This is a genomic window from Rathayibacter sp. AY1G1 (genome assembly GCF_002932095.1).
In the GTDB taxonomy this organism is placed as follows: domain Bacteria; phylum Actinomycetota; class Actinomycetes; order Actinomycetales; family Microbacteriaceae; genus Rathayibacter.
Map to the genome: position 1 here is coordinate 1 of NZ_PSUZ01000012.1, position 57671 is coordinate 57671.

Sequence of the window (57671 nt, forward strand, 5' to 3'; positions counted from 1 at the left end):
ACCTCGACTTCTTCGCCCGGGAGGTCCTGCCGCGCCTGTCGGCGTAGGGCGGGCGCCGCTGCTGACTCTGCTCCGACCGTCCAGAAGTCGTCGCACTCGCGCTCGACTGCGACGACTCCTGGCTTCTCGCGGTCTCGTCCTCGCGGCTCCGCGCCGAGTGCGACGACTCCTGGGCACTCGCGGGCTGCGGGCAGCACGCTCCGGCCCGCGCGCCCGGGCGTCCGTCCGCGCTGCGGCCTACGCTGGAGGGATGGCGGACACGATCGAGCGCGCGGACGAGCGCCTGGCGACCCGCTCGGCGGCCGAGGTCCCGTGGATCATGCTGGTCTGGGACGATCCGGTCAACCTGATGTCGTACGTCTCGTACGTCTTCCGCAGCTACTTCGGCTTCGGCCGGGCCGAGGCGGAGCGGCTGATGCTGCAGGTGCACACCGAGGGGCGCGCGGTCGTCGCGACCGGCAACCGCGAGGAGATGGAGCGGCACGTGGAGGCGATGCACGGCTACGGCCTGTGGGCGACGCTGCAGAAGGCCGACGCGTGAGCGCCCCGCTGCGCCCCGCGGCCGCGGAGACCGGAGAGCACCCCGCTCGCGGCATCCGAGGACTCGGCTGATGCGCGCGTTCCGCCGCGACTCCTCCGGGGCGGCCGTCGCCCGCTTCGACCGCGGGGAGGCCGGGATCCTCCGCCACCTGGCGGGCGAGATGCTCGAGCTGCTCGACCGCGGGGCGTCCTCGGAGGAGGCCCGCTCCGATCCGGCGCTCGCGCGCCTCCTGCCCGACGCCTACCGCGACGACGCCGAGGCGGCCGACGAGTTCCGCCGCTTCACCGCTCCGGACCTCGCCGCCCGAAAGATGGACGACGCCCGCGCCGTCACGGCGGCCCTCGACGCCGGCGACGGCACGAGTCACGGCCGGATCTTCGAGGGGCTGGGCGAGGTCGCGGTCCGTCTCGAGGAGCCGCAGGCGATCGCCTGGCTCCGCGCATTGACCGACATGCGGCTCGCTCTGGCCGTGCGGCTCGGCATCGACGACACCGACGACGTCGTCCCGGAGGAGGGGAGCGCGGCCGCGATCCGCAGCGTCTACGACTGGCTGGGCGGCGTGCAGGACGGACTCGTCCGCGCCGTCGACGTGTGATCCACTCGTCCCTCTAGCGATTCCACAGCTGTGGACAACCCTGTGGAAAGGTGTGGAGAACCGGCTCCGGGAGCACCTCCGAACGGCGGAGCGCCGGGCGCGGGGGTGTGGAAACGCGTAGCGTCCACCCTGTGAACACTCCGAGCACCGCCGACGCCCAGCGCACCGCCGACGACATCCAGGACTCCCGGGCGGTGCGGACCCTCGCCCGCGGCGGCTTCGCGGCGAACGGCCTCGTCCACCTCCTGATCGGAGTGATCGCCCTCGGCGTGGCCCGCGGCGGCGGAGGCGAGGCCGACCAGAGCGGTGCTCTCGGCGCCGTCGCGGCGCAGCCCGGCGGTCTGGTGATCCTCTGGATCTGCACGGTCGGCCTCTTCGGCCTGGCGCTGTGGGGGCTGCTCGAGGCGTTCCTCGTCCGCCCGCGCGAGAGCGCCCTGAAGACCTGGGGCAGCCGGCTGAAGGAGGCGGGCAAGGCCGTCGTCTACGGCGCCCTCGGCGTGACGGCGCTGAAGTTCGCGACGGGCGGCGGGTCGAGCTCGTCCGAGTCGTCCGAGAGCGCGAGCGCGCAGGTGCTCTCGGCGCCGGGCGGAGTCGTGCTGCTCGTGATCGCGGGACTGGCCGTCCTCGCGGTCGGCGGCGTCTTCGTGTACCGCGGAGCGAGCAGGAAGTTCCTCGAGAACGTCGCGGAGCCGGGCGGCACGGCGGGCACCGTCGTCACCGTGCTCGGCGTCGCCGGCTACGTCGCCAAGGGCGTGGTCCTCGGCGCTCTCGGCGTGCTGCTGATCGTCGCCGCCGTCACCCATGATCCGGAGCAGGCGGGCGGGCTCGACGAGGCGCTGAAGTCGCTCGTGGAGCTGCCGGCAGGTGTGCTCCTCCTCGGCTTCGTCGCCGTCGGGCTCATCGCCTACGGGCTCTTCTGCTTCGCCCGCGCGCGCTGGCCGCGCCTCTGATGTCGGATAGCGGATCCGCTCCTTACATGTCACCCCCCCTTCCGCGCAACTGGTCCCGCCGTCCCGGAGTCGGTGACACGCTGAGGCCTGTGAGTGCTGGAGGCGAGGACGCGACCGGTGGACGGGTGCGTCCGCCGCTGACGCAGGACGCCGCCCGTCTGCTGACCCGCTCCGCCACGGGGGACGCCTCCGCTCTGGGAGTGCTCGTCGACCGCTTCGGCGGCCTCGTCTCGGCGTGCGTCGGCACGGTCCAGGCCGACCCGGCCGGCCGCGACCGGCTCTGCACCGACGTCTTCACCGCCGTCTGGCGCCGCTCCCGCGAGGGCGCCCGCTCGCCGGAGCCCGTGCTCTGGGTGCTCGAGGTCCTCTGCGAGACCCTCGGGTCCGCGCACGAGCTCGCCCGGCGTCCGCTCGGCAGCAGCCTGCTCGCCCTCGACTGCCCGGACCGCGAGCTCCTGCTGCTGGCTGCGGCCGGCGGCTTCTCGCAGGCCGAGATCTCGGCGCTGACCGGGATCGACGAGTTCCGGCTGCGCTCGATCCTCCGGAACGCGCTCGAGGCGCTCCAGGGTCGCGACAGCGATCTTCTGACGGCCTGACCGCCGGAGCCGTCGCGGGAGTAAAGTTGAGTCCGTCGAACTCAACTTTCGAGCCACGGAGGAGACCACCATCATGCAGGCCGGTCGGATGCCCCAGCAGGACGAGAAGTCCGCACTCGAGCAGTACGGCGTCAACCTGACCGCCATCGCGGCGAGCGGCAAGCTCGATCCGGTGATCGGGAGGGATGCCGAGATCCGGCGCGTCAGCCAGGTGCTCACGCGCCGCACCAAGAACAACCCCGTTCTCATCGGCGAGCCCGGCGTCGGCAAGACCGCCGTCGTCGAGGGGCTCGCGCAGCGGATCGTCGCGGGCGACGTCGCCGAGAGCCTCAAGGGCAAGCAGCTCGTCAGCCTCGACCTCTCGGCCCTGATCGCCGGAGCGAAGTACCGCGGCGAGTTCGAGGAGCGGCTGAAGGCCGTGCTCCAGGAGATCGAGGAGTCCGACGGCCGGATCATCACCTTCATCGACGAGCTGCACACGCTGATGGGCGCGGGCGGCGGCGAGGGATCGGTGGCGGCCGCGAACATGCTCAAGCCGATGCTGGCGCGCGGCGAGCTGCGGATGATCGGCGCGACGACGCTCGACGAGTACCGCCAGTACATCGAGAAGGACGCCGCTCTCGAGCGCCGCTTCCAGCAGGTCTTCGTCGGCGAGCCGACCGTCGAGGACACCGTGGCGATCCTCCGCGGGCTGAAGGAGCGCTACGAGGCGCACCACAAGGTGGCGATCGCCGACTCCGCCCTGGTCGCCGCCGCGTCGCTCTCGAACCGCTACATCACCTCCCGCCAGCTGCCGGACAAGGCGATCGACCTGATCGACGAGGCCGCGTCGCGGCTGCGCATGGAGATCGACTCCGCTCCCGTCGAGATCGACGAGCTGCGCCGCTCCGTGGACCGGCTGAGGCTCGAGGAGCTGGCGCTGAAGAAGGAGAAGGACGAGGCCTCGAAGGCACGGCTGGAGAAGCTGCGCGAGGACCTGGCCCGCCGCGGCGCCCAGCTCGAGGAGCTGCAGGAGCGCTGGGAGCGCGAGCGCGCCTCCCTCAACCGCGTCGGCGAGCTCAAGAACCGGCTCGACGCCCTGCGGATCGCCGCCGAGCGGGCGCAGCGCGAGGGCAAGCTCGAGCGCGCGTCGAAGCTGCTCTACGGCGACATCCCGGTGATCGAGCGCGAGCTCGCGGCCGCCGAGGCGGAGGAGGAGCCGGCCGAGGGCCGCATGGTCAACGAGCAGGTGACGGCCGACGACATCGCCGCGGTGATCGCCGCCTGGACGGGGATCCCCGTCGGGAGACTCCTGCAGGGCGAGACCGAGAAGCTGCTGCACCTCGAGACCGAGCTGCACCGCCGACTGATCGGCCAGGACGAGGCGGTGTCGGCCGTCGCGGACGCGGTGCGCCGCACCCGCGCGGGCATCTCCGACCCCGACCGGCCGACCGGCTCCTTCCTCTTCCTCGGGCCGACCGGCGTCGGCAAGACCGAGCTGGCGAAGGCGCTCGCCGACCACCTCTTCGACGACGAGAAGGCGATGGTCCGCATCGACATGTCGGAGTACGGCGAGAAGTTCGCCGTCTCGCGGCTGGTCGGCGCCCCTCCCGGCTACATCGGCTACGAGCAGGGCGGCCAGCTCACGGAGGCAGTCCGCCGCCGCCCGTACTCGGTGGTGCTCCTCGACGAGATCGAGAAGGCGCACCCCGAGGTGTTCGACGTCCTGCTCCAGGTGCTCGACGACGGCCGGCTCACCGACGGCCAGGGGCGGACGGTCGACTTCCGCAACACGATCCTCATCCTCACCTCCAACCTGGGGTCGCAGTTCCTCGTGGACCCGGCGCTGTCACGGCCGCAGAAGGAGGAGGCGGTCCAGCAGATGGTGCGCCAGGCCTTCAAGCCCGAGTTCGTGAACCGGCTCGACGACATCGTGATCTTCGACGCGCTCGACCGCACCGAGCTCGGCGAGATCGTGTCGCTGTACGTCGACCGGCTGTCGAGGAGGCTCTCGGAGCGACGGCTCGACCTGGCGGTGACGCCCGCGGCCCGCGGATGGCTGGCCGAGCGCGGCTACGACCCGCAGTACGGCGCGCGGCCGCTGCGCCGGCTGATGCAGCGGGCGATCGACGACCAGCTGGCGACGGCGCTGCTCGGCGGCACGGTGCGCGACGGGGACGTGGTGCTGGTGGACGTGGCGCCGGACGGTGAGAGCCTGTCGGTGACTGCCGGGATGCCCGCGTCGGACTGACCGGGGTGCTCGACCCCTGTCGCGAGTCCGACTTCTGCGTACTCGCAGGGGAGAGGAGCGCGCGGGTGGCGACGGAAGTTCCCTCCACAGGGCGCGCGAGGGCGGGAGTCGTCCACAGTCGCGGGATCCGCGGCGCGCCCGTCCGGCGGGCTCCGTAGCGTCGGCGGCATGTCCTTCGAAACGCCCGGCGCCCGGATGGCCGACCTCCCTCCCGAGGAGAGGCCGAGGGAGCGCCTCCGCGCCTACGGACCGGAGGCGCTCACCGACGCCGAGACCCTCGCCGTGCTCATCGGGGCCGGCGTCCGCGGCGCCAACGCGACCGTCGTCGCGCAGCGCCTCCTCGCGCGCTTCGGCGGCATCGACGCCGTCGCCCGGGCCGGGGTGGCCGATCTGATGCGGCACCGCGGAGTCGGCGAGGTCGCCGCCTGCCGCCTGGTCGCCTCCTTCGAGCTGCGGCGGAGGATGAACCGCGCCTCGCGCGCCGCCCGCGTGACCGACGCCGCCGGCCTGGCCGGGCTCGTCGCTCCGCTGCTGGCCGCCCGGCCGGTCGAGACCGTGCTGGCGGTGGCGCTCGCCGAGTCCGGAGCCGTCCGCGACGTCCTGACGCTGGCCGATGGAGCCCCGGCGCACGCCGAGATCCCCGTCGCCGCCGTGCTCGCCGAGGTGCTGGCGCGCGGCGCGGCGGGCATCGGCCTGGCGCACAGCCACGCGGGCGAGGCCGTGGTGCTCCCCTCCGACCGTGCGGCGACGCGGGCGGTCGCCGACGGGGCAGAGGCGTGCGGCCTGCGGTTCCTCGCGCACGTCGTGATCGGGCGCGACGGCTGGGCGGAGGCGCAGCCGTGACGCGGCGCAGGGCTGCTGCGGGGCCGCTCCGTTCCGGCAGGACGCCTCCCGCCCCGCGCCGGACCGCCCCCGACCGTGCCCCGGCTCTCCACCTGTGCCGCGTCGGCGCGCGTTCGTGCAAGCCCCCGCCTCTCCGGCACCCGCGGCCGGTCGCGGGCGTACCGTGGACGCCGACCCCACCCCCCTCCCGACCAGGAGCACCCATGCGAGCAACACTCATCCACGGCGAGCGCGACATCCGACTCGAGGAGGTCCCCGACCCGCAGCTCTCGACGGGGCGCGACGCGATCGTCCGCGTCACCGCGGCCTGCGTCTGCGGCTCCGACCTCTGGCCCTACCGCGGCGTCACTCCCACCAAGGAGGCGCACCGCATCGGCCACGAGTTCGTCGGCGTCGTCGAGGAGATCGGCGACGACGTGCACGACGTCGCGGTCGGCGACTTCGTGATCGCCCCGTTCTACGTCTGCGACGGCACCTGCGCGAACTGCGCCAACGGCGTCTCCACCTCGTGCCTCACCGGCGGCTGGTGGGGCGCCGAGGTCCGCGAGGAGGGCTTCGCGGACGGCGCCCAGGGCGAGAAGGTGCGCGTGCCCCTCGCCGACGGCACGCTCTTCCGCGTGGGCATGGACCCGGATCCGGCGCTCATCCCCAGCCTGCTCACCCTCGCCGACGTGATGGGGACCGGCCACCACGCCGCGGTCTCGGCCGGCGTCACCGCTGGCTCGACCGTCGCGGTCGTCGGCGACGGCGCGGTCGGCCTCTGCGCCGTCCTGGCGGCCAAGCGCCTCGGCGCGACCACGATCATCGCGATGTCGCGGCACGAGTCGCGGCAGAACCTCGCCCGCCGCTTCGGGGCGACCCACATCGTCGAGACCCGCGGCGACGAGGGCGTCGCGCGCGTCCGCGAGCTGACCGGCGGGATCGGCGCCGACTGCGTGCTCGAGTGCGTCGGCACCAAGGAGTCGATGCAGCAGGCCCTCGACTCCGCCCGCCCCGGCGGCATGGTCGGCTACGTCGGCGTCCCCAACGGAGGCCCCGAGCTGCCCGTCCGCCAGATGTTCGGCTCGAACGTGGGCGTCAACGGCGGAGTCGCGCCGGTCCGCGGCTACATGGCCGAGCTGCTGCCCGACGTGCTCAGCGGCGCGATCGAGCCCGGTCTGGTCTTCGACCTCGAGCTGCCCCTCGAGGAGATCGCCGAGGCGTACGCCGCCATGGACGAGCGCCGCGCGATCAAGACCCTCGTGCGTCCGTAGTCCCGCCGAGGGGCGCCGGCACGGTCGCGAGGAGTAGCCTCCCGCGCATGACCGCGTCAGCCCGCACCGCCGCGACGGCGCCCCTCTTCCACCCCGACCTCGCGCTCGGCCGCTTCCTCCCGCCGATCGTCCTCGGCCCGCGACTGCTGCGCCTCGCCACGCGACGCGCCGCCGAGGGAGGCGAGGCTCCGCCCGACATCGTGGTCGACGACGTCGAGATCCCCGTCGCCGGAGCTGCTCCCGTCCGGGCCCGCAGCTACCGGCCGCGCATCCTCCGCGGTACCGCTCCCGCGCTCCTCTGGGTGCACGGCGGCGGCATGGTGCTCGGCAGCCACCTCCAGGACGAGGCGTCCTGCATCGACTTCGCCCGCACCCTGGGCATCACGGTCGTCTCCGTCGACTACCGCCTCGCGCCCGCGCATCCGGCCCCGGCTGCCGTCGAGGACGTGCTGGCCGCGTTCGACTGGCTCGTCGAGCACGCGCAGGAGCGCGGCGTCGACCCGGCGCGCATCGCCGTCGGAGGCGCGAGCGCGGGCGGCGGCATCGCCGCGGGTGCGACCCTCCTCGCCCACGACCGCGGAGGAGCGCAGCCCGCGTTCCAGCTGCTCGTCTACCCGATGCTCGACGACCGCACCGTCACCCGGTCCGGTCCTCCGCCGCGCGGCGTCCGCGTCTGGACCCCGGGCAGCAACCGCTTCGGCTGGACCGCCTACCTCGCCGGCGAGCCCGGCGGTCCCGGCGTCACGGCCTGCGCCGCCCCCGCCCGCCGCGACGACCTCACGGGCCTGCCGCCGGCCTGGATCGGCGTCGGCGGCCTCGACCTCTTCCACGACGAGGACGTCCGCTACGCCGAGCGCCTGCGCGCGGCCGGAGTGCCGTGCGGGCTCGAGATCGTGGAGGGCGCCTTCCACGGCTTCGACGCCCTGTTCCGCCGGACCGGCGTGGCGAAGCGCTTCTGGGCGGCGCAGGCCGCGGCGCTCGGCGAGGCCCTCCTCGCCTGACCTCCGCGTCGACGCGCCGGGCCGATTCCGTCTCCGGCGCTCGGCACTGCGAGGCTGAGGGGCGACGGCCGCCGCCGCCCGCGCGTCATTTGTGCCGTGCCTGCCGCGCATCCCTCTCCGCCCGCCGCCCCGCCCCGCCCCGTCTCCCGGAGGACCCATGGACATCGACCGCCTCGCCACCCGCTACGAGATCGCCCTGCCCGCCTGGATCGGTGACGCCCTCCGCGACGTCCCCGAGGTCCTCCCGAGCCTCGAGGACCGGATGGCCCTCGTGCACGCGCTCGCCGACCGCAACTTCCGCGAGGGGAACGGCGGCCCGTTCGCGGCGATCGTCGTCGAGCGCGACTCCGGTCGTCTCGTCTCGGTCGGAGTGAACGTCGTCCTCGGCAGCGGGGTCTCGTCCGGCCACGCCGAGGTGACGGCGCTCGGTCTCGCGCAGACCGCGCTCGGCACCTGGGACCTCGGCGGCGAGGGCCTCCCCGCGCACGACCTGGTCGTCAACTGGCGCCCGTGCGTGCAGTGCTACGGAGCGACGATGTGGTCGGGGGTGCGCCGCCTGGTCGTCGCGGGCTCCGGCCCCGAGCTCGAGGAGATCAGCACCTTCGACGAGGGGCCGATGCGCGAGGACTGGGCCGCCCAGTTCGAGGCCCGCGGGATCGAGGTCGTCGACGGCGTGCTCCGCGACGAGGCCCTCGACGTGTTCCGCGCCTACCGCGCCTCCGTCGACTCCGGCGAGGTGCTCGTCTACAACGCCCGCGCCGACTCCTGATACCGCGGCAGGTCCGGACTGCGCGCCGGTTCCGCGCCGGACGCACGGGAGCCCCGCCTCAGCGGGGCCCCGTGCGGTCCTGAGCTGCCGGCCGCTGGCAGCGGTCAGCGGCGGCTCAGCGCCACCAGTCGTCGAACATCGACAGCGGCACCTGGCGCTTGTGCTCGGTCGCGGCGTACCGCGCCTCGATGGCCTCGGCGACGGCCCGGTCGACCTCGCCGCCCTCGAGGTACGTGTCGAGGTCGGCGTAGGTGAGCCCGAGGTTCGTCTCGTCGGTCTGGCCGGGGTTGTCGTCGAGCAGGTCCGCCGTCGGCGCCTTCTCGTAGAGCCGCGCCGGTGCGTCCAGGTGCTCGAGGAGCGAGCGGCCCTGCCGCTTGGTGAGACCGGTGAGCGGGAGGACGTCGGCGCCGCCGTCGCCGTACTTCGTGAAGAAGCCGGTGACCGCCTCGGCCGCGTGGTCGGTCCCGACGACGAGCATCCCGGCCTGGCCGGCGATCGCGTACTGCGCGATCATCCGCATCCGCGCCTTCACGTTGCCCTTCACGAAGTCGCTGATCGGCTCGTCGACCGCGTCGCCGAATGCTGCGGCCACGCCGTCGACGCCCTGGTGGATGTCGAAGACGACCTGGCGGTCCGGGCGGATGAACGTGAGGGCGAGCTGGGCGTCCTCCTCGTCGGCCTGCACCTTGTACGGCAGGCGGACCGCGATGAAGGAGGCGTCGCCGCCGCTCGCGCGGACCTGCTCGACCGCGAGCTGGCAGAGGCGCCCGGCGAGGCTCGAGTCCTGGCCGCCGCTGATGCCGAGGACGAGGCCCTTCGCGCCGGTGCTGCGGAGGTAGTCGGCGAGGAATCCGCTGCGCCGTTCGACCTCGACGGCCGGATCGACGGCGGGGGAGACGTGGAGCTCGGAGATGATCTGCTGTTGGACGTCGCGCACGGCTTCACGCTACTCCGGATGCTCCCCGGCGGCCCCTCCTCGCCGCGGACGCGCAGGCTCCCGACGCCTCCCCGAAACAGGGTCCGCCCGCCGCGTCCGACTGGCGCGGCGCCTACCCGCGCTCGGCGACGATGCGGGTGATGCGCGCCGGGACGGTGTCGTCCTGGAGGCTCGTCACGTCTCCGAGCGGGCGGCCGTCGCGGATGTCGCCGAGCAGCCGCCGCATGATCTTGCCGGAGCGGGTCTTGGGCAGATCCGGCACCACCACCACGTCGCGCGGCTTGGCGATCGGACCGATCGCGACCGCCACGTGGTCGCGCAGGAGCGCCGAGAGCGTCGTGCCGAGCGCGGCCCAGTAGGCCGGGTCCTCCTCGGCGCGGTCGACGGCCTCGTCGGAGGGGATGACGAACGCCGCGATGGCCTGGCCGGTCGTCGCGTCGGCGACTCCGACGACTCCGGCCTCGCCGACGGCCGGATGGGCGACGAGTGCCGACTCGATCTCGATCGTGGACAGGCGGTGCCCGGAGACGTTGATGACGTCGTCGACGCGGCCGAGCACCCAGACGTCGCCGTCGGCGTCGTACTTCGCGCCGTCCCCGGAGAAGAACCACCCCTGGGACGCGTAGCGGGCCCAGTAGGAGTCGCGGTACCGCTCCGGGTCGCCCCACACGGTGCGGGCGAGCGCCGGCCCGGTCCGGTCGACCACGAGGTAGCCGCCGGAGCCGTTCGGCACCCGCTCGCCGTGCTCGTCCACCACGAGGACGCCGAGCCCGGGCAGGGCTCCGAGAGACGAGCCCGGCTTGAGGGTCGAGACGCCCGGCAGCGGGCACATCACCGCGGCGCCGGTCTCGGACTGCCACCAGGTGTCGACGATCGGGCAGCGCCCGCCGCCGATCGCCTCGTGGAACCAGACCCAGGCCTCGGGGTTGATGGACTCGCCGACGGTGCCGAGCAGGCGCAGGCTCGACAGGTCGTACCGGTCGGGCACGCCCTCGGGGAACCAGGTCATCAGCGTCCGGATCAGCGTCGGCGCCGTGTAGTAGACGGTCACCCCGTACCGCTCGATGATCTCGAAGTGCCGGGCCGTGTGCGGGGTGCTCGGGGTGCCCTCGTAGATCACCTGGGTGAGCCCGTTCGAGAGCGGTCCGTAGATCTCGTAGGTGTGCGCGGTGACCCAGGCGAGGTCGGCGGTGCACCAGTGCACGTCGTCCGGCTTCGCGTCGAACACGGCCCAGTGCGTCCAGGAGGCCTGCGTGAGGTAGCCGCCGCTGGTGTGCACCAGCCCCTTGGGCTTCCCGGTCGTGCCGGAGGTGTAGATGATGAACAGCGGCGTCTCGGAGTCGAAGGCCTCGGCCTCGTGGACGTCGCTCTGCGCATCGACCAGCTCGTGCCACCAGACGTCGCGGCCCGGGGTCCACGGGACGTCGGTCTCACCGGTGCGGCGGACGACGAGGACGTGCTCGATCGACGCGACGCCCTCGACCGCCCGGTCGGCGCTCGCCTTGACCGGCACCGCCGCTCCCCGCCGGAACTGCCCGTCCGTGGTGACCAGGAGCTTCGCGCCGGTGTCCTCCACGCGGAACCGCACCGCCTCGGCGGAGAAGCCGCCGAAGACGAGGGAGTGGATCGCGCCGATCCGCGCGATCGCGAGCGTGATGACGATGGTCTCGGGGATCACCGGGAGATAGACGACGACGCGGTCGCCCTTCCCGATCCCGAGCGCGGTCAGCGCGTTCGCGGCGCGGGAGACCTCGCGCTGGAGCTCGGCGTAGGTGATCGACCGCCGATCGCCGCGCTCGCCCTCGAAGTGGAGGGCGGTCTTCCCGCCGCGTCCCGCGTCCACGTGGCGGTCGACGCAGTTGACGGCCACGTTCAGCCGTCCGCCCTCGAACCAGGTCGTGCGCGGCACCGAGAGCGAGCCGTCGGGCAGCGGAGCGGCAGGCTCCCAGCTGTGGGCGGTGTGCCACGGCTCCGCCCACTCGAGGCGGCGGGCCGCCTCCTCCCAGAACGCGACCGGATCGGCGGCGGCGCGCGAGTACTCCTCCGCGCCCGCGTTCGCCTGCGCGGCGAAGGCCGCGGGCGGGGGGAACCGGCGGTGCTCGTCGAGCAGGTTGGCGATCGTCCCGCTCACGCTCGGAGCTCCCTCCCCGGCGCTCACGCCCACTTCCTCACGGCGTAGCGCTGGAACACGCCGACGACGGCATCGGTGAGCTTGCCCAGCACGGCCAGCAGGACGATCGCCAGGAACACCCGGTCGATCCGGCCGTTGTTCTGGCTGTCGATGAGGCGGAAGCCGAGGCCCATCGAGGAGGCGATGAGCTCGGAGGCGACCAGGAACAGCCACGACTGGGCGAGCGCGAGGCGCAGCCCGGAGATCACGGAGGGGATCACCGCGGGCAGCTGCACCGTCGTGAAGAGCCGGACGCCCGAGAGGCCGAAGGCGCGGCCCGCCTCGACGAGGTGCCGGTCGACGTGGCCGAGCGCCGTGGCCACCGTGGTGAAGACGGGGAAGAACGCGCCGATCGTGATCAGCGTGATCTTCGACTCCTCGCCGATGCCCATCCAGAGCAGCAGCAGCGGGACCCAGGCCAGCGACGGGACCGCCCGGATCGCGCCGAGGGTCGGCCCGAGGACGACCTCCCAGACGCGGGAGAGCCCGAAGAGCGCGCCGACCACGAGCCCGAGCGCCGAGCCGAGCGCGAACCCGATGAGCACGCGCTGCGTCGAGATGGCGACGTCCTGGCCGAGGTCGCCGCGCTGGGCGAGGTCGACGCCGGCCGCCCAGACCATCGCGGGCGAGGGGAAGACCGCCACCGAGACCATTCCGGTCGTCGTCGCGATCTGCCAGGCGGCGAGCAGCAGCACGGGCAGGACCGCGCCTCCCGCGACCACGAACCACCGTCGCGTGGTGAGCGGGTGGGAGCGGTCCTCGCGGAGGCGGCGCTGGGAGGCCGCGACCGACGGGCCCGCCGTCACGAGTCCGGGCTCACCCGGCATCGGCGCGGACAGCGCGCTCCGCCGCAGCACATCGGCGTCGGTCGCGGTGTCGTCGTCGCGGATCGTCATCGTCGGTCTCCTCGGATCACGGGGTCGGGGGCGGAGGGCCGGACCCTCAGGCGCCGATGGCGCTCGGGTCGGCCGCCGAGGCGTAGGTGTCGTCGAGCAGCGAGTCGAGCGCGTCGTCGACCTGCTGCTGCGAGGCGACGTCGCCGTTCTCGACGAAGATCGGGCCGATCACGGCGAGCACGTCGGTCTGCGCGGAGCCGGGGACGTTGTCGACGTCGAGGTTGCTGCGCTCGGTGATGACCGTCGTCGCCACCGCCACGTCGAGGCCGGCGACGGAGGCGAGGATGCTCGCCGTCTCGTCCTGGTTCTCGAGCGCCCAGGCGCGGGCGTGCTCGTACGCGTTCACGACGGTCTGCGCGAGGTCCGGCTTCTCGGCGAGGAAGCTCTCGGTCGCGTTGAGCAGACCGTAGGAGTTGAAGTCGACGTTGCGGTAGAGCAGGGTCGCCCCGGCCGCCTCGGCGCCGGCCATGATCGGGTCCAGGCCCGCCCAGGCGTCGACGGAGCCGTTCTGCAGCGCCGCCCAGCCGTCGGCGTGCTGCAGGTTCTGCACCGTCACGTCGCCGATACCCAGGCCGGCGGCCTCGAGCGCCTGCACCAGGAAGAAGTACGGGTCGGTGCCCTTGGTGGCCGCGATCTGCTTGCCCTTGAGCTGCTCGACCGACGTGATCGCCGAGCCGGCGGGGACGACGAGGGCCGACCACTCCGGCTGCGAGAAGATGTCGATCGTCCTGATCGGCGAGCCGTTCGAGCGGGCGAGCAGTGCGGCCGAGCCGGCGGTGGAGCCGACGTCGATCGCTCCGGCGCGCAGGGCCTCGTTGGCCTTGTTGGAGCCGGCCGACTGCACCCAGGCGACGGTGACCTGCTGCTCGGCGAGGGCGGCCTCGAGCCAGCCCTTCTCCTTGATGACCAGGCTCAGCGGGTTGTACGTCGCGAAGTCGAGCGTGAGCGTGCCGCCCTGAGTTCCTCCGGAGGCGGCGTCGGCGGTCGCGGCCGCCGCTCCTCCTCCGCCCTCGCCCTGCACGCAGCCCGCGAGGAGCGGGACGGCGGCGGCGGTGAGCAGACCGGCGAGAGCGGTGCGGCGGGTGAGCGGGGAGCTGGTGAACGACATGGGGGCCTCGGCTTCGGGGATGCGGTGACAGCGAGTGTGGACGCTGCAGGGGAGGGGCGGTGCGGGGAGGTGCTCGTGCGGTGGAGAGCGGGAGGAGGAGGCGGCTGGGGAGGGAGGTCGTGCCGCCCGGACCGTGCCGCCCGGGTGGAGGGATGCGGGTCGATCCGCCCGGGGTCAGTGCCGCTCGATGCCCAGCCCCGCGAGGAGCTCGGCCCGGTGCTCGGCGAGCTCCGCCGAGCCGCGGTCGCGCGGCCGCGCTCCGGGGACGGTGACGATCCGCTGGATGCGCGAGACGCCTCCGGGCTCGTCGCGCCCGAGGAGCACGATGCGGTCGGCCAGCTGGAGGGCCTCGTCGACGTCGTGGGTGACGAGCAGGATCGTCGCCGGAGCCGCCGCGTGCACGTCGAGCAGCAGGTCCTGCATCCGCAGGCGGGTCAGCGCGTCGAGCGCCCCGAAGGGCTCGTCCAGGAGGAGCACGCCGGGGTTCCGGGCGAGGGCGCGGGCGAGGGAGGCGCGCTGGGCCATGCCTCCGGACACCTCGCGGGGCCGCGAGCGGGCGTGCGCGGTGAGGCCGACCAGCGAGAGCAGCTCGTCGACGGCGGCGCGGGCGGCCGGGCGCGGGGTGCCGCGCGGCAGGCCGAGCGCGACGTTGTCGGCGATGCTCCGCCAGGGCAGCAGCCGCGGCTCCTGGAACGCCACCGCGCAGCGCGGGTCGATGCCGGAGACGGGGGCGCCGTCGATGAGGACGGACCCCTCGGAGGCGGTGTCCAGGCCCGCCGCGATGCGCAGCAGCGTGGACTTGCCGCAGCCGCTCGGGCCGAGGATCGCGATGACCTCGCCCGCGGCGGCCTCGAGCGTCACGTCCGTCAGCACGGGGGACCCGGGCGCGAAGGTGCGGCCGACCCCCTCGAAGCGCACGGGGAACGCCGACTGGCCGAGCTCGGCGTCGAAGGCCAGGCTCGTGCGGGCGGCGGGGGTGGCGGGCATGTCTCTCCGGGCAGCGGGACGGGCGGGCGGATCGTCCGATCGTACGGAGAGGCTCCCGGCGGCACAGCGGGGACCGACACGGGGAGTAACACAGGGGGTGGAACGCGGAAGGCCTCCCCGGTCCGCGGACGGGGGAGGCCTTCCGCCGGAGGGCTACGCCTGGACGAGCACGAGCTCCTCGAGGGGCAGGCGGGTGCGCGGCGCGGTCTCGCGCTCGCGGAGGGTCTCGTTCGCCAGCGCGTCGGCGTCGGCCGCGACTCCCACCGCGGCGATCGTCACCGGGTCGAAGCGCTCGTCGACGCCGAACGCGGCGCGGACGGCGTCCTTGTCGAAGCCGGCCATCTGGTGCACGTGCAGGCCCTCGTGGTGCGCCTGGACGCTGAGGTGGGCGATCGACTGGCCGAGGTCGTAGACGGCCCAGGGGCGCGGCTTCCCCTCGGAGTCGACGGTCTCGGCGAGCGCGACGACCAGGACGGCGGCGGAGCCGGCCCAGGCGCCGTTGAAGCCGGCGAGCGTCGCGACGATGCGGTCGAACCCGTCGGTTCCGCGGCGGGCGACGATGAAGCGCCACGGCTGCGAGTTGCTGGCGGACGGGGACCAGCGCGCGGCCTCGAGGAGGGAGGCGAGGGTCTCGTCGGAGACGGTCGCGGTCGCGTCGTAGGAGCGGGGGCTCCAGCGCTCCGCGAGGACGTCGAGGATCGGGGCGCTGGTGCTGGCGGTGCGGGAGGCGGTGGCGGACATCGCGGGGCTTCTTCCGTGCGGGGGACTGGGGGAGGGGCTCCGTCGCCCGTGGAGCCCAACCGTCCCCGCCCCGCGGGCATTCCCGCGCGCGCACGGCAGGCGCCCGCACGCGCGTTCGCCCACGGAGGAGCGGGCCGCCTCCGAGCCCCGGAACGGTACGGTGGGAGACGGCGTGGTCACCCCGCGCACCACCATCCACGACTCTGGAGGATCATCCATGGCCCAGCACTTCGACGTCGTCGTCCTGGGGGCAGGCCCCGGCGGATACGTGGCCGCGATCCGCGCCGCCCAGCTCGGCAAGTCCGTCGCCGTCGTCGAGAAGCAGTACTGGGGCGGTGTCTGCCTCAACGTCGGCTGCATCCCGTCCAAGGCGCTGCTGCGCAACGCGGAGCTCGCCCACCTCTTCCACACCCAGGCGAAGCAGTTCGGCATCTCGGGCGACGTCTCGTTCGACTTCGGCGCGGCGTTCGACCGCAGCCGCTCGGTCGCGGACGGCCGCACCAAGGGCGTCCACTTCCTGATGAAGAAGAACAAGATCGCCGAGTTCGACGGCGTCGGCTCCTTCACCGGCCCGCAGGGCCTCGACGTGCAGCTGAGCAAGGGCGGCACGGAGTCGCTGACCTTCGACGACGCGATCATCGCGACCGGCGCGAGCGTCCGCCTCCTCCCCGGCGTCGAGCTCTCCGAGAACGTCGTGACCTACGAGACCCAGATCATGACCCGCGAGCTCCCCGACACGATGGCCATCGTGGGCGCGGGCGCGATCGGCATGGAGTTCGCCTACGTCCTCAAGAACTACGGCGTCGACGTGACGATCATCGAGTTCATGGACCGCGCCCTCCCCAACGAGGACCCGGACGTCTCCAAGGAGATCCAGAAGCAGTACAAGAAGCTCGGCGTCGAGATCCTGACCTCGACCAAGGTCGAGTCGGTCGTCGACAAGGACGGCTACGTCACGGTCACCTACACCGCGAAGGACGGCACGCAGTCGACCCTCGAGGTCGACAAGGTGCTCATGTCCATCGGCTGGGTCCCCCGCACCGAGGGCTTCGGCCTCGAGAAGACGGGTGTCGAGCTCACCGAGCGCGGCGCGATCGCGATCGACGACCACATGCGCACCAACGTGCCGCACATCTACGCCATCGGCGACGTCACCGCGAAGCTGCAGCTCGCGCACGTCGCGGAGGCGCAGGGCGTCGTCGCCGCCGAGACCCTCGCCGGTGCCGAGACCCAGACCCTGGGCGACTACCGGATGATGCCGCGCGCGACGTTCTGCCAGCCGCAGATCGCCTCCTTCGGCCTCACCGAGAAGCAGGCGACGGACGAGGGACACGAGATCACCGTCTCGACCTTCCCCTTCATGGCGAACGGCAAGGCCCACGGCCTCGGCGAGCCCACCGGCTTCGTGAAGCTCATCGCGAGCAAGAAGTACGGCGAGCTCCTCGGCGCCCACATGATCGGCCCGGACGTCTCGGAGCTGCTCCCCGAGCTCACGCTCGCCCAGAAGTGGGACCTCACCGCGACCGAGCTGGCCCGGAACGTGCACACCCACCCGACGCTGTCAGAGGCGCTGCAGGAGGGCTTCCACGGCCTCAAGGGGCACATGATCAACATGTAGGGCTCGTCCCTCCACGGCCTCCGGCCCGCAGGATCCCGCTCGGCTCGTCCGCGGCGGATCCTGCGGGCCGGAGCCGTCTCCGGGGGTGCCCGCCGGGCTCCGGCGCCGCTCCCGCTACCGTGGCCCGATGGATCCGCGCCTGCTCGACCGCCTCGCCGCCGACGCCTGGCCCGCGCTCGTGCGGCGCCCCCTCGGCCCATGGGAGCTGCGCGCCTCCTCGGGGGTCACGAAGCGCGCGAACTCGGTGCTCGCGTCCGGCGACGTCGTCGACCAGGGGGCGGCCCTCGACGCGGCGGAGGCGTTCGCCCGCGAGCACGGAATCGCACCCCTCGTGCAGATCGGACCGCCGAGCCCTGCCGGTCTGACCGGGTTGCTCGCCGAGCGGGGCGCCGCGCCGATCGACCGGACGCTCGTGCTGACGGGTTCGGTGCAGGAGGCGCTAGCCGCCCTGTCCACGACGTCGGGGTCCGCGCCGTCGAGGCCAGTGCCGCCGAGGCCCGCGCCGCAGCCTCGCGTCCGCCTCGCCCCGGCTCCCGACGAGGACTGGCTCGCCCTCTGGTGGTCGGTGGACGGTCGCGGTGGCGCGGAGGAGCGTGCGGTCGCCGAGCGCATCCTCGCGGGCTGCCCCTCCTCCTACGCGCTCGCCGTCGACGGGGACGGCCCGGCCGCGACCGGCCGCCTCGCGCTCGTCACGGCGCCGGACGGCGAGCTCTGGGGCGGCCTCTTCGCGCTGGCGACCCGGCCGGACGCCCGGCGCCGCGGGCTCGCCTCCGCCGTGATCCGCGCCCTCCTCGAGGACGCGTCCGGCCGGGGCGTCGCGCGCTTCTGGCTCCAGGTGCTCGCCGAGAACGTCGGCGCCCGCCGCCTCTACGCGTCCCTCGGCTGCCGCGAGTCGTCCTGGTACGAGTACTGGCGCTGACCCGCTCGCGGAGGAGGAGCGGGGTGCCCGGGTCAGGCGTTCGCGAGCACGGCGCGGGCGACGGCCTCGGCCTTCGCCGCGTCGCCGGTGACGGTCACGCGCCACCACACGTCGTCGGCGAGCGCGTCGATCTCGCAGACGCCCGCCGCGCAGCCGGTGAGGGCCTTCTCGCCGAAGCCGTCGAGCGGCTCGAGCGGGATCGCCAGGCCCGAGGTCAGCGAGAGGTTCCGCCAGCCGTCGTCGCCGTTCGGGAGCGCGTCGACCGTCACGCCCGAGTAGGCGGCGCTGGAGGCGTCGCTCCAGCTGCAGGAGGCGTACCCGGCCCGGGCGGCGGCAGCGGCCGACGCGGTGGTCGGCGTCCCGGTCCCCGTCCCCGCGGTCGCCTGCGCGAGACCGGCGGCACCGAACAGCTGCTCGGCCGTCAGGACCTCGGTGCAGACGGGCGCCGTCGCGGTGACCGGCTCGTCAAGGGTGCCGAGCGCGGCGGAGGCGGTGCCGGTCGCCAGCGCGGCGAGGTCGACGGCCGCGGGGGCGCCGCGCAGCTGCAGCGTCACCCAGGTGGCGCCGGCGAGCAGGTCCAGGTCGCAGCTGCCGTCGGTGCAGGAGCCGTAGGCCTCGACGGCGGTCTCGAGGCGCGGGCCCGGACGGCCGGCGAAGGCCTCGGCGGCGTCGTCGACCGCGGCCGCGGTGATCGAGGCGTCCTCGTCGTACCAGGCGCAGCGGAGCACTCCGCCGTTCTCCTCCGCGGCCTCGCGGATCAGCTCGCCCGAGGAGCGCGTCGTTACCTCGCGGCTGCCCTCGAGAGCGCTGCGGGAGACCCCCAGCGCCGAGGCCGCCCGCGTGGCGGGGAGGAGGGAGTCGCAGCCCAGGCGGGTCGAGGCCGTGGGCGTGGGCGAGGGCGTCGGAGTCGCGGAGGGAGTCGGAGCGACGGTCTCGGACGCCGACGGGGTGGCCGCGACGTCCGAGCGTTCGGCCGACGTGCAGCCCGTCAGCGCGACGAGAACGGCGAGCGCGGCGCCGACCGTCGCCAGGCGCGGGAGGCGGGCCCTCACGCGGCCAGCTCGCGCTCGATCGCGGCCGTGAACGCGTCGATGTCGTCCTCCGTCGTGTCGAAGGAGCAGACCCAGCGGACCTCGCCGGTCGCCGGGTTCCAGTCGTAGAAGCGGTAGGCGGCGCGGAGCCGGTCCGCGACTCCGGGCGGCAGCGTCGCGAACACCGCGTTGGCCTGGGTCTGCTGCGTGAACTCGAGCCCGGTGATCCGGCCGGCGGCGATCGCCTCCTCGAGCCCCGAGCGCAGGCGCGCCGCCATGGCGTTCGCGTGCCGGGCCGAGCGGAGCCACAGGGGCTCCTCCTCGCCGCCGTCGCCGAGCAGGGCGAGCAGCTGCGCCGAGATGAAGCGCATCTTGGAGGACAGCTGCATGTTGGTCTTGCGGAGGAAGGTCAGCCCGGTCGAGGCCGCCGGGTCGAGCACGACGATCGCCTCCCCGAGCAGGATGCCGTTCTTGGTGCCGCCGAACGAGAGCACGTCGACGCCCGCGTCGGTCGTGAAGGACCGCAGGGGCAGGCCGAGGGCGGCCGCGGCGTTCGCGATGCGCGCCCCGTCCATGTGCAGCCGCATGCCGAGGCCGTGCGCGTGGTCGGCGAGCGCGCGCACCTCCTCGGGGGTGTAGACGGTGCCGAGCTCGGAGGACTGGGTGATCGAGACCACGAGCGGCTGGGCGCGGTGCTCGTCGCCGAAGCCCCACGCCTCCTGGTCGACCAGCGCCGGGGTCAGCTTGCCGTCGGGCGTGGGGACCGTGAGGATCTTGATCCCGCCGACCTTCTCCGGCGCTCCGCCCTCGTCGGAGGTGATGTGCGCGGTGCCCGCCGAGACGACGGCGCCCCACCGCGGCAGCATCGACTGCAGGCCGGTGACGTTGGCGCCCGTGCCGTTGAAGACGGGGAAGGCCTGGGCCTGCTCGCCGAACTCGCGGCGGAACGCCTCCTGCAGGCGCTCGGTGTAGACGTCCTCGCCGTAGGCGATCTGGTGCGCTCCGTTGGCCGCGGCGATCGCGGCGAGGACCTCGTCGTGCACTCCGGAGTAGTTGTCGGAGGCGAAGCCGCGGACGTCGGGATCGTGCAGAGCGCTCATCCCTCCATCTTCGCAGCCCGCCGCCCGGAGGAGCCCCGGAGGCGCCCGCCGAGACACCCCTCCTGCCTCCCGCATGTTTCGGGCAGGTGAAAGGACGACGACCCGAAAGCCGATCTCCGTCAAGAAGTTGGTATCGGCTGGGAGGCAGGCCACTCTTGACGTATGCGCATGGACACGACGGGAGCTGTCCGCGACATGCCCGCCCCTCCCGGGGTGGACGAGATCGCGGCTCGCTTCGGCGATCCCGTCCTCGCGTTCGCGCCCCAGCCGAGGCTGGAGGAGTTCGCCGCGGCGCAGACGATGGCGCTCGGCCGCTTCGTCGAGATCTCGCTCTCGTACTCGTTCTACAAGAACCCGCGCAACCGCGCCGACCCCGTCAACCACGTCCCGCTGACCCCCGAGCAGAAGCGCGCGATCGAGCGCGCCGAGAACGACCACCTGCCGCCGTGGATGGTCGACCAGGTGACGCGGATGCGGTACCCGGTGCTCTGGGAGGCGGTCCGCACCTCCGTGCCGATCCCCGCCGAGCGCAGCCGGCCCCTGGAGTCCCGCCTCGCGGCCCACATGGGCGACGTGCTCCGCAACACCTTCCCGGGCCGCGTGCGCAGCCGCCGCGGCGGGATGCCGGTGGTCGCCGCCGCCCTCCGCGACGAGGACGTCGTGCGGGGCGTCCCGGTGATCGTGGACGGGGAGGCGCTGCGCGGCTACCGCGTGGACACCGATCCGGACGTGGTCGCGATCGGCGCCCGCGTCGACGGCCGCTACATGACGGTCGTGCTCGACCGGAAGATCGTGCCGGAGATCCGGATGGAGTTCGTCCGCCGCACCCCGCCGCGCCCGGCCTCGAGCCAGTCCCGGCGCTGACCGCCCCGGCGTCGAGCACCTCCGAGCCGTCCACCACGGTGCCGACCGCTCAGGGGCGCCCCGGCACCGCGATCCCGTGCTCGTAGGCGAACACGACCGCCTGGATCCGGTCGCGCACGCCGAGCTTCATCAGGATCTTCGAGACGTGCGTCTTCACGGTCGCCTCGCCCACGAACAGCTCGGCCGCGATCTCGGCGTTCGACCAGCCCCGCGCCAGGTGCACGAGCACCTCGCGCTCGCGGTCCGTCAGATCGGCCACTCCGGAGTGGTCGGCGGCGGCCGGCGTGTGCTCGGGCACGGACGCGAACCGCTCGATCACGCGCCGGGTGACGTCGGGGGCGAGCATCGCGTCGCCGCGGGCGACCACCTGCACGGCCTCGACCAGCTCCTCCGGCGACGCGTTCTTGAGCAGGAACCCGCTGGCGCCGGCCGAGAGCGCCTCGAAGAGGTAGTCGTCGCGGTCGAAGGTGGTGAGGATGAGCACCCGCGAGCACAGGCGCGGGTCGGCCACGATCTCGCGGGTCGCGGCCAGGCCGTCGAGGCCGGGCATCTGCACGTCCATGCAGATCACGTCGGGGCGCAGCTCGGAGGCGCGCTGCAGGGCCTCGAGCCCGGTGCGGGCCTCGCCGACCACCTCGATCCCCGGCTCCGACTCGAGGATGATGCGGAAGCCCACGCGGACGAGCTCCTGGTCGTCGACGAGCAGCACGCGCACGTGCTCGGTCATGGGCGGCCCCCGCTCGCTCGCTCTTGACGCCCCCGCGACGTCTCCGACGACGGTACCGGGTCGTCGGCGTCCGGCACGCTCGCCCGGACGGGGGACAGCGGCACCCGGGCGTGCACGAGGTACCCTCCGCCCCTCGGCCCCATCTCGATCCAGCCGCCGACCGCGGCCGCGCGCTCGCTCATGCCGGTGTGCCCCAGTCCGCAGGAGGCGGGAGCGCTCGGGTGCGGGCCGGACCCGCCGTCGTCGGCGATCTCGAGCTCGACCGCGTCGGGGGCGTAGCGGAGGCGCACCTCGGCGTGCGCGCCGCGCCCCGCGTGCTTGCGGACGTTCGTGAGCGACTCCTGCGCGATGCGGTAGAGGCTGAGCCCCACCGTCGCGGGGATCTCGCGGGGCGTGCCGAGGGTGAGGAAGACGGTGGGCAGGCCCGACCCGCTGGACGCCGCGACCAGCTCCTCGAGCTGGGCCACCCCACGGGTGGACGCGGCGTCGGTGAGCGGATTCGGCACCGCGTCCTCGGCGCGCAGCGCGACCAGGATGCGGTGCAGCTCCTCGATCGCCGAGCGCGCGTCGCCCTCGATGGCGCTGAGCGAGGCCGCCGCCCGCTCCGGATCCCGCGCCAGCACCCGCCGCGCCGCTCCCGCCTGCACGCCCATCACGCTGACGTGGTGCGCGACCACGTCGTGCAGCTCGCGCGCGATCCGCAGCCGCTCGGAGGACACGGCCTGCCGCGAGGAGCGCTCCCGCTCGTCGTCGAGCTCGGCCGTGCGCGTCTCGAGCGCCTCCAGCCGGCGGGCCGACTGCCACGACGCCTCGCCGAAGACGTAGGCGCTGCCGAAGTAGAGCAGGTTCGACACGACCGCGAGGGCCGACTCCGCCGCGTAGGGCGAGAGCAGGCCGGGGGAGTCGTCGACCGGCACGGAGCTGCCGAAGTACTCGCCCGTGGCGAGGGTGGTGAGCAGCCAGCCCAGCATCCCGACCGCGATCGCCACTCGGACGACGAGCGCCGTGCGCCGGTTCCGGCCCCACGCGCCGACCGTGTAGAGCGCGAGGAACAGGCAGATCTGGCCGAAGAGCGACTCCGGCACCTGGAGCACGATCCCGAGCGCGTAGACGACGGAGAGCCCGGCCGCCACGCTCGCGGGGAACCGGCGGCGCAGCGCGAGGGGAAGGGTCATCAGGACGGCCCAGTGGGCGCTGACGACGGGGTGCGCCGCGTCCGGGAAGCCCGCCGAGGAGTACAGCGCGACGGAGACGATCGTCGCCACCAGCAGGATCCCCGCGGTGACCGCGTCGCGCACGTATCCGGCCCGGCTCGGCGCTCGCCGGATCCAGCCCGCGTCGAGCGGGTCCGCGGCTCCGTCACCTGAGGGCATGCGCCCCACGCTAACCGACGCCGGTCGGACGGGGCCCCGGGAGGCGGAGGAGCGCACCCCGCCGCCTCCCGGGCGCGACGTCAGTCCCGGCCGGTGATGCCCCGGGTCGAGGCGATGACGTCGCCCATCTTCCTCCCGAGGGCCTCGTAGAACATCGACAGCGGGAACTCGTCGTCCAGCACCGCGTCGGTGAGGCCGCGCGGGGCGCCGAGCAGCACCTCGTCCGGGAGCCCGCGGGCCCAGGCGGAGGCGGGGTGCGGAGTGAGAGTGGCCGCGATCAGCTCGTGCGCGGCCAGCCAGTGCGCCGTCTTCGGCCGGTCGATCGAGCGCCAGTAGAGCTCGTCGATCGCGTCCGAGAGGGCGACGACCACGTCGGCGACGCCGTCCCACTCGAACGCCAGCCGGGTGTCGGTCCAGTGCAGGACGCCGTGCTGGTGCAGCCAGGCGAAGAGCAGCTGGCCGCCGAGGCCGTCGTAGTTGCGCACCCGCGACCCGGTGAGCGGGAAGCGGAAGAGCCGGTCGAACAGGATCGCGTACTGCACGAAGCGCGAGCGCTCGGCCAGCGCCTCCTCCTCGTCGTCGCGGCGGTCGAGCGCGCCGAGGCGGCGCTCGATGGCGACGGCCTCGCGGAAGGCGGTGAGGTCGCACCGCAGCTCCTCCAGCGAGTAGAGGAAGAAGGGCATCCGCTGCTTGATCATGAACGGGTCGAACGGCAGGTCGCCGCGCATGTGGGTGCGGTCGTGGATGAGGTCCCACATCACGAAGGACTCCTCCGCCAGGCGCTGGTCGGCCAGCAGGCGCTGCGCGTCCTCCGGGAGCTCGAGACGGGTGATCCGGGCCGCCTCCGTGACGACGCGGCGGAACCGGGCCGCCTCGCGGTCGGCGAAGATCGCGCCCCAGGTGAAGGACGGGACGGAGCGCATCGCGACCGTCTCGGGGAACAGCACGGCGCTGTCGGTGTCGTAGCCGGCGGTGAAGTCGACGAAGCGCACGGGCACGAAGAGGGCGTTGGAGTAGTCGCCCGCCTCCAGCTCGGCGACGAACCGCGGCCAGACGACCTCGACGAGGACGGCCTCGACGTGGCGGTCGCGGCTGCCGTTCTGGGTGTACATGGGGAAGACGACGAGGTGGCGGCGGCCGTCGACGCGCTCGAGCTGCGGCTGGAACGCGGTGAGCGAGTCGAGGAAGTCGGGCAGGCCGAGTCCGCCGGCGCTCCAGCGCTCGAGGTCGACGACCAGCGCGTCGAGGTACGCGGCGTCGTGCGGGAACGCGGGGGCGAGGGTGCGGACGCCGGCGACGATCCGCTCGACGAGGGTGCGCGCCTCCTCGAGCCGCTCGGGATCGGCGAGCGAGCCGTCCTGGGACTGGAGCGGCTGCAGCCCGGCGGCGGCCGCCTTCAGGTCGAGCCAGGCGGCGGACTCCTCCACGCGGTCCTCGACGACCTCGGGTTCTCCGACGACGGTGCTCTGCACGGCTTGCGACATGGTGATCCTCCTCACGCTGGTGATACGGGGCTGCAGGAGCGGAACGCGCTCCGACTCCGAGCGTATGGGCTCGTGCGCGCGCTTTTCTTGCGTCTCAGCGGAGCGAAGCGGCGATCTCGCGGGGGCGGGCGCACGTCTCCGCCGCCCCTCGGAGGCCCCGCGGTCAGCGGCTGCCCAGGTGTTGTGCAGGTGCCACCCCCCGTCCGGGGCTAGATTCCTCACCGCTTCCGTTTCCCTCCCCTGATCGGGTCGAAAATGGGGCGACACCGTGTCCGCATCCCGAGTGCGGAGACATCCGATCGGACAGGCGCGCCGAACACCCTGGCGGCGCGCTCGATCGGCGAGCCATCCTGAGAGAGAGGATCGGAGCGCGTGACGGGACCCGAACCCGGAAGCGACCAGAGAACAGCCAGCATCGACCACCACCCCGAGAACCTCCGCCTGCTCCCCTGGCCGCAGGCGGACGCCTCCGTCCTGCGCGACACCCTCGCGCACGCGGGCGGCGGACTCGAGAGCGAGAGCGAGATCCTCGTGCGCCACGACCGCTACCTGCGCGGTTGGGCGGACGGCGACGCGTTCTTCTACGTGGTCGAGCTGGACGGACTCTCCGTCGGCTCCATCGGCTATTGGTACGGCTGCTCGCGCGGCGTCGTCGCCTACGAGGCGGCGTGGAGCATCGCTCCGCACGCCCGCGGCATCACCGCGGCCTCCGTGCGGATGCTGCTCGAGGAGGCGGCGGCGTTCCCCGTGCCCCGCTTCGTGCACGCCTTCGTGGCGGAGAGCGACCTGGACGCGGGCGCGACCTGCGTCGAGGCCGGCTTCGACCGGATCGACCTCGTCGAGCAGGGCGAACCGCCGGAGCTCTACGTGGACTGGGCGTTCGACCTGGCCGCCGTGGCCTGATCAGATCCCGTGGCGCTCCAGCCACGGCCGCAGCACCGCGAGGAACTCCTCGGGGTGCTCGAGGCCGGGCAGGTGCGCCGCGTCCTCGAGCACGTGCAGCTCGGCACCGCCCACCTCGGCGGCGAGGTGCTCGCAGACCGGCAGCGACTCGGAGAGGTCGTGCGCGCCCGCCACGACGAGGGTCGGCACGGCGATCTCCCCGAGCCGCTCGCCCGCCGGCCCGGAGGGATCGATCGGGCGGGGGGCCTCCGCCTCGTGGCCGACGCCCGTGAGCGCGAGCTCCCGGACCCGCGCAAGGAACTCCGGAGCCACGTCGTCCGCGGAGCGGTCGGGACCCACGGCCCAGAGCTCCGCCTCGACGATCGCCGCGGCCTCCCGCTCGCCCGCGAGCTCCAGCGCCTCGACCTCCCCGAAGCGCCGCTCCTCCTCCGCCGTCAGCGCGGGGTAGTCGAAGCCCGCCAGGCCCGGCGCGATCACGACCAGGCCGGTCACCCGCTCCGGATGCTCGAGCGCCAGGTCGAGCGCGAGCGTCCCGCCCCGCGAGCAGCCGACGACCACCGCGCGCTCGACCCCGAGGTGGTCGAGCACGTCCAGGGCGTCCCGGCGCGGGTCGTACTCCACGTCCTCCGTGCTCGTTCCGCCCGCGCCGCGGACGTCGTAGCGGACCACCAGCCGGTCGCGCGAGAGGTCGGGGACGAGCGGGTCCCACATCCGCAGGTCGGCGATGCCCGCGTGCACGAGCAGCAGGGCGGGCGCGGAGGCGTGGCCGTCCGCCTCCCAGTAGAGGCTCGCGCCGGGGACCTCGAGATGCGGCATGCCGCACACCGTAGGCGCGTCCCGCCGGCGCTGCAACGCCCGGCCACTGCCTAGGGTGGAGGCGCGACAGCGGACGGGCCGCGGCGGGGAGGCGGCGGCGTGGAGGGCGTGCTCACCGGCTTCTCGATCATCGGGGTCGTCATCGCGGTCGGCTACCTGATCGCGCGGTTCCGGATCGTCCCGCCCGAGAGCCGGCTGATCCTGTCGCGGATCGCCTTCTTCGTCACGACGCCGGCGCTGCTGTTCACCGTGCTGTCGCGGGCCGACGTCTCCGTCCTCTTCTCCTCGTTCCTGCTCGTCTCGCTCCTGACGGTGCTGACCGTCGCCCTGCTCTACGTGCTGGCCTCGCGGCTGCTCTTCCCCCGCCCGCTGCCGGAGACGGTGATCGGGACCGCGGCCTCCTCCTACGTCAACGCCAACAACATCGGGCTGCCGGTCGCCATCTACGTGCTGGGCGATCCGCAGTGGGTGGCCCCGACGCTCCTCCTGCAGCTGATCGTCCTCGCGCCGACGATCCTGACGCTGCTCGACGTCTCGACGAGCGGGCGGACCTCGGTCGGCGCGATCCTCACGCAGCCGCTGCGGAATCCGATGATCATCGCCTCCGCCCTCGGCCTCGTCGTCGCCCTCACCGGCGTCGAGCTGCCCGCGCCCGTGCTGCAGCCGTTCTCGATCATCGGCAACGCGTCGATCCCGCTGGTGCTGATCGCCTTCGGGATGTCGCTGCGCGGGCAGCGGCCGCTGGAGGCGGGGCCGGCGCGGGTCGAGGTGGTCGTCGCCTCCGTGCTCAAGTCGCTGGTGATGCCGGCGGTCGCGCTGCTGCTGGGGCGCTTCGCGTTCCACCTCGACTCCGAGCACCTCTTCGTGGTGACGGTGACCGCCGCGCTGCCGACCGCGCAGAACATCTTCACCTTCGCCTCGCGCTACGACCGGGGCGTCGCCGTCGCCCGCGACACGGCCCTCGTGACCACGGTCGCCGCGGTGCCCGTGCTCATCGGGGTGTCCCTCCTGCTGGGCTGAGCGGAGCAGCATCCCCGGCTCCCGCTCGGGCCCGGCGGAGGCGCCGGACGGCCCGCGCATCCGCGTCGCGTGTCCCTCGTCCTGGGACGGGGCCGGTGGCGCGGGCCCGGTCGCACTCCGCCGACCGTCGCTTAGGCTCTCTCGAATGAGCACCACCACGTCCGCCGACCGCTCCGCCCGCGGCAGGCCGCGCCGCCGTCGCGGCCTCTGGATCACGCTGATCGTCCTCCTGGTCCTGCTGATCGGCGCCGTCGTCGCGGTGCTCCTCGGCGTGCGCACCTACGACAAGGCGATGACCGTCCGCGACAAGCTGACCGAGGCGATCCCGCTGGTGTCGCAGGTGACGGACAGGCTGACGACGTTCGACACCTCCGGGGCGGAGGAGATCGCGGGCCGGATCGCGACCCTCACCGGCGAGGCGCGCGACGAGACCGAGGACCCGGTGTGGCGGGTGATGGAGGTGGTGCCCGTCCTCGGGCCGAACCTGTCCGCGGTCCGCGCCGCGACCGAGATCGCCGACGACGTCTCCGGCCGGATCGTCACGCCGCTCTCCACGACCTCGCTCGACATCCTCAAGCCCGTCGACGGCAGGGTCGACCTCGCGGCGATCACCGAGCTGTCGCAGAAGATCACCGTCGCCAAGGAGGTCGTCGACGCGGCGCAGACCCGCGTCGAGGGCATCGACCGCGGCCCGCTGGTGCCGCAGGTCGCCTCGGCCCTCGACTCCTTCACTCCGCAGCTGGCCACCGCGACCGCGGCGATGGAGCAGGTCGAGCCGCTCACCGCGATCCTCCCCGACTCCCTCGGAGCGTCCGGTCCGCGCCACTACCTGGTGATGTTCCAGAACCTGGCGGAGTCGCAGGCTCTGGGCGGCGGCGCGTCGTCGGTGATGCAGCTCGACGTCGACGGCGGCGCGATATCGATCGGCCGTCAGCTGGGCAGCGGCGACTTCCGCGGTCTGGCGCCCGTCACCGTCGACCAGAGCGCGCTCGACACCATCGGCGAGAACATGGCGACGACCTTCAACGTCTCGACCAGCCGCCCCGACTTCCCGACGGCCGCCTCGATCGCCTCGCAGTTCTGGGCGCAGAAGTTCCCCGAGCAGAGGATCGACGGCGTCCTCGCGATCGACCCCGTCGCCCTCTCCTACCTCCTCGGCTCGACCGGGCCCGTGACCCTCACCGACGGCACGGTCCTCACGAGCGAGAACACCGTCTCGACCCTGCTCAACGAGGTCTACTTCCGCTACCCGGAGTCGGTCGTGGCCGAGCGCACCGACGAGTTCTTCTCGGAGGCGAGCGCGACGGTCCTGGGCAAGATCCTCGGCGGGGAGATGGAGCCGACGAAGATGCTCCCGGCGATCGTGAAGGCGGTCGACGAGAGCCGCATCCTCGCCTACAGCTCCGACGCCGACGAGCAGGCGCTCCTCGCGCCCACGCCGATCGCGGGGGTCCTGCCGCAGACGACGACCGACGGCACGACCACCGGAGTGTTCTTCCAGGACGCCTCGGGCGGCTCGAAGATGGACTACTACCTGAGCACGGCGGTCACGCAGTCGAGCGCGGGCCGGTGCGCCGCCTCGGGCGCGGTCTTCACCACCTCCGTCACCGTGACCAACACGATCTCGAAGGCGGTCGCTCGGACGCTGCCCGGCTACGTCGCCGCGGCCGGCGGGCGCGGTGCGTACCCCCTGGGCGACTTCGTCACCAACATCTACGTCTACGGCCCTCCCGGGACCACGGTGTCGAGCGCGGCCTGGGCCGACGGCACCGGCTACGGACCCGAGAGCCTCGACGACCTCGGCCGTCCCGTCTCGAAGGTCGCCGTGCAGCTCTCGCCCGGCCAGTCCGAGACGTTCGACGTGCAGTTCAGCGCCGGCGACGCCTCCGGCTTCGGCGACCAGACCGTGCGGGTGACCCCGATGATCAACCCCACCGCGGTCACGCTGAACGACGAGCCCGCCTGCGGCTGACCTCGCCTTCGCGCACCTCCGGGTCGGTGCTGGACCAGCGCCGAGCACGCCGACCGCTGACGCGCCTCCGGGTCGGTGCTGGACCAGCGCCGAGCACGCCGACCGCTGACAAGCCCCGGGTCGGTGCTAGACCAGCGCCGACCCGGGGATCGAGCTCGTCACGAGCGAGGAGGCGAGGAACGCGGTGGCGATGCAGAGCACGAACCCGATGACCGGCACGAGGAACGCGCGGCGGCCCACGAGGTAGCGCACGACCGTCACGGCCACGGCGATCAGTGTCAGCGCGGGCGGCCCGATCAGCGCGATCGAGACGCCCCAGTCGATCCGGTCGAAGTCGCAGGCGAAGTTCTGGCCCTCGCACTGCGCGGGGAAGACCGAGAGGATCGCGGCGAGGTAGCCGAGCACGATCGTGAGCAGGCCGAGGGCGAGGCAGCCGAGGATCGAGAGCACGAGGTCCCAGCGGCGCCGGCGCGGCTTCCCGGCGGCGATGATCTCGCCCACCGAGCGGTAGGCGTCGGACCGGAACTCGTCGTGCGCGGCTGCGGGACGGGCGGTCGCAGGGCGGGCGGTCGCAGGGCGTGCCGTCGCGGGTCGGGAGGCGGGGCGGGAGGCACCGGCCGAGGCGGCCTGGGCCCGCGCGCGCTTCTTCTTCGACGAGGCCATGCTCAGAAGATCATCGGGCGGTCGTCGTCGAGGGTCGTCTCCAGGTCGAGATCGACCACCACCGGGACGTGGTCGCTCGGGGCGTCGCCCTTGCGCTCGTCGCGGTGGATCGAGGCGCCGGTGACGAGCTCGCCGAACGCGGGGGAGCCGAGCACGAAGTCGATCCGCAGCCCCTCGTTGCGCGGGAAGCGGAGCTGCTTGTAGTCCCAGTAGGTGTAGCCCTCGGGCACGAGGGGGCGGACGACGTCGCGCAGGCCCGCGTCCTCGAAGGCGGCGAAGGCGGCGCGCTCGGGGATCGAGACGTGCGTGGATCCGGGGCCGAGGCTCGGATCGCCCACGTCGCTGTCGAGCGGCGCGACGTTCCAGTCGCCGACCAGGGCGAGCGGCAGGTCGGGCTCGGCGGCCAGCCACTCGCGGGTGCTCGCCTCGAGGGCCGCGAGCCACTCGAGCTTGTAGAGGTAGTGCGGGTCGTCGACCGCGCGGCCGTTCGGGACGTAGAGGCTCCAGACGCGCACGCCGTCGACCGTCGCGCCGATCGCGCGGGCCTCGAGCGGGTAGGAGCCGTCGGCCGCCGCCTCCTTCGCGAAGCCGGGCATGCCCGGGAAGCCGACCTGCACGTCCTCCATCGGCAGGCGCGAGGCGATGCCGACGCCGTTCCACTGGCTGAGCCCGACCATCTCGACGTGGTAGCCGGCCTCGGCGAAGGCCTCGTGCGGGAACTGCTCGGGCTTGCACTTGAGCTCCTGCATGGCGAGGACGTCCACGTCCTCGCGCACGAGCCAGTCGACGACGCGGCCGGTGCGGGCCCGGATGGAGTTCACGTTCCAGGTGGCGATGCGCATCCTGGAAGTGTAGGAGCCGCCGCCGACACGTCTCCTGCGCGTCCTCCGCGCGTCCCGGCGGCCGCGGGCCGGGGGAGTCATCCCCTCGGCGGATTGCGGAACCGGTGTCGGTGGTCGATGGTTGTCTAGCGCCGTCCCGACCGGCCGTTCGTCGCGCCGTCCGGACGCCGCCGTCGCCCGCGCCGTGCGGGCCCGACGGGCTCCCCGGCGCTCCGCGCTCCCCAGCCCGGTCCCCTCCCCTCCCGCTCCTGCTCCGCCCCTCCGGAGGACCCATGATCCTGCTCCGCCTCGCCTCCGCCTACGCGAAGCCCTACGCGCGGTGGGTGGCCGCCGTCGTCGTGCTGCAGCTCGTCGCGACGCTCGCCGCGCTCTACCTGCCGAGCCTCAACGCCGAGATCATCGACCAGGGCATCGGCCGCGGCGACACCGACTTCATCTGGGGCACCGGCATGACCATGCTCGGCGTCTGCGTCGTGCAGGTCGCCGCGGCGATCGGAGCCGTCTACTTCGGCGCCCGCACCGCCATGTCCGTCGGCCGCGACCTGCGCCGCGACGTCTACCGCCGCGTCGACTCGCTCAGCGGGCTCGAGGTCGGCGGCTTCGGCACGGCCACCCTGATCACCCGCGGCACGAACGACGTGCAGCAGGTGCAGATGCTCGTGCTGATGACCCTCAACTTCATGGTCTCCGCGCCGATCATGTGCGTCGGCGGCATCGTCTTCGCCCTGCGCGAGGACGCCGGCCTCTCCTGGCTGGTCTGGGTGTCGGTGCCGCTGCTGTTCGTCGTGGTCGGCTTCCTGGTGTTCCTGCTGCTGCCGCTGTTCCGCCTCATGCAGGACCGGATCGACGGGATCAACAGCGTGCTGCGCGAGCAGATCACGGGCATCCGCGTGGTGCGCGCCTTCGTGCGCGAGCCGTTCGAGTCCGAGCGGTACCGCAAGGCCAACGCGGCGATCACCGAGGTGTCGATCAAGGTCGGCAACATCTTCGTGCTGATGTTCCCCGCGATCATGATGATCCTGCACCTGGCCACCGCGGCCGTGCTGTGGTTCGGCGGGCAGCGGGTCGACGCAGGTCAGATGCAGGTGGGCTCGCTCACCGCGTTCCTGCAGTACCTCCTCCAGATCCTCACCGCCGTGATGATGGGCGTCTTCATGGTGATGATGATCCCGCGCGCGGTCGTCTGCGCCGAGCGGATCCAGCAGGTGCTCGACGCCCGCACCAGCCTCACCACGCCCCAGGGCGGAGTCCCGACGCCCGCGCGCGGCCGCGTCGAGTTCTCCGGGGTCGTCTTCGGCTACCCGGGCGCCGAGCGCCCCGTGCTCTCGGGCATCGACATCGTCGCGGAGCCGGGCCGCACCACGGCCGTCGTCGGCTCCACCGGCGCCGGCAAGACGACCCTGCTCGGCCTCGTGCCGCGCCTGTTCGACCCGCAGGAGGGCAGCGTCACGATCGACGGCGTGCCCGTCTCCTCCCTCGACCGGGCGCAGCTCGCCGAGGTGATCGGGCTCGTGCCCCAGCGCCCCTACCTCTTCTCGGGGACGATCGCCTCGAACCTGCGCTTCGGCCGCCCCGACGCGACGGACGCCGAGCTGTGGGAGGCGCTGCGCATCGCCCAGGGCGAGGACTTCGTGCGGAGCAAGGAGCACGGGCTCGACGAGCCGGTCTCGCAGGGCGGCACCAACGTCTCCGGCGGGCAGCGCCAGCGGCTCTGCATCGCGCGCGCCCTCGTCGCGAAGCCGCGGGTCTACCTGTTCGACGACTCGTTCTCGGCGCTCGACGTCGCGACCGATGCGCGGCTGCGGGAGTCGCTGGCCGACGCCACCACCGACGCGACCGTGATCATCGTGGCCCAGCGGGTGTCGACCATCCGCCACGCCGACCAGATCGTCGTGCTCGACGCGGGCCGCGTCGTCGGCCGCGGCACGCACGACGAGCTCCTCGAGACGAACGCGACCTACCGCGAGATCGTCGAATCCCAGCTGAGCGTCGAAGGAGTGTCCTGAGATGGCGCGCACACGCGACACCACCGCCCCCGAGGAGACGACGTCCCCCGAGCCCGAGTTCGAGCCCGGCGAGGGTGACGGCGGCATGTTCGGGGACGGGCCGCCCGCCCGCAAGGCGCAGAACTTCTGGCCCTCGGCCAAGCGCCTCTTCTCGCTGCTCGGCCCCGAGCGCGCTCGGATGGTCCTCGTGGTCGCCCTGGTCTCGCTGTCGGTCGTCCTCACCGTCATCGCGCCCAAGATCCTCGGGCAGGCGATGGACACGATCTTCAACGGCGTGATCGGCTCGCAGCTGCCCGCCGGCGTCCCGCTCGAGCAGATCATCGAGCAGCAGCGCGCCTCGGGCAACGGCACCTTCGCCGACATGCTGGCCAAGACCGACATCGTGCCCGGCGCGGGCATCGACTTCGTGGTCCTCGGCCGCCTGATCATCATCGTGCTGCTGATGTACGTCGTCGCGTCGGTGCTCATGTGGGCACAGGGCTACATCCTCAACGGCCTCGTGATGCGGGTGGTCTTCGACCTCCGCCAGGACATCGAGGCGAAGCTCAACCGCCTCCCGCTGCGCTTCTTCGACACCCGGCAGCGCGGCGACGTGATGTCGCGCGTCACGAACGACGTCGACAACATCCAGACGGCGCTGCAGCAGGCCTTCTCGCAGCTGGTGCAGTCGGTGCTCACCATCATCGGCATCGCCGCGATGATGTTCATCGTCTCGTGGCAGCTCGCGCTGATCGCGCTGATCTCGATCCCGCTCTCGGGCGTGATCGCAGGCGTGATCGGCGCCCGCTCCCAGAAGCTCTTCGCCGCCCAGTGGAAGAACACGGGCGCGCTCAACGGCCACATCGAGGAGACCTTCTCCGGGCTCGAGATCGTCCGCGCCTTCGGCCGCGACCGCGAGATGCTCGAGGAGTTCGACCGCCGCAACGACAGCCTCTACACCGCCTCGTTCGGCGCCCAGTTCGTCTCGGGCATGATCATGCCCGCGATGACCTTCGTCTCCTACCTCTCCTACGTGCTCATCGCCGTGGTCGGCGGCCTGCGGGTCGCCTCCGGTCAGCTGACGCTCGGCGACGCGACCGCGTTCATCCAGTACTCGCGCGAGTTCACCCAGCCGGTGACCCAGCTGGCGAGCATGGCGAACATGCTGCAGTCCGGCGTCGCCTCGGCCGAGCGCACGTTCGAGCTGCTCGACGCCGAGGAGCAGGAGCCGGAGACGGCGACCGCGTCGCTCCCGCAGCGCACCGACGGCCACGTGGAGTTCGAGGGCGTCTCGTTCTCGTACGACCCGGAGCAGCCGCTGATCGAGGACCTGACCTTCTCCGCGCAGCCCGGGCAGACGGTCGCCATCGTCGGTCCGACCGGGGCGGGGAAGACCACGCTGGTCAACCTGGTCATGCGCTTCTACGAGCTCACCGGAGGGCGCATCCTGCTCGACGGCGTCGACATCACGAGCCTCGCGCGCGGCGATCTGCGCTCGCGCGTGGGCATGGTGCTGCAGGACGCGTGGCTCTTCCAGGGCACCATCCGCGAGAACATCCGCTACGGGCGCCTGGACGCGACCGACGAGGAGATCGTCGACGCGGCGAAGGCCACCATGGTCGACCGCTTCGTGCGCCAGCTGCCCGACGGCTACGACACGGTGCTGGACGCCGACGGCGGCAGCGTCTCGGCGGGCGAGCGGCAGCTGATCACGATCGCGCGCGCGTTCCTCGCGAACCCGTCGCTGCTGATCCTCGACGAGGCCACCTCCTCGGTCGACACCCGCACGGAGCTGCTCGTGCAGCACGCGATGAACGCGCTGCGCACCGACCGGACCTCGTTCGTCATCGCGCACCGGCTCTCCACGATCCGCGACGCCGACACCATCCTGGTGATGGAGTCGGGCCGGATCGTCGAGCAGGGCGCGCACGAGGCGCTCCTGAAGCAGCGCGGCGCCTACTACGAGCTCTACATGACGCAGTTCCGCGGAGGAGGCGACGAGGCGGGCGAGCACGCCGCAGCGGGCGCGCTCCCGAGCGGGGGAGGGGTCGCCCCGTAGAGTAGGCGCGTGACCGACGCACGCCAGCAGCTCATCGAGTACATCGGCTCCGACGCCGTCTTCCACGGGGACTTCACCCTCACGAGCGGCAAGAAGGCGTCGTACTACGTCGACCTGCGCCGCGTGAGCCTCGACCACCGGGTCGCGCCGCTGATCGGGCAGGTCATGCTCGACCTCATCGCGCCGCTCGAGCGCGTCGACGCCGTCGGCGGCCTCACCATGGGAGCCGACCCGATCGCCGCCGCGATCCTCCATCAGGGCGCCGCCCGCGGTCTCGCCTACGACGCGTTCGTCGTGCGCAAGGAGCCCAAGGACCACGGCCGCGGCCGGCAGGTCGAGGGCCCCGACCTCGAGGGCAAGCGCGTCGTCGTCGTCGAGGACACGTCCACCACCGGCGGCTCGCCGCTGAAGGCGATCGAGGCCCTGCTGAAGGTCGGCGCCGAGATCGCAGGAGTCGCCGTCGTCGTCGACCGCGCGACCGGTGCCCGCGAGATCATCGAGGACGCCGGCTACCCGTACTTCGCCGCGATCGGTCTGGCCGACCTCGGCCTGAGCTGATGGTCGACGAGGGGGGACGCGGCGGGGGCCCGGGAGGCGGCGAGCACCCGGAGCCGGAGCGCCGCGGGTCCGAGGGCCGCGAGCCGGAGCCTGCCGGATCGGAGGCCTCCGAGCCGGAGCGTGCCGAGCCGGAGCGTGCCGAGCCGGAGCGACCCGAGCCGGAGCGTCCCGTCGGCAGCAGCGAGTGGCTGCTCCAGCAGCTCAGCGGCGGCCGCCTGAAGAGCATCTTCGACTCGCCCCGCCCCGTCCCTCCCGTGGAGGAGTCGCGCGCGGAGCGGACGTCCGGTCCTGCTGAGTCCGCAGCCGACGAGGCCCACGCGTCAGCGGAGGAGCGGAGGGTTGCGAGCGAGTCGGCCTCCTCCGCCGACGCGGCCGGACCGTCGTCGAGCGACCGCGACCGCGACAGCAACAGCGACAGCGACAGCGACAGCAACTCCGACGCGGCGCCGCGCCGTGCCCCTGCCGCTCCGGTCGGCCTGTGGCCGGGGGAGCCCGTGCTGAGCGCGACGCCCGCCGCCGAGGAGGCCGGCGGCGACCTCCCGAAACCCGCGGACGACTCCGCTCGGGTGGAGGAGCAGGACGCCGACGCCGATCGCGGAACGGTCGTGGAGCCGGAGCGCTCCTCCGACCGCGACGGCGTCTCCGCCGAGGGACGGAGCTCTCCGGGCGACGACACGGGAGTCTCCGACACGGGAGCCCGCGCCATGGGAGTGCACGAGACGGGTGCCCGCGAGACGGGTGTCCGCGAGGCGGGTGCCGGTGGGACGACTGCCCGCGACACGAGTGCCTCCGACGCGGACGTGTCCGACGAGGACGCCTTCGACGCGTTCTTCGCCCCCCTCCGCGACGACGACGCCGACGGCTCCGGCTCCGACGCCTCCACCGATGCCGGCCGCACCGAGGTGCACCGCCGCGGGGCGGACTCCGTGCGCCCGGTCCTGCCGCACACCGACCCTCCCGCCGACCTGCCGACCGCCCCCGCCGGACTGCGCAGCGCCCACCGGCCGGACGACGAGCCCGATGCCGGATCCTCGACCGACGTCGACCCGGCGGACCGCTCCGGCGCCCTCTACCCCGCTGACGGACGCCCGGTCGGCGCGACCCCGCCGACTCCGCGCGAGCCGACTCCGCCCGCCGTCTACGAGTGGCCCGACCCGCGCGGGGACTGGGACCAGCCGCCCGTGTGGGAGCAGGTCGTCGCTCCGCAGGACGAGCCCGACGAGGACGGCGGCGACGAGGAGCTGTGGCGCGAGACCGCCGGCGCCTACTCGTGGAACCTCGAGCCGGCCGCCGAGCCCGCCGACCGCGCCGAGCCCGCGCCCTTCCGCACCGCTCCCGCGGCCGCCCACGTCAACGCCGCTCCGCCGCGGAAGCGCCGCTCCGCCCGGTCCCGACCCGAGAGCCGCGAACGCGACTCGGCGACCGCCGCAGCGCCCGCGTGGCGCACGCTCAGCCGACGCCGGCTCCTGATCGGCCTGATCGCGGCGGGTGCGGTGATCCTCCTCGCCGGGCTCTTCGCGATCGGCATCGCCGTCGGGAGCGCCGGCGGCCGAGCAGAGCCGCAGGCCGTCCCGGTCGTCAGCGAGACGCCCACGGCGGAGCCGACCCCCTCGCCCACGCCGACCGCGACCCTCCCGACCGTCGGACCGCTGCCCGTCGGCACCTGGGCCTGGAGCGCGCTCCTCGGCGGCGAGTGCGTCGAGCCCTTCGACTCCGTCTGGGCGGAGGAGTTCACCGTCGTGGACTGCGCGGGGGCCCACTCCGCCCAGCTCGTCGCCACCGCGGAGCTGACCGACGCGGCGTTCCCCGGCCAGGACGCCCTGGCCGTCACCGTCTCCTCGCTCTGCCAGGCGCAGGGCGTCGTGGACGTCGCCGCGGCCGAGACCTACGGCGACGTGCAGGTCGCCGGTGCGTTCCCCGTCACCCAGGAGCAGTGGGACGCGGGCGAGCGCAGCTACTACTGCTTCGTCGACCGGGCGGGCGGCGGCGAGCTGACCGGCTCCCTCGCCGGCACCCCCGCGGCCTGACGCGCGCCGTCCCTCAGGCTTCGGGGGACGCCGCCGGGCACCTGCCCGGTGCACCCGGCCGAGCCGCGGAGCGCCCAGTAGGATCGCTCGTCGTGCAGGAGAACGAGGCGACCCCCGCGACCGGACCCACCGCCTCCGTGGAGCTCACCACGAACGGCGTCGGCCCCTGGCAGGGCGAGCGGCCCGAGGACGACCGCCTCGACCCGGAGCTGCTGGAGCGCGGCGACGCGCGCAACGTGGTCGACCGCTTCCGCTACTGGCGGATGGACGCGATCGTCGCGGAGCTCGACCGCACGCGGCACCCGTTCCACGTCGCGATCGAGAACTGGCAGCACGACATGAACATCGGCTCGATCGTCCGCAGCGCCAATGCGTTCGGCGCGGAGGGCGTCCACATCGTCGGCCGGCGGCGCTGGAACAAGCGCGGCGCGATGGTCACCGACCGCTACCAGCACGTCCAGCACCACGAGACGGTGGCCGACCTCGTGAAGTGGGCCGCGGAGGCGGACGTGCCCCTCCTCGCCGTCGACAACGTCCCCGGCTGCGTTCCGCTCGAGACCTACCGGCTCCCCGAGCGCTGCCTCCTGCTGTTCGGGCAGGAGGGACCCGGCCTCTCGGAGGAGGCGATCGCCGCCTCGGAGGCCGTGCTCGAGATCACGCAGTTCGGCTCGACCCGGTCGATCAACGCCTCGGCGGCGGCAGCCGTCGCGATGCACGCCTGGGTGCTGCAGCACGTCCGCTTCTGACCCCCGCGAGCCGCGGTGCCGTGTCAGGAACCGGCGCCCGGCCCGCTGCCGGGCCGCCGGGACTCAGACCGCCGAATCCGGCGGGAACTCCGACTCCAGCGGCTCCGACGACAGGAGCTCGTGCACCCCGCTCAGCACCTCGTCCGGGCGGAACGGGTAGCGCTCGATCTCGGCCTCGTCGCTGATCCCCGTCAGCACCAGCACGGTGTGCAGGCCCGCCTCGATGCCCGCGACGATGTCGGTGTCCATCCGGTCGCCGATCATCCCGGTGTTCTCGCTGTGCGCGCCGATCTTGTTCATCGCCGAGCGGAACATCATCGGGTTCGGCTTGCCGACGACGTACGGATCCTTGCCCGTCGCCTTCGTGATGAGCGCCGCGATAGCTCCCGTCGCCGGGAGCACGCCCTCGGCGCTCGGCCCCGTCGCATCGGGATTGGTGACGATGAAGCGCGCACCCGCGACGATCAGGCGGATCGCCTTCGTGATCGCCTCGAAGCTGTAATTGCGGGTCTCGCCCACGACCACGTAGTCCGGCGCCGTCTCCGTCATGATGAAGCCCGCCTCGTGCAGCGCGGTGGTGATCCCCGCCTCGCCGATCACGAACGCGCTCCCGCCCGGCTTCTGCGACGCGCAGAAGTCCGCCGTCGCCAGAGCGCTCGTCCAGATCCGCTCCTCCGGCACGTGCAGCCCCGACCCGCGCAGCCGCGCCGCCAGATCCCGCGGCGTGAAGATCGAGTTGTTCGTCAGCACCAGGAACGGCGTGCCCGAATCGGTCCACTCCTGGATCAGCTCGGGCGCGCCGGGGAGCGCCTTGTTCTCGTGCACCAGCACGCCGTCCATGTCCGTGAGCCAGGCCTCGACTTCACTGCGGTTCGTCGCCATGGGTCGATGCTATCGGCGGCACCCCCGCGCACGACGGCGACGACCGGCGAACCGCCCGGCTCCCTCCGCTGACGCCCCTGTGGAGGGACGACCGCCGTGCGCCGGACGGCCGGACCCCGGACCCGCACAGCCGCGAGCGGGATAGCCTGGGAGGCATGAGTGGCGAGAACCTGCTGGGCCCCGAACCGACCCTCCTCCCCGACGAGCCCGCGGTCACCGCGGCCCTCGCGAAGCACGCGAACCCGGGAGCCGTCGAATTCGCCGCCCTCGCCGCCGCCCACCCGCGCTCCCCGCTGGCCTGGGCACTGCTCGCCGACAGCGTCTGGGGCATCGACGCGGCCCTCCCCTCCTACGCCTACGCCCGCGTCGGCTACCACCGCGGTCTGGACCTCCTGCGATCCGCCGGCTGGCGCGGCCAGGGTCCCATCCCGTGGCGCCACGGACCCAACCGCGGTTTCCTCCTCGCCCTCTACGCCCTCCGCCGCGCCGCCGACTCCATCGGCGAGACCGAGGAGGTCACCCGCCTCACCCAGTTCCTCCAGCAGGCCGACCCGATCGCCATCGACGAGATCGAGCGCTATCACGAGGACGCGCTTCCCCCCACTGCCGCCATCGTCATCCTCGGCAACGACTAGGCGGCGCCGGGGACGCGGTCCCGGGGGCGTCGGGCTCGGAGGCCGACCCGGAGGGCTGGAGGCGGAGTCGCGATCCCGTCCACCCGCAGTCCTGCGCATCGTCTCCTGTCGGCGTGCCACCCGCCGGCGAGGATCCGGCGGAAGCCCGACCGCTCAGGTCCTCCTCGTCCCTTCCCCTGGGTAGTGTTCGCTCCTGTGACGCTCTTCTCGGACCTCCCCGTCCTTCCCGTCCTCAGGCGCGCACGCGAGCGCGATCGCCTCGCGTCCGCGGAGGCGGGCTGCTGGGCGTGACACGGTCGGCCGGGGAGGCTCCGGTGAGCCGGTGGCGCCTGCGGGTCGCCGGGACCACGGCGGTCCTCGCCTTTCTGCTCCTGCTCGTCTGCGCCGATCCCTTCGGATCGGACTCCTCGCGGCAGTTCGTCCGGATCGCCCGCTCCCATGATCCGACTGGTCTCGTCCACGCCCTGGGTGGAGAAGGGATCGCAGTCTGCGCTCTCGCCTCACCGGCTGCAGCGGCGGCAGCCGCGCTGGTGGCGGCGAGCAGCCGTCGACCCTTCGTCCCCGCACTCGGAGTGCTCGCGCTGCTCGAGGGGGCGTCGACCGTCGAGATGATCGTCACTCCGCCGTCGGTCGGTGGCGTGCTGTACGGCCTCCTCTCGGTTCTCGCGGGCACGGCGGTCGGGGCGCTGGTCGGCACGATCCTCCGACGAGTCGTCCCGAATCGATCCGCCGCACGCTCACTGCGGATCCTCTGGCGCACGTGGCTCGCCGTCCTCCTCGCCGTCGCACTGCTCGCCGCGGTGGCGGTGCCCCTCTTCGTCCGCCCCGTTCTCGATCCCGTGGGGGGAGCCGATGCGCTCGTGGTGCTGGGTCCTGCTACTGATCGCAGGGTCGGCCGTGCGCTCGCTCTGCTCGAGGAGCACCGGGATGTCACCCTCGTGCTCTCGACTCCGCGCCTGGAGAACGGTTCGTTCGCCCGAGCCGAATGCGATGCCGGCGAGGAGGTCAGAGTCGTCTGCTTCACTCCCTCCCCGTTCACTACGGGCGGTGAGATCTCCGAGCTGAACACGCTCTCCTCGGAGTACGACTGGACCTCGGTGGCACTGATGACCTCCACTCCGCATGTGACCCGGGTCCGCACGATCGCGTCTCGCTGCCTGCGCACACCGTTCTCGGTCGGCTCGGTCGACGAGCCGCGGCGGGTGAGCGAGTGGACTCTGGCGGTGGTCTATCAGGTGCTGGCGTTCGGCAAGCTGCTGATCCTGCAATCCTGTGAGAGCGGCCGCTCGTGAAGAAGGATCCGCCCCTTGGGCCCCCCTTCTAGGGGCGGAACCATGGATCCGCGTCGTCGTTCCAGGAAAACGACAGAGTCTCCTCTGCTTCCCTCCGCGGTCGGGGGGTGCGGCCGTCGACAGCCGATGGCGGGATGATCCGAGCATGAGGAGATGACGACGACTCTCGAAACAGGACCCGGATCCCGCCGCACGTTCCTCCGCTACGGAGGGGCCGCGGCCGCGGCCGCCGTCGTCGCCGCACCCGCCGCGGAAGCCGCGGACGAGACTATACCTGCGACCCGCGTCAACGGAATCCACAACTACCTCGAATTCGCCGGGACCACTGACGAGGACAAGCTCCGCGCCGCGATCGACTATTTCGTCGCCGCTCGCCAAGAGGTCACGTTGACGATCTCGAAGAGCTTCAAGATCACGCGCACCCTCGTGATCGACTCCTCGTACATCTCGCTCGAGTTCACCTGCGGTCCGCTGAATGCGACCGCCATCACCAGCGGTCCTGCTCTCACGGTGATCGGCAGTGCCACGTCCGGCTACCCCAACAACAGGGCGGCGATCACCGGACTCCGTCTGCTGGGGCCGGGAGCGTCCGCGACGGCCAGCACCGGAATCCTGTTCAACACCGACAGCACGACTGCCGCCACCACGCGCGGGCTCGGACTCTGGGGCCTGGAGATCTCGGGCTTCGGGACCGGCGTGTCCTTCGAGAACGATGCGTTCCTGATCAGCTTCTACAACTTCCACATCTTCCGCTGCAGGACGGCCGTTTCCATGCCCGCAGGCAGAGTCAACTACGGCGAGAACATCAAGTTCATCGGCGGTGGTATCGGCACCAGCACCCTCGGCGTCTACAACGCCAACCCGAACGGCGAGCTGCACTTCGTCTCGACGTCGATCGACTTCTGCGTGCAGGCCGTGAAGGTCGACGCGGGTCGGGTGATCCTGCACCAGCCGCATATCGAGATCAACGAGAGCGGCGCGAACTCCACGCTCTCGCAGTTCGTCACCGGGTCGAGTACAGCTGCGCAGATCTCGATCTCAGGCGGACACCTCTTCTTCCATCAGGTCCCGGTGGCCAACTACCTCTTCGAGACCACTGCAGGAGGGTGGGGCGGCGGAATCCAGGTCCATCAACTGTCGATGTTCAATACGCAGATGAAATCGGGATATCTCGCCGGTGGCACTGCGAAGGTCCGTATCAGCCAGCACGTCACCTCGGACGGGAACGGCAGCGGTTCGGGGCAGGGGTCGATTCTGCATTCGAAGGCGGCGAACAAGCTCGTCGACGGGAACTTCTCTCTCGCAGCGCCCGTCGACGCGTTCCTCAACGGCGCCGACGCGACGAGCCGCACCACCAGCCCGTCCATGACGCTGACCACCAGCGGCAACCAGCTGCTGATGACCCGAGTGGCCGGCGGTCCCGGTCCGGCGGTCTCCATCGACGTCCCCGTCACAGCGGGGCTGCTGTACGGCGTCGACTTCACCATCGCGGGATCCACGTCGACGGGCACGATGTACGTGTCCGAATCCTTCGTCGCCGTGACCGGCGTGTCCTCGTCGGGGATCCCGATCGTCGCTCGGAGCAGCGCTCGCCCGGTGTCGAATCTCGACCTCGCCGGCGCGAACGCGCAGGCTCCCTTCCGCAAGACCTATCAGCAGACGACCTGGAACCGGGTCGCTCCTGCGTGGGCGACGCACTTCCGGCTGCGGTTCACCTTCGGATCGGTGACAGCAGGAGTGACTCGCTTCTCGGAGATCGTCATCACCGAACTCTGACGGGGGCGGCGGGTGACGGACCTCGAGAAACCCGACTGGTAGCGTCAGACCATCCCTCGCCGGCCGAGGTCGTCCGCTCCGTCGCCGAAGCGGGCGTGTCGCGGTCCGATCACAGGCCGTGGTGCCCTCTCCCAGGTCGTCTCGTGGTGCCCGGGGCGGTCCGCCGAAGAGACGAACGAAGGAGAAGCACGCGAATGATCCGGGCGCTCTTCTCCGTGAAGGACTTCTCCGGCTCGAGCAACCCCTACATCGAGCTGCTCGTCGGTTCGTTCCCGGCGTCGGTGGAACCGGTCGCGTTCACCTGGCGACGTGCCCTTCTCGGGCGCTACGACGTCTTCCACGTGCACTGGCCGGAGTACCTCTTCCGTGCCCCGCGCGGTCCGCGCCGCTGGCTGAAGTCCGCCCTCGCCTTCGGGCTCATCGCCCGGCTGCTCGCGTCGGGGACGCCGGTCGTCGTGACGATGCACAACCTCCGACCGCACGAATCGGGCAGTGCCGTCGAGACTCTCCTCGCGCGCTGGCTGGACCGGCTCACGGACGTCCGCATCTATCTGAACGAGTCCGACGAGAACGACCTGGACCGGGGAGTCGTCGTCCTGCACGGCGCCTATCCGGAGTCGGCCTCTGTCCCGGGCCCCCGTGAAGCGGGTCGGCGCATCCTGTTCTTCGGGCAGATCCGGCCCTACAAGGGACTCGAGGAGCTGATCGCGGCCTTCAGCGCACTCACCGACGGCGAACTCGTCATCGCCGGCGCGGCCGCTGTCCCCGAGTACGCCGACGAGGTGCGCAGAGCGGTCGGAGCCGACGGTCGCGTCCACCTGCGGCTCGGCCACATCGACGACGCCGAGCTGGACGAGCTCCTGGCAGGCGCGGACCTCGTCACCCTGCCGTACAAGTACCTCTACAACTCCGGAGCCGCGCTGCTCGCCCTCGGCGCGCGGAAGACGATCCTGGTCCCGGCGACCGGATCGACGCGGGCCCTCGCCGCGGAGGTCGGGAGCGGCTGGGTGGAGCTGTTCGACGGCCCCGTGTCGCCGGCGGCGTTGGAGGCGGGCCTCGAGCGAGCGCGCCGGCACGGAGAGAGGGAGCGACCCGACCTGTCCAAGCGCGAGCGTTCCCTCGTGGGAGCGCTGCACGGCGCCGTGTACGAGGCGCTCGTCGCTGCAGGCCGAGGTCGAGGACGAGGCGGGAAGGGGAGGAGAGCGGCGACGCTCGCTCGCCTCCGCGCAGACCCCCGCTTCCTCCGGCATTCCGAGCTGAATCGATGAACGAGCCGCAGGGAGTCGAATGAGGCGTTCAGCGCCGAGCCGCCGTTCACGTACCAGGACTACTTCGAGGGGACAGGACGGACCGGGTCGGAGTACACCCTCTTCGATGATCTCGACTCCGCCGTGGCTCACGCGACGCGGATCCGGCTGCACTCCTAGACGCCCGCTGGCTGCGTGGGATCCGGCGCCCCTGCTGGACGCCTTCCCGATCGACCGCTGGCGGCGCTGAGGACGGGCCGTCAGCGCCGCACTCGGCGCGGTGCCGCCAGCACCGCGTCGAGCAGCTGTGCGAGGTCGGCGGCGCGACGGTGCCAGCCGTACTGCTCCGCGTAGACCGAGCCCTCCCGGTTGGGTCCCGACGCCGCAGCCTCCAGCGCGGACCGCAGCCCGTTCTCTGCGCCCGCAGGGTCGTCGTAGAGCCAGACGCCAGGGGCGGAGCGGGCTCGCAGTGCAGGGGAGGCGGACGAGACGATCCTGAGGCCGGCGGCGAGGTACTCGAAGTACTTCATCGGGCTGCGACCCGCGTTGCCCGGGTCGTCCGAGAGCGGGAGCAGCCCGACGCGGGCGCTCTTCAGCAGCGCGGGCGCCCGGGAGTAGGGCACGGCGCCGAGCAGCTCCACGTTCGCGGGCAGCGTCTCCACGTTCTTCGGGAGCGGACCGGCGAGTCGGAAGGGGACGTCAGGGAACGCCGAGGCGAGCATCCGGACTCCTCCCCAGTCGAAGCGGCGGTCGAGCGCCCCGAGGTAGACGACTCCCGCACGCTCGGCACCGAGACCGTGGAACCGCTCGTACTCGACTCCGTTCTCGAGGACCAGCGTGCGCTCCGGCGCGGCCACTCCCTCGGAGACCGCGCGCAGCACCGGCTCCGACGTGGCGACGAGAGCGTCCGCCCGCTCGAGGAGCTCGATCTCCGCCGCCCGCATCCCCGGTTCGAAATGAGCGTCCGTGGGCCGGTAGACGACACGCTTCGGCTGCAGGAGCTCGAGGAGCGGCACGCCCATCAGGGGCTGGTCGACGATGAGGACATCAGGACGCATCGCCCCACTGGGCGCCCGCCAGGGCCGCAGCGGCACCCGCAGAGACGGCGTCCGCATCCGCGCCGGGAGCGATCCCAGTGGGGCGACGGTGAGCGGTTCGGCGTGCACGACGCCCGCCGCGTCCGTGCGTGGACCTCGCAGCGCAAGACCGAAGCGGGCCCGCACGGTGGCGTCCCGCAGGCGCCCCGCGTGCAGGAGCGAGGACGGCGTCGAGACGTGCGTCACCGTGTTCCCGAGGCGCGAGAGCTCGCGAGCCAGGTGGTGGCTCCCCACTCGGAAGACCCCGACCTCGGCGGTGTGGCTCGCGAAGACGATCTTCACGGGCGCCCGACCGGTCCGGAGGCGTCGACGAGGAGGTCGACGAGTCGTCCTCGCTGCATCCGCAGCGCCGACACGGAGTCTCCGACGCGCCTCCAGTAGTCGGACGGGTCCTCCCGCAGCTCAGCGATCTGGTCGCGGATGAGCGAGAGATCGGCGTCGAAGGCGTTGTGCACGAACCGGTCGATCCCGAGGTCGTCGTAGGCACCCCAGCCCTTCCGCTCGTAGCTCAGATGGACACTCGGAACGCCGCTGCGGATGGTCTGGATGCTGCCGTGCAGCCGGACCGAGACCACGACCGCCGGCCGATCCGCGACCCCGCTGCCGACCGCGTCGCGGAGCAGGCGGAATGGCCCTTCGTGGCCGAGCCGCTCGTAGAACTGCGGATCGTTGTTGCCGCGAGCGGTGGCTTGAGCGAGCAGCTCCGACTCCGGATCGCGCGCGAGGGCGTCGATCCGCGACTCGTAGGCGGCACGTCGCGACCGGCTCGAGGACAGCGCGCGGGCGACGATCCCGACGGGCCCGGGAGCTCCGGCCCGCACGACGGTCCTCGGATCGAACTCGTCGGGGAGGCCCAGAAGGGCCATGTCCGGAGCGCGGTGCACGTTCGCGAGGCCGGACAGCTCCTCGACGGAGCGGTCGTCCCGGGCGAAGACCCCGACGGCGCGGGCCAGTCGCGCCGCGATCACACGGCGGGTCCCGAGATTGAGCGGCCCGATGCTCTGCGGAAGGTAGACGAACGGAACGCGGTCGCCGCGCCGGGGCATCTGGACGAAGTTGGTGCACATCATCTTGACGACTTCGACGGGATTCTTGGTGCGGAGGTAGCCGCCCCCCACGCCGACGACGAGGTCGGACCCGGCGATCGCCCGGGCGTAGCCGGCGCTCCGGCGGCCGGAGAGCAGCGCGACCCCACCGCGTCGCAGCGTCTCGAGGCTGCCGATGCTGCCGGCACGGCCGGTGAGGGGGTGCAGGACACTCTCGTAGAGCTCCTCGTCGAAGCTCGCGGGATCGAGGGCGACGAGCGTGATCTCCGCCATCGGCAGGGCCGAGAGGACCAGCTCCCGCGCCTCCTCGACGAGCAGGCCGTCGCCGGAGTTGGTGGTGCTGTAGGCGTGGACGATCGTGACCCTCACCGCGCGGCCTCCTCGAAGACGCGAGCATGCGCTGCGATGGAGTCCGACCAGTGGAATCGTCGAGCGTTGATCAGACCCCGGCTCCGCAGGTCGTTGCGGAGGGACGGATCGGCGACGATCTCGCGCATGTGATCGGCGATCGCCGTCGCGCCGATGTCGGTGAGCGTCAGCGCCGCGCCGCCCGCCACCTCGGCGAGCGACCCGCGATCGCTGCAGATGACGGGAACGCCGCACGCCATGGCCTCGACGACCGGGAAGCCGAAGCCCTCGTAGGTGGAGGGGAAGCAGAAGGCGAGCGCTCCCCGGAGCAGCGGGACGAGCGCCTCATCCGGTACGCGGCCGAGGTAGCGCACGCCGCGGGTTCCGCGGACCGCCTCGAGGATCGCGTCGCTCTCCCACGCCGGAGCGCCGGACACCAGGAGCGGCACCCCCGTCTCGTCGAAGACCTTCGAGGCGGCTCGGCACAGCTCGATGATGTTCTTGCGGGGGTCGAGGTTGCCCGCGTAGAGGAAGTACGGGCCGTCGATCCCCAGCTCGTCGAGCGCGACGGAGTCCTGGTCGGTGGAGCGGGTGTTGAACGTGTCGTGGTCGATCCCGTGCGGGATGGTGACGATCTTCCCGGCGGCGTCGGGTGCGACAGTCGCGATGTCCCGGGCGGAGGAATCGGAGACCGTGATGATCGTGGTCGAGAGTGCTGCGAGACGCGCGACGCGCAGGCGCCACAACCGGTCGGAGCTCCGGCTGCGCACATCGTCCACGTGGAGTGTCGCCAGCCCGTGGATCGTGCCGACGATCGGGAGGCGGCTCGGAACCAGCGGCCCCGTGTCCGCGGGGAAGTGGAGGACGTCGATCCCGGAGGGGCGGAGCCTCGGCAGCACGAGTCCCTCATAGGCGCCGTAGACGGCGCTGCGGGCTCGGCCCCCCTCGATCGGAGGTCGGGACAGCACGTGCTGCACGCCGTGTCCGGCGAGCCCGCTGTAGACGGTGCGGGCGTATCGGGTGTTGCCGCCGACCTGTCTGTCGAGGACACGGGCGGAGACGAGCACTGTCGTCATGGCTTCCTCCTCCGAGGGGCGGTCGGCAGCAGGCCGAGGTAGAGCCGCTCGAGCATCTGCGACTGGTGCTGCACGGTGTTCAGGGCGAGGGCGTGCTCGGCGGCGGCGACGAGACGGGAACGGGCCGCCGGGTCCTCCAGATCGCCCCAGTACGACGCCACATCGTGGGGGGAGTGCGCGACCAGGGGCAGGCCGAGGCGATCGAAGGCGGGGATGTCCCGCACGACGAGGGCCAGCCCCATGCCGTGCGCCTCCAGAACGGCCATCGGCATCCCCTCCCACTGCGCGCTGTGCAGGTACACGTCGGCATCGCCCAGTCGGCGGAGCGCCTCGTCGCGGCTGAGCCAGCCGGTGACGTGGACGCCGGCCTGGTCGAGGGCGGTGCGGTGACGCCCCTCGCCTCCGCCGATCCACGTCGCGTCGACGGAATGGCCGGCGGCGCGCACGGCCTCCACGGCCTCGGCGAAGAATCGGGGATCCTTGTGCGTCGAGAGCCGACCGGCGCCGACGAGGCGGAGAGGCCTCGGCCCGCCGGGGCGAGTGGCGGGCGGGAGCGAGGCGGGCACCGAGTTGGGGACGTGCACGACCTCCGCCCGGCTGAACGGCCACCGGCTCAGACGGGCCTCGCGAGCTGAGCAGGCGGCGAACACGGTGGTGTTGAAGGCGAGGACGCCCTCGAAGACCCGGAACGCCGCCCGGGCGGGCAGCGGGAGGTCTCGGCGCTCGAAGCCGTAGCAGTGCGGCGTGTAGACGATCGGACGTCGCCGGCCCGCCCGGACCGCGAGGCGCGCGTACGCTCCGCCGAAGCTGGAGTGCGCGTGCACGACAGCGCCCGGCATTCCGGCCAGAACCGTTCGCAGAGCGCGGACTCGGGCGACGTGCCCTGTCGGCAGCGCCGTCACGCCTGCGAACGACGCGAAGGCGCTCTCCGGTACCGGAGAGTCCTCCCGCGGTGAATACACGAGCCTGTGCTGGAAGGCGGGCGTGGCCGCTACGTAGTCGCTGATCGCCGACGCGGTACCTGCGCCGAAGCTCTCCGTCACGTGCACGATCGTGCGCTCGCCTTCGCGCCAGTCCTCAGCGAGTGTGGATCCGCTTGTCAACCGTTCGCGCCCTTCCGGCTTGGCCGAGCCGTGGAAGGCTCCGGTCCCTGTCGATGACCATCGGACAGGATCCCTCACCGACCACGCGGTCCGTCGGCATGACTCCGTGAGCGATCCTATGTGCTCCCGGCCGACGGTATGAGGTCGAAAGGGGACCACCTCCGGGGGACCGGGACCGTGGTTAGTCTGTAGTCCTACAGAGCTGAACGGAGCTGCTGCAGGAGACGATCGATGATCGATCACGTCGGAGATGAGGCGCGCGATGGCTCGAGGGGGCGCTGCGACCGCGACGACGCGAGAGGGCGCGGCGCGTCTGGATGTCGTCCAGCGGCTTCTGTTCCTCGCCATCGTCTTCATGCCGTTCCAGCAGGCGCTCACCATTCAGGTCGGCTCTCCGCTGAAGATCACCGAGATCGCCGTCATCCTGGCCATCGGCTTCTCCGTGATCACCGTCCAGAAGGACCGGTACACGCCGGTGGGACGGGAGATCGTGCTGGGGCTCGGTGCGCTGGTCGTTCTGGCGACGATCTGGGCATTCCTGTTCAAGCAACCCGAGGTTCCAGCCGCCTACGGCTATGACCTGGGCTTCACCAACGACATGATCCTCTACTGCGGATACGCTCTGCTGGCCCTCGCGGTCTGGTGGTACGTCGGCCACCGACTGGGATTCCAGGACATGGAGCGGGCTCTCTCGATCGCCGTCCGCCTCGCTTTCGTCTTCTGCGCGATCCAGCTGGCCCTCCACCTCGCCGGGGTCCCGCTGCCCGCTCTCCTCAACTCGACGATTCAGATGGGGGCGACCTTCGGCGTCAGCCTGCCGAGGAACGGCCCGTTCCTCGAGGGGAACTACCTCGGTTTCTTCGCCGGGATCGCGCTGTTCGCCTGCCTGCGCCGTCGCGACCGCATCGGAATCGCCGCCGCCGTCGCCTGCCTCGTCTACTCGCAGTCGACGTCGGCACTGATCGCGACCGTCTCTGCGGCGGTCCTCACGGCGACGCTCCGCCCCCAGCGGGGAGTGGGAGTGCAGATCTTCAGCGTCGGCGCGCTGGGCGCGGTGATCGTCCTGCTCGTTCCCGCCCTGCAGCGCTTCGTCCTCGCGCAGCTCTCGAAGCTCGGACTGGGCACAGGCGCCGTCGACGTCGGCACCCGCTCGCTGAACGTCCGATCCCAGTCGTCGAGCACGGGCTTCACCATGGCCGCGGACAATCCGCTGTTCGGAGTCGGACCCGGCCGGTTCGGCGTGTGGAGGACCGACTACTCCCAGGCGGTGGCGGGGCTCACCTCGAACGGCGCCTCTCGCGGTCTCGCGAACAACGTCTACGCCCAGCTCGCTGCCGAGACCGGAGTGATCGCCCTGGCCCTCTTCGCCGTCCTCCTCGTGATGCTGATCGTGCGGGGATATCGGCGCAACGGGACGGCACTGGGTCTGGGGGTCTTCCTCGCCGTCGCTCTGGCCTCCGCCCCCGCGTGGACCGCCTTGACCGTGTGGATCGCGCTGGCGTACGCCGCATCGCTCGCCTCCGAGCCGCTGCCGGCGACGACCTCGATCGCCCGGTCCGGCCTCGACTCGGAGCGACGGGCAGCGGCGGTGTCGCGATCCATGGCGGTGCGTCCGGCGCCGTCCACCGGTCGGCACCGGCAGTTGTCGGATCGACGGTGAGCTCCGCACCCGCGACGACCGAGCTCTCCCTCGATGATGCGGTACACCTCGCACACGCCCTCACCGCGCACCTCTCCTCCACGCACGGGCTCCGCGCCCTGTTCATCAAGGGGCCCACCGCCCATGCACAGGGCATCCGCACGAGACGCGTGTCCAGCGATGTCGACGTGCTCGTCCACCCGGCGGACGTCCAGCGCCTCGTCGACCTGCTGGCCGAGCGCGGATGGATCCCCCGGCCCGACCGCCCGGCCCCGCGCGCTTACCCGGTGCACTCCGTGACCCTGTTCCATCCGCAGTGGACCTGCGACATCGACGTGCACGACCGCTACCCCGGATTCTTCGCAGAGCCGGAGGAAGTCCTCGACGTGCTGTGGACGTCGCACCGGACCGTGACGATCGCGCACAGGAGGGTCGCTGTGCCCTCCCCGGTCGCGGGCGCGGTCGTCGTCGCGCTCCACGCGCTGAAGGATCCCCTCCTTGCCCGGAGCACGTCCGAGCTCGAGTCGGTCATCGGGTTCCTCAGGGGCGCGAGCGAATCGGACCGGGAGGCGCTGCTCCTGCTCGTCGAGAGCACCCGCAGCGCCTACCCCCTCCGCCCGGTGCTCCACGCCCTCGGGCTGGACGTGCCGGACGACCTGGCCGTGCACGAGCGCCGGTTGTGGGATCTGCGGGTGGCCGGAACGGGGCGGTCCAGCTATCACTGGGCGCTCGCCTTCGTCGAGGCCACAGGGAAGCGGCGCATCGTGCTGATCGTGTCCGCGCTGACGACCGTGATCGGTCTCACACGCCGGGCGCGCCGGAGGGCTGCGGAGACGGGGATGGTCCGCTTCGATCGGCCGTCGTTGTCAGATCTGCGGGCGTTCCTCGGGCTCGTGCGCTCGCTCGCCGCCGATCGTCGACGCCGTCGCCGAGAGAATGCGACCCACTCGTGACCACCGTCGATCCGGGAGCTCTGGATCACGCCGTGTGGGCGCGATCCGATCAGCTGGCCTTCGTCGAGGACGACGCGCAGGCGGTGCTGCTGAACCTGTTGTCGCCGTTTCCCGTGCCCCTCGTGCTGAAGGGCACGGCGCACGCGATCTGGAGAAGGCTCGAGCATCCGTCCACGACCGTCGAGATCCTCGCGGGGCTCGCCGACGAGTTCGGCGTCCCCCGAGAGGTCCTCGAGGAGGACGTGCTCAGTTTCCTCCTGGAGCTGAGCACAGCAGACGTGGTCCACCGGCTGCCCTCGCGCTGAAGGTGAGACATCGTGCAGCAGTGTGCGCCGTGCGGGGGGTGTGAACGGCGGTCGTGACGGCGGCCTTTCCTCCGTACTGTTCGGGAATGGGAGCATCATCGCGGGATCGAGGACGACGGGCGCTTCTGAGCCTGACGGCGGCAGCGGGCGCGGGCGCCGTGACGGCGGTGGCGACGGCCCCCCCGGCGACAGCGGCCAACGCCTTCCCGGACGCACGGCTGGACGGCTTCCGGGACTCGACCGAGTTCCCGGGAGCGACTGCTGAGCAGCGGCTCCGGGCCGCTCTCGACGCGGCTCACGCCCTCGCGACCGAGTCCTTCCTGGTCGTCTCCGAGCCCGTCGTGCTGACAGCACCCTTGACGATCGACCTCTCGCGTGTGTCGATGGAGTTCGCCGGAGGCGATGTCGATGCGACGGCGGTGTCGGGATCGGCGCTCGTCCTCACCGCCTCCGAGGCCTCCGATGATGCGCCGCACACGCGCGTGAGCCTGCGCGGACTGCGCCTCACGGGTCCCGGCCGAGCGGCTCCTGGATCCGTCGGCCTCGAGCTGTCCTCGGCGACAGGCGTCCGAGGCGCAGGACTGTACGGAGTGGAGATCATCGGATTCGAGACGGGTGTCCGGTTCGGTCCCGGCGCCGAGCATCTGCGCCTCTTCCACGTGGCCGTGGAGGAGTGCGGCACGGGCGTCCTGGTCGCCGGCACTGCCCCTGGGTCGAATCTCGCGATGGTCGGCGGTTCTGTGCGCTCGTGCACGACGGGACTGTCCTCCGCGTCGACCAGTGGCGAGCTGCACACGACGTCGCTGGCCATCAGCGGATGCGATCGCGCGGTCGAGGCTTCAGGGGGTGCCGTCACGCTGCACGCTGCGACCGTCCGCCTGACCCCGGCGAGCACGGTCAGCGCGTTCTCCACCGCTGCGACGACGACGGCCAGGATCAGCATCAACGGCGGCACGGTCTCCGCCGCCGCCCCGCTGGCGGCGGCCACAGTCTTCGAGACGGCTCACAGGAGCTGGGGAGGCGGGATCGTCGTGACGAGCACCTCCTTCCGCAACGTCGCTCCGGCATCGGGCTACCTCGTCGGAGGGACCGGACTCGTCCGGTTGGCGGACGTCTCGATCCTGGACGAGCCCTCCGTCGTGCCGACCTCGGTTCTCGTCCACCGCGCCGCGAACCGGCTCGTCGATGGAGCCTTCGATGTGGGCACGGTCGCGGACGCGTACCTGGACACTCCGGACGCCACCTCTCGGAGTGCGAGCCCGTCGGCCACGCTCGCCGTCGCGTCAGGGCGGCTCCTGGTCCGGAAAACAGGCACCGGACAGACGAGTCTCTCGTTCGATGTGCTCAGCAGACCCGGGCGGGTCTACGCCGCCGACCTCGTCATCGGACAGGCCGCTGCGAACGGGTCGATGATCGTCTCGGAGTCCTTCGTCACCGTCTCCGGTCGTGACGCCCGCGGCATCCCTGTCACCGTCCGCTCGGAGCCCGTCTCCTCGACGACGCAGTCGATGGCGGCGATGGCCGCGGCACTCCCGTTCCGGGTAAGACCCGCGACCGGCGTGGATCGCCAGGCGCCGTCCTGGGCGTCGCATTTCCGCGTGACCGTCGGCCTGAACGACCCCGCCGCGGGAACGGTCGGCATCGACGACGCGGTCGTCACCGAGATGTGAGGACCGGCCGCTCGCGCGGTGGCCCGATGCGTCAGTGGGCGCCGCCTCCGGGGGCGACGACGGCCTGCACGGTTCTCGCGAGCAGCGCGAGGTCCCCGGTGAACGACCAGTTCTCCACGTAGTAGAGATCCAGTCGGATGGCGTCCTCCCAGGAGAGCGTCGACCGCCCGCTGACCTGCCAGAGCCCGGTCATGCCCGGCTTGACGTTGAGGCGCCGGCGCGCGGCCTCGTCGTAGAGCTCGACTTCTCCCGCCACCTGCGGCCGCGGCCCGACGAGCGACATGTCGCCTCTCAGCACGTTGAAGAGCTGAGGGACCTCGTCGATCGAGTACTTGCGCATGAAGCGTCCGATCGGTGTGATGCGAGGGTCGTCGGTGATCTTGAACAGTGGTGTTCCGGACGTTCCCTGAGCGGCGAGCAGCTCGGCGAGCTGATCATGAGCGTTCACCACCATCGAGCGGAACTTGATCATGCCGAAGGGCTTGCCGTTGATGCCGATCCGCGTCTGGCGATAGAACAGGGGCCCCGAGCTCGTCAGCTTGACGGCCAGTGCGACCGAGGCGATGAGAGGCATCAGCACGGCGATGAGGCTCAGCGATCCGACGATGTCGAGGGCACGCTTGCGGGCCTGCTTGCTGCCCTCGAATCGAGGTGTCTCGATGTGCACGAGAGGAAGGCCCGCCACCGGGCGCATGTGGATCCTCGGTCCGCTGATGTCGGTGAGGCTCGGCGCCATGACCAGGTGCTGGCGCCTCGGCTCGAGACTCCAGCTCAACTGTCGGATCTGCTCGGGTGGCAGGTGGTCGCTGCTCGTGATGATGACGGTATCGGCGCCGGTCCGGTTCAGGATGCCCGGCACCGCATCCACCGTGATGTTCTCGAAGACAGGCACCCCCCACCCGCTCACCCGATCGCTGGCCAGATCCTCGGGGATGCACACGCCGACAACGAGATACCCGGCCCCGGTGGCGCGGACGAGCTCGCGGTAGATGTGCTCGACGCTCCGTGGCGAGCCGACGAGGACGACGGAGGAGGAGTACCGGCCCGCGCTCCGCTGCTGCCGCAGCCACACCCTCCAGGCTCCGCGTCCGAGCCAGAGCAGGACGAGGCCGAGCGGGAGCGCGGTGATGATGTACCCGCGGGCGAAGCCGATCTGGCCGAGGTAGGCGACGCACGTGATCACGGCGAACAGCAGGAGCGTCGCATCGAGGATGCGCTTGTACTCCGTCACCTCTCCGCCGAGGACACGGTCTTCGCGTGTGGCGTAGAACTTCAACAGGGCGGCCCACAGCACCACGATCATCGAGGAGACGATCCAGTAGTTCGCGAGCAGGCCCGCGATCTCCGGCTGATGGCCGGCCACGAACAATTCTCGGCTCTCCACTCCGAACCAGAAGAACTGACTGCTGAAGACCGAGAACACGATGACGAGGACATCGGTGATGACGAGTTTTCTGGCCACTGCTCGGGACCAGGAGCTCCGGCCCTTCTCGGAGGAAGAGCTCTTCGTGGAAGTGGGTGTTTGCAGTTTCACCGTGTGAGCCCTGTCTGCGACTGACCGCTGTTCTCTCGCATAAGCGACCTGCCCTCAGCGTAGTGGTCGGGCGTCGTGCTCCTCCGTCCTGAGCGAAGCTCCGCGCAAAGGCCCCTCCTAGGGGATGCTCTCGGCTATTCCGACTATTCCCCGACGATGAGGACGCGCTCGGACCTCCGTTGTGCGCCGTCGACGACCGCTCGGACGTCGGCGGCGGAGACGTCCCGAGCACGGGGAGTCGAGGTGGTTCGGCGGGTCGGATCCGTCGGGCGGCTCAGGTCTCTCGGCTCGCGCGGTCGGCGCTCGTGCGTCCGGTGCTGATGCGGTGTCGCGGCGTCCCGCCGCTGTCGATGGGGCGTGACGCGCAACGGCAGGAGAAGACTCGGGAGAGGCGCCGCGAGAGCTCGCGAGGGGAGACCGGCGGACGATCGTCGGGCACCGACGGCGGGCACGTCGTCGCCGGCAGGGACGAGCAGGACGCTTCCGCTGCCGGAAACGACGACGGCACACTCGTGCTCATCGAGACGGACAGGTGCTGCGCCGGAGTGCTCCTGGGCGTGGAGCCGAGATCGGCGCATGCGTCTGCGGTCATCGGCTCCGGCCACGGCCGCGGCCAGGCGCCCGTGGTCGGGCGCTCCGGGGGCGAGTGCCTCGCCGGCGGACGATCCTGCCTCGACGGGGAGCTGCTCGGAGCCGATGACGAGCCGTGTCACGGCTTCCCGGGGCGCTTCCGCTCTCCGTTCAGGACGTCGCGGATCGCTCGGGTCGTGTCGGGTTCGGGCCGGTGAGCGCGACCGGGGATCGAGGCCCTGTCCCCGTCCGCCCGAGCCGGTCGTCCTGTGAGCGAGGCATCCGCTCGCACGAGCGGGTCCGGTGACGTCCTCCCTCGGTGATCGAGGGGAGGACGTCACCGGACCCGCGAGTCCTGCTCGGGGGGCGCGCCGTCGTCAGGGCGCCCCCTGGTGATCAGCTCAGCCGCAGAGTGCCGCGCCTGCCACGTAGAACGCGCGGATGCCGATGTTCGGCGTCGAGGCCGACGCCACGCTGGTGACGTTCGTGATCGTGACGACGGGGCTGCCGGTGCTGTTGCTGTCCCACGTCCCGGGGTTGCTCAACGGGGTGCGGTAGTACTGGTTGTTGTCACCGATCACGTTGATCCAGTTGCCGCCGATCTCGACTCCGAGGTCCTTCGCCGTGCGTCCGGCCGGAAGTGCGGTGAGCTGGGTGCCGTCCTGGTCGAACACAGCGGCCGTCGTCGCGAAGATGCGACGCGTCGCGCCGAAGACCTGGGTGTCGGCGGCGACCTGACGCAGCCCGGTGACTGTGGCGAGGACCTGCGTCCACGGCGACCAAGACGCTCCGGCCTCGATGGTCTTCGTCGCCTCCCATGCCGTCCCGTCGGTCGCGACGAGCGACACCCGCCACAGGCTGTCGTCGCTGAACGACACGGCGATGTCGAGGACAGTGCGGCCTCCGGGCGCGGCCGCGAGCGCGACGCCGTCCCAGTCGTACACCGTGCTGCCGCTGGCCGAGAACAGGCGGGCTCCGCGGTCGCCGCCGGCGATGATCAGACCGTCATCCGCCGCGATGCTGGTCATGCCGATGCGGATGGGGGTCGTCGTGTCCCACTCGTAGAAGCCGCCGGAGGGGGCGGTGTGCGAGTAGACGTCGCCGTCCTGGGAGACGACGTAGCTCAGGTAGGTCGCAGACGCAGCCGTGTCACCGACGCCGGTCCACGCGACTGCGAAATCGACCACAGTGGTGACAGCTTCCGGCATCTCGGACTCGACATTGTTGCGACGTCCGCGGAAGGTCGAGGTGCGGGTGCCGCTGGTGCCGTTCACGATCGCTGCGGTGGTCGCATCGGCCACGGGAACGGTCGGCTGGGCCGGATTCACCACGCCTGCTGTCGTGGCCGTGATGGTGCCCGTCTGGCTGACTCCGGCGGTGGCGAAACGCAGACCGTTGAAGCCCTCCAGGAGGAGGCTTCCGCCGGCACCCGTGAACAGCGTGCGAGGTGTGGCCGTGCCGTCGTACCAGCGCAGCGCGGTCGGCAGAGTCACCGTCACCGCGATGCCTGCGGCGGCCGGAACTCCGGAATCGCTCACCTGGAGGTAGGCGTTGAACGGGTTGCAGCTGCTCGTCGTGTAGGAAGTAGTGGCATCGCCACCCTCCTGGTCGACGAAAGCGACCGTGCGCACGGTCACCGGGGCCGATGCGGCGGCGAGCGGCGCACCGATCGCCGCGACGACGACGGGAGTGGTCCATGCGGCCGCCTGCAGGACGGTCCGGCGGCCGGGAACCGCATTGCGAGCCGGAACGGGCGAATCAGAAGGGGACGTGTTCGACATAATATGCCTCTCTGGTTGGACGAATGGCCTGCGGATCTTCAACGAACGACCTGAGCCGTAGACGGCAGACGTTCCCTCGGAAGATCCACTGCTCATGTCGCAGCGTCCCGAGAGTTTTTCCGCGACGATTGATTTCGCGAGAGGGCTGTCCTTCCCGCGGCAGGCCTGAGACTACTGCACACCAAGTAATTCCACGCAACGGGGTTCGACGATCTCGAGACAGATGAGAGAGGCTCCGAAACGGCGGCGGAACGACTATCCGCCTCACTCCGAGGTCGCCCTGTTCTGCCGCAAGAGAGATGATTGATCGACAGGTGAGGCGCAGAGCCGTCTCCCGCTTGTGTTCCTTCTCTCTCCTGGCGGATCGATCGGGCCGTGAGTCCGGCCGGATGA

At 72.1% G+C, this 57671-nt stretch carries 49 protein-coding genes; 28 read left to right on the forward strand and 21 right to left on the reverse strand.

The features are described 5' to 3' along the window. Positions 1-250: 250 nt before the first annotated feature. The 9 genes from clpS to C5C36_RS08245 all read left to right on the forward strand — a co-directional run bounded on the left by clpS (position 251) and on the right by C5C36_RS08245 (position 8778). Positions 251-541, forward strand: a complete 291-nt coding sequence (clpS, locus tag C5C36_RS08205; RefSeq protein WP_104309559.1) for an ATP-dependent Clp protease adapter ClpS — start codon at positions 251-253, stop codon at positions 539-541. 70 nt (positions 542-611) lie between these two features. Continuing rightward, positions 612-1136: a DUF2017 domain-containing protein gene (locus C5C36_RS08210; RefSeq protein ID WP_104309560.1), complete on the forward strand. Its 525-nt coding sequence runs from the start codon at positions 612-614 to the stop codon at positions 1134-1136. A gap of 131 nt (positions 1137-1267) precedes the next feature. Beyond that, positions 1268-2086: a DUF1206 domain-containing protein gene (locus C5C36_RS08215; RefSeq protein ID WP_104222827.1), complete on the forward strand. Its 819-nt coding sequence runs from the start codon at positions 1268-1270 to the stop codon at positions 2084-2086. An 89-nt stretch (positions 2087-2175) separates the two neighbouring features. After that, the gene (locus C5C36_RS08220) at positions 2176-2682 is read left to right on the forward strand and encodes an RNA polymerase sigma factor (RefSeq protein ID WP_146085319.1); all 507 of its coding nucleotides are present in this window, start codon (positions 2176-2178) and stop codon (positions 2680-2682) included. Positions 2683-2770: 88 nt separating this feature from the next. Further along, entirely contained in the window at positions 2771-4912 is a 2142-nt protein-coding gene (locus C5C36_RS08225; RefSeq protein WP_374952925.1) for an ATP-dependent Clp protease ATP-binding subunit, read from the forward strand. Between the two features lie 168 nt (positions 4913-5080). After that, a complete protein-coding gene (locus C5C36_RS08230) occupies positions 5081-5755 on the forward strand; it encodes a RadC family protein (protein ID WP_104309562.1) in 675 nt (224 codons plus the stop codon). 203 nt (positions 5756-5958) lie between these two features. After that, positions 5959-7008 (forward strand): zinc-dependent alcohol dehydrogenase family protein, encoded by a 1050-nt coding sequence (locus C5C36_RS08235; RefSeq protein WP_104250697.1) that lies wholly within the window; start codon positions 5959-5961, stop codon positions 7006-7008. Positions 7009-7055: 47 nt separating this feature from the next. Beyond that, entirely contained in the window at positions 7056-8009 is a 954-nt protein-coding gene (locus tag C5C36_RS08240) for an alpha/beta hydrolase fold domain-containing protein (protein ID WP_104309563.1), read from the forward strand. Positions 8010-8166: 157 nt separating this feature from the next. Next, positions 8167-8778, forward strand: a complete 612-nt coding sequence (locus C5C36_RS08245) for a nucleoside deaminase (protein WP_181027247.1) — start codon at positions 8167-8169, stop codon at positions 8776-8778. A gap of 115 nt (positions 8779-8893) precedes the next feature. On the opposite strand, the gene nadE is transcribed toward C5C36_RS08245, so the two are convergent. The 6 genes from nadE to C5C36_RS08275 form a co-directional block, all read right to left on the reverse strand. Then, a complete protein-coding gene (gene nadE, locus C5C36_RS08250) occupies positions 8894-9715 on the reverse strand; it encodes an ammonia-dependent NAD(+) synthetase (RefSeq protein ID WP_104222821.1) in 822 nt (273 codons plus the stop codon). Positions 9716-9827: 112 nt separating this feature from the next. Continuing rightward, complete coding sequence (acs, locus tag C5C36_RS08255) at positions 9828-11846, reverse strand: acetate--CoA ligase (RefSeq protein ID WP_104309589.1); 2019 nt, start codon at positions 11844-11846, stop codon at positions 9828-9830. A gap of 23 nt (positions 11847-11869) precedes the next feature. After that, positions 11870-12781 (reverse strand): ABC transporter permease, encoded by a 912-nt coding sequence (locus C5C36_RS08260; protein WP_258068242.1) that lies wholly within the window; start codon positions 12779-12781, stop codon positions 11870-11872. A 46-nt stretch (positions 12782-12827) separates the two neighbouring features. Next, a complete protein-coding gene (locus C5C36_RS08265; protein ID WP_104250694.1) occupies positions 12828-13889 on the reverse strand; it encodes an aliphatic sulfonate ABC transporter substrate-binding protein in 1062 nt (353 codons plus the stop codon). A gap of 174 nt (positions 13890-14063) precedes the next feature. Continuing rightward, the gene (locus C5C36_RS08270; protein WP_104222820.1) at positions 14064-14876 is read right to left on the reverse strand and encodes an ABC transporter ATP-binding protein; all 813 of its coding nucleotides are present in this window, start codon (positions 14874-14876) and stop codon (positions 14064-14066) included. 153 nt (positions 14877-15029) lie between these two features. Further along, complete coding sequence (locus tag C5C36_RS08275; protein WP_104292823.1) at positions 15030-15617, reverse strand: nitroreductase family protein; 588 nt, start codon at positions 15615-15617, stop codon at positions 15030-15032. 217 nt (positions 15618-15834) lie between these two features. Here C5C36_RS08275 and lpdA point away from each other — a divergent pair, with 217 nt between their 5' ends. Further along, a complete protein-coding gene (lpdA, locus tag C5C36_RS08280) occupies positions 15835-17235 on the forward strand; it encodes a dihydrolipoyl dehydrogenase (RefSeq protein ID WP_104222818.1) in 1401 nt (466 codons plus the stop codon). 127 nt (positions 17236-17362) lie between these two features. Beyond that, the gene (locus tag C5C36_RS08285) at positions 17363-18154 is read left to right on the forward strand and encodes a GNAT family N-acetyltransferase (protein ID WP_104309590.1); all 792 of its coding nucleotides are present in this window, start codon (positions 17363-17365) and stop codon (positions 18152-18154) included. Positions 18155-18186: 32 nt separating this feature from the next. On the opposite strand, the gene C5C36_RS08290 is transcribed toward C5C36_RS08285, so the two are convergent. Both C5C36_RS08290 and C5C36_RS08295 read right to left on the reverse strand, forming a co-directional pair. After that, positions 18187-19206 carry a hypothetical protein gene (locus C5C36_RS08290; protein ID WP_104309564.1) on the reverse strand — a complete coding sequence of 340 codons (1020 nt, stop codon included), beginning with the start codon at positions 19204-19206 and terminating at the stop codon, positions 18187-18189. Then, positions 19203-20285 carry a low specificity L-threonine aldolase gene (locus tag C5C36_RS08295; protein ID WP_104222816.1) on the reverse strand — a complete coding sequence of 361 codons (1083 nt, stop codon included), beginning with the start codon at positions 20283-20285 and terminating at the stop codon, positions 19203-19205. The genes C5C36_RS08290 and C5C36_RS08295 overlap by 4 nt, the downstream gene beginning before the upstream one ends. Before the next feature lie 168 nt (positions 20286-20453). Here C5C36_RS08295 and C5C36_RS08300 point away from each other — a divergent pair, with 168 nt between their 5' ends. Then, a complete protein-coding gene (locus tag C5C36_RS08300) occupies positions 20454-21149 on the forward strand; it encodes a hypothetical protein (RefSeq protein ID WP_104225730.1) in 696 nt (231 codons plus the stop codon). A 49-nt stretch (positions 21150-21198) separates the two neighbouring features. Here the strand turns inward: C5C36_RS08300 and C5C36_RS08305 are convergent, their stop codons facing one another. From C5C36_RS08305 to C5C36_RS08315, 3 genes are all read right to left on the reverse strand, one after another. Continuing rightward, positions 21199-21876: a response regulator transcription factor gene (locus tag C5C36_RS08305; protein WP_104309565.1), complete on the reverse strand. Its 678-nt coding sequence runs from the start codon at positions 21874-21876 to the stop codon at positions 21199-21201. Beyond that, a complete protein-coding gene (locus tag C5C36_RS08310) occupies positions 21873-23249 on the reverse strand; it encodes a sensor histidine kinase (RefSeq protein WP_104260958.1) in 1377 nt (458 codons plus the stop codon). Before C5C36_RS08310 ends, C5C36_RS08305 begins: the two co-directional genes overlap by 4 nt. An 80-nt stretch (positions 23250-23329) precedes the next feature. Continuing rightward, a complete protein-coding gene (locus C5C36_RS08315) occupies positions 23330-24733 on the reverse strand; it encodes a DUF6421 family protein (protein WP_104309566.1) in 1404 nt (467 codons plus the stop codon). 372 nt (positions 24734-25105) lie between these two features. On the opposite strand from C5C36_RS08315, the gene C5C36_RS08320 reads away from it, so the two are divergent. Then, a complete protein-coding gene (locus tag C5C36_RS08320; RefSeq protein ID WP_104222811.1) occupies positions 25106-25636 on the forward strand; it encodes a hypothetical protein in 531 nt (176 codons plus the stop codon). Here C5C36_RS08320 and C5C36_RS08325 read toward each other — a convergent pair whose 3' ends face one another. Beyond that, on the reverse strand, positions 25637-26452 hold the full coding sequence (locus tag C5C36_RS08325; protein ID WP_104273543.1) for an alpha/beta fold hydrolase: 816 nt from the start codon (positions 26450-26452) through the stop codon (positions 25637-25639). A 99-nt stretch (positions 26453-26551) separates the two neighbouring features. On the opposite strand from C5C36_RS08325, the gene C5C36_RS08330 reads away from it, so the two are divergent. Together C5C36_RS08330 and C5C36_RS08335 are read left to right on the forward strand one after the other, a co-directional pair. Then, on the forward strand, positions 26552-27472 hold the full coding sequence (locus C5C36_RS08330; RefSeq protein ID WP_104222809.1) for an AEC family transporter: 921 nt from the start codon (positions 26552-26554) through the stop codon (positions 27470-27472). 145 nt (positions 27473-27617) lie between these two features. After that, positions 27618-29444, forward strand: coding sequence for a DUF4012 domain-containing protein (locus C5C36_RS08335; RefSeq protein ID WP_104269034.1), 1827 nt, complete (start codon positions 27618-27620; stop codon positions 29442-29444). A gap of 126 nt (positions 29445-29570) precedes the next feature. Here C5C36_RS08335 and C5C36_RS08340 read toward each other — a convergent pair whose 3' ends face one another. Together C5C36_RS08340 and C5C36_RS08345 are read right to left on the reverse strand one after the other, a co-directional pair. Then, the gene (locus tag C5C36_RS08340) at positions 29571-30107 is read right to left on the reverse strand and encodes a hypothetical protein (protein ID WP_104260953.1); all 537 of its coding nucleotides are present in this window, start codon (positions 30105-30107) and stop codon (positions 29571-29573) included. A 2-nt stretch (positions 30108-30109) separates the two neighbouring features. After that, positions 30110-30949, reverse strand: a complete 840-nt coding sequence (locus C5C36_RS08345) for an exodeoxyribonuclease III (RefSeq protein ID WP_104297341.1) — start codon at positions 30947-30949, stop codon at positions 30110-30112. Between the two features lie 272 nt (positions 30950-31221). Between C5C36_RS08345 and C5C36_RS08350 the strand changes: the two genes are divergently transcribed. The 5 genes from C5C36_RS08350 to C5C36_RS08370 all read left to right on the forward strand — a co-directional run bounded on the left by C5C36_RS08350 (position 31222) and on the right by C5C36_RS08370 (position 38324). After that, entirely contained in the window at positions 31222-32955 is a 1734-nt protein-coding gene (locus C5C36_RS08350) for an ABC transporter ATP-binding protein (RefSeq protein WP_104297342.1), read from the forward strand. Between the two features lies 1 nt (position 32956). Next, positions 32957-34993: an ABC transporter ATP-binding protein gene (locus C5C36_RS08355; RefSeq protein WP_104273943.1), complete on the forward strand. Its 2037-nt coding sequence runs from the start codon at positions 32957-32959 to the stop codon at positions 34991-34993. 9 nt (positions 34994-35002) lie between these two features. After that, complete coding sequence (pyrE, locus tag C5C36_RS08360) at positions 35003-35551, forward strand: orotate phosphoribosyltransferase (protein WP_104225724.1); 549 nt, start codon at positions 35003-35005, stop codon at positions 35549-35551. Further along, positions 35551-37578, forward strand: coding sequence for a septum formation family protein (locus C5C36_RS08365; RefSeq protein ID WP_104309567.1), 2028 nt, complete (start codon positions 35551-35553; stop codon positions 37576-37578). The genes pyrE and C5C36_RS08365 overlap by 1 nt, the downstream gene beginning before the upstream one ends. A gap of 92 nt (positions 37579-37670) precedes the next feature. Further along, complete coding sequence (locus tag C5C36_RS08370; RefSeq protein ID WP_104297344.1) at positions 37671-38324, forward strand: TrmH family RNA methyltransferase; 654 nt, start codon at positions 37671-37673, stop codon at positions 38322-38324. 63 nt (positions 38325-38387) lie between these two features. On the opposite strand, the gene C5C36_RS08375 is transcribed toward C5C36_RS08370, so the two are convergent. Next, complete coding sequence (locus tag C5C36_RS08375) at positions 38388-39206, reverse strand: HAD-IIA family hydrolase (RefSeq protein WP_104225721.1); 819 nt, start codon at positions 39204-39206, stop codon at positions 38388-38390. Positions 39207-39361: 155 nt separating this feature from the next. Between C5C36_RS08375 and C5C36_RS08380 the strand changes: the two genes are divergently transcribed. From C5C36_RS08380 to C5C36_RS08395, 4 genes are all read left to right on the forward strand, one after another. After that, positions 39362-39841 (forward strand): DUF3151 domain-containing protein, encoded by a 480-nt coding sequence (locus tag C5C36_RS08380; protein WP_104225720.1) that lies wholly within the window; start codon positions 39362-39364, stop codon positions 39839-39841. A gap of 314 nt (positions 39842-40155) precedes the next feature. Continuing rightward, positions 40156-41133, forward strand: coding sequence for an ElyC/SanA/YdcF family protein (locus tag C5C36_RS08385; protein ID WP_104222799.1), 978 nt, complete (start codon positions 40156-40158; stop codon positions 41131-41133). Positions 41134-41286: 153 nt separating this feature from the next. Then, the gene (locus C5C36_RS08390; protein WP_104222798.1) at positions 41287-42909 is read left to right on the forward strand and encodes a twin-arginine translocation signal domain-containing protein; all 1623 of its coding nucleotides are present in this window, start codon (positions 41287-41289) and stop codon (positions 42907-42909) included. Between the two features lie 194 nt (positions 42910-43103). Further along, positions 43104-44177 carry a glycosyltransferase gene (locus C5C36_RS08395; protein ID WP_104222797.1) on the forward strand — a complete coding sequence of 358 codons (1074 nt, stop codon included), beginning with the start codon at positions 43104-43106 and terminating at the stop codon, positions 44175-44177. 239 nt (positions 44178-44416) lie between these two features. On the opposite strand, the gene C5C36_RS08400 is transcribed toward C5C36_RS08395, so the two are convergent. The 4 genes from C5C36_RS08400 to C5C36_RS08415 are packed head-to-tail and all read right to left on the reverse strand — an operon-like array spanning position 44417 to position 49207. Next, entirely contained in the window at positions 44417-45535 is a 1119-nt protein-coding gene (locus C5C36_RS08400) for a glycosyltransferase (RefSeq protein ID WP_104262618.1), read from the reverse strand. Then, on the reverse strand, positions 45532-46668 hold the full coding sequence (locus tag C5C36_RS08405; protein WP_181133794.1) for a polysaccharide pyruvyl transferase family protein: 1137 nt from the start codon (positions 46666-46668) through the stop codon (positions 45532-45534). Before C5C36_RS08405 ends, C5C36_RS08400 begins: the two co-directional genes overlap by 4 nt. After that, the gene (locus C5C36_RS08410; protein ID WP_104225715.1) at positions 46665-47723 is read right to left on the reverse strand and encodes a glycosyltransferase family 1 protein; all 1059 of its coding nucleotides are present in this window, start codon (positions 47721-47723) and stop codon (positions 46665-46667) included. The genes C5C36_RS08405 and C5C36_RS08410 overlap by 4 nt, the downstream gene beginning before the upstream one ends. Next, complete coding sequence (locus C5C36_RS08415; protein WP_104260968.1) at positions 47720-49207, reverse strand: glycosyltransferase family 4 protein; 1488 nt, start codon at positions 49205-49207, stop codon at positions 47720-47722. The genes C5C36_RS08410 and C5C36_RS08415 overlap by 4 nt, the downstream gene beginning before the upstream one ends. On the opposite strand from C5C36_RS08415, the gene C5C36_RS08420 reads away from it, so the two are divergent. The 4 genes from C5C36_RS08420 to C5C36_RS08435 all read left to right on the forward strand — a co-directional run bounded on the left by C5C36_RS08420 (position 49089) and on the right by C5C36_RS08435 (position 53393). Continuing rightward, on the forward strand, positions 49089-50486 hold the full coding sequence (locus tag C5C36_RS08420; RefSeq protein WP_181065640.1) for an O-antigen ligase: 1398 nt from the start codon (positions 49089-49091) through the stop codon (positions 50484-50486). The genes C5C36_RS08415 and C5C36_RS08420 overlap by 119 nt on opposite strands. Continuing rightward, the gene (locus C5C36_RS17575; RefSeq protein WP_181027180.1) at positions 50483-51418 is read left to right on the forward strand and encodes a nucleotidyltransferase family protein; all 936 of its coding nucleotides are present in this window, start codon (positions 50483-50485) and stop codon (positions 51416-51418) included. The genes C5C36_RS08420 and C5C36_RS17575 overlap by 4 nt, the downstream gene beginning before the upstream one ends. Then, positions 51415-51723: a PqqD family protein gene (locus C5C36_RS17580; protein WP_181027179.1), complete on the forward strand. Its 309-nt coding sequence runs from the start codon at positions 51415-51417 to the stop codon at positions 51721-51723. Before C5C36_RS17575 ends, C5C36_RS17580 begins: the two co-directional genes overlap by 4 nt. A 167-nt stretch (positions 51724-51890) precedes the next feature. Further along, entirely contained in the window at positions 51891-53393 is a 1503-nt protein-coding gene (locus tag C5C36_RS08435; protein ID WP_146076940.1) for a hypothetical protein, read from the forward strand. A gap of 31 nt (positions 53394-53424) precedes the next feature. Here the strand turns inward: C5C36_RS08435 and C5C36_RS08440 are convergent, their stop codons facing one another. Beyond that, complete coding sequence (locus tag C5C36_RS08440) at positions 53425-54855, reverse strand: sugar transferase (protein ID WP_258063295.1); 1431 nt, start codon at positions 54853-54855, stop codon at positions 53425-53427. A gap of 1043 nt (positions 54856-55898) precedes the next feature. Then, positions 55899-57278 carry a hypothetical protein gene (locus C5C36_RS08450; protein ID WP_146078822.1) on the reverse strand — a complete coding sequence of 460 codons (1380 nt, stop codon included), beginning with the start codon at positions 57276-57278 and terminating at the stop codon, positions 55899-55901. Between the last annotated feature and the right edge of the window lie 393 nt (positions 57279-57671).

Excerpts from the sequence above, each read along its gene's own strand:
- C5C36_RS08240 (WP_104309563.1), top strand. The coding sequence starts at position 7,056 with ATGACCGCGTCAGCCCGCACCGCCGCGACGGCGCCCCTCTTCCACCCC.
- C5C36_RS08210 (WP_104309560.1), top strand. The coding sequence starts at position 612 with ATGCGCGCGTTCCGCCGCGACTCCTCCGGGGCGGCCGTCGCCCGCTTC.
- C5C36_RS08225 (WP_374952925.1), top strand. The coding sequence starts at position 2,771 with ATGCCCCAGCAGGACGAGAAGTCCGCACTCGAGCAGTACGGCGTCAAC.
- C5C36_RS08300 (WP_104225730.1), top strand. The coding sequence starts at position 20,454 with ATGGACACGACGGGAGCTGTCCGCGACATGCCCGCCCCTCCCGGGGTG.
- C5C36_RS08450 (WP_146078822.1), bottom strand. The coding sequence starts at position 57,278 with ATGTCGAACACGTCCCCTTCTGATTCGCCCGTTCCGGCTCGCAATGCG.
- C5C36_RS08365 (WP_104309567.1), top strand. The coding sequence starts at position 35,551 with ATGGTCGACGAGGGGGGACGCGGCGGGGGCCCGGGAGGCGGCGAGCAC.
- C5C36_RS08245 (WP_181027247.1), top strand. The coding sequence starts at position 8,167 with ATGGACATCGACCGCCTCGCCACCCGCTACGAGATCGCCCTGCCCGCC.
- C5C36_RS08415 (WP_104260968.1), bottom strand. The coding sequence starts at position 49,207 with ATGGTGAGCGCCTGCTGGAACGGCATGAAGACGATGGCGAGGAACAGA.
- C5C36_RS08305 (WP_104309565.1), bottom strand. The coding sequence starts at position 21,876 with ATGACCGAGCACGTGCGCGTGCTGCTCGTCGACGACCAGGAGCTCGTC.
- C5C36_RS08230 (WP_104309562.1), top strand. The coding sequence starts at position 5,081 with ATGTCCTTCGAAACGCCCGGCGCCCGGATGGCCGACCTCCCTCCCGAG.
- C5C36_RS08345 (WP_104297341.1), bottom strand. The coding sequence starts at position 30,949 with ATGCGCATCGCCACCTGGAACGTGAACTCCATCCGGGCCCGCACCGGC.
- C5C36_RS08340 (WP_104260953.1), bottom strand. The coding sequence starts at position 30,107 with ATGGCCTCGTCGAAGAAGAAGCGCGCGCGGGCCCAGGCCGCCTCGGCC.
- C5C36_RS08310 (WP_104260958.1), bottom strand. The coding sequence starts at position 23,249 with ATGCCCTCAGGTGACGGAGCCGCGGACCCGCTCGACGCGGGCTGGATC.
- C5C36_RS08265 (WP_104250694.1), bottom strand. The coding sequence starts at position 13,889 with ATGTCGTTCACCAGCTCCCCGCTCACCCGCCGCACCGCTCTCGCCGGT.
- clpS (WP_104309559.1), top strand. The coding sequence starts at position 251 with ATGGCGGACACGATCGAGCGCGCGGACGAGCGCCTGGCGACCCGCTCG.
- C5C36_RS08325 (WP_104273543.1), bottom strand. The coding sequence starts at position 26,452 with ATGCCGCATCTCGAGGTCCCCGGCGCGAGCCTCTACTGGGAGGCGGAC.
- C5C36_RS08375 (WP_104225721.1), bottom strand. The coding sequence starts at position 39,206 with ATGGCGACGAACCGCAGTGAAGTCGAGGCCTGGCTCACGGACATGGAC.
- C5C36_RS08235 (WP_104250697.1), top strand. The coding sequence starts at position 5,959 with ATGCGAGCAACACTCATCCACGGCGAGCGCGACATCCGACTCGAGGAG.
- lpdA (WP_104222818.1), top strand. The coding sequence starts at position 15,835 with ATGGCCCAGCACTTCGACGTCGTCGTCCTGGGGGCAGGCCCCGGCGGA.
- C5C36_RS08295 (WP_104222816.1), bottom strand. The coding sequence starts at position 20,285 with ATGAGCGCTCTGCACGATCCCGACGTCCGCGGCTTCGCCTCCGACAAC.
- C5C36_RS08260 (WP_258068242.1), bottom strand. The coding sequence starts at position 12,781 with ATGACGATCCGCGACGACGACACCGCGACCGACGCCGATGTGCTGCGG.
- C5C36_RS08335 (WP_104269034.1), top strand. The coding sequence starts at position 27,618 with ATGAGCACCACCACGTCCGCCGACCGCTCCGCCCGCGGCAGGCCGCGC.
- C5C36_RS08355 (WP_104273943.1), top strand. The coding sequence starts at position 32,957 with ATGGCGCGCACACGCGACACCACCGCCCCCGAGGAGACGACGTCCCCC.
- C5C36_RS08390 (WP_104222798.1), top strand. The coding sequence starts at position 41,287 with ATGACGACGACTCTCGAAACAGGACCCGGATCCCGCCGCACGTTCCTC.
- C5C36_RS08285 (WP_104309590.1), top strand. The coding sequence starts at position 17,363 with ATGGATCCGCGCCTGCTCGACCGCCTCGCCGCCGACGCCTGGCCCGCG.
- C5C36_RS08380 (WP_104225720.1), top strand. The coding sequence starts at position 39,362 with ATGAGTGGCGAGAACCTGCTGGGCCCCGAACCGACCCTCCTCCCCGAC.
- C5C36_RS08350 (WP_104297342.1), top strand. The coding sequence starts at position 31,222 with ATGATCCTGCTCCGCCTCGCCTCCGCCTACGCGAAGCCCTACGCGCGG.
- C5C36_RS08270 (WP_104222820.1), bottom strand. The coding sequence starts at position 14,876 with ATGCCCGCCACCCCCGCCGCCCGCACGAGCCTGGCCTTCGACGCCGAG.
- C5C36_RS08275 (WP_104292823.1), bottom strand. The coding sequence starts at position 15,617 with ATGTCCGCCACCGCCTCCCGCACCGCCAGCACCAGCGCCCCGATCCTC.
- C5C36_RS08395 (WP_104222797.1), top strand. The coding sequence starts at position 43,104 with ATGATCCGGGCGCTCTTCTCCGTGAAGGACTTCTCCGGCTCGAGCAAC.
- C5C36_RS08420 (WP_181065640.1), top strand. The coding sequence starts at position 49,089 with ATGGCTCGAGGGGGCGCTGCGACCGCGACGACGCGAGAGGGCGCGGCG.
- C5C36_RS08410 (WP_104225715.1), bottom strand. The coding sequence starts at position 47,723 with ATGACGACAGTGCTCGTCTCCGCCCGTGTCCTCGACAGACAGGTCGGC.
- C5C36_RS08315 (WP_104309566.1), bottom strand. The coding sequence starts at position 24,733 with ATGTCGCAAGCCGTGCAGAGCACCGTCGTCGGAGAACCCGAGGTCGTC.